Source organism: Streptomyces parvus (genome assembly GCF_032121415.1).
GTDB lineage: Bacteria > Actinomycetota > Actinomycetes > Streptomycetales > Streptomycetaceae > Streptomyces > Streptomyces globisporus_A.
In genome coordinates, this window is record NZ_CP135078.1 from 1 (window position 1) to 57,671 (window position 57,671).

Genomic DNA, 57,671 nt, shown 5'->3' on the forward strand with positions numbered 1-57,671 from the left:
GGTGCCGTACCAGCACGTGGAGGGTGGGGACGAGCGGGGTGAGGGCGGGTTTCCGCTGGGGCGGTGGCTGTCGGATCAGCGGAGGGCGATGCGGGCGGGGACGATGCTTCCCGGTCGGGCGGAGGACCTGGAGGCGCTCGGCATCGTGTGGGATCCGGCGGATGCGGCGTGGGAGGAGAACCTCGGTGCGGCGAAGGCGTACTTCGCCGCGTACGGGACTCTCGCGGCGCCGGTGACGGCCATGATGATGGACCGGCCGGTGGGGCAGTGGCTGGCCAACGCCCGGAAGAAGAACGGGCTCGGGAAGGACCAGGCGCGGGCGCGGCGGCGTGCGGCGGCGCTGGCCGCGATCGACCCGGACTGGAACCCGGACTGGCCCATCGACTGGCAGCGCCACTACGCCGCCCTGAAGGGCCTTGTCGCTCCCGGGAGCGTGCTCGGACATGTGCAGCCCGGAGCGATGGTGAACGGGCTCGACGTCGGCGCGTGGCTGGCCGCCCAGCAGGATGGGTGGGAGCGGCTGGCCGCGGCGCAGCGCGAGCGCCTGGTCCAGCTCGGCGTCCGGCCGCCCGAGAAACCGGCCACCGAGGCCGTCGAGGGGAAGGCACGGCCGCGGCGGGCGACGGGCGGTGCGCGGGCCGGGGCGTTCGAGCGGGGTATCGCCGCGCTCGCCCAGTACGCGGCCCGGGAGAGGACGGTGGTAGTCGCGCGGTCCTGGAGTGAGGAAATGCCCGACGGGACGTCCGTGCGGCTCGGAGTATGGCTGTCGAACGTGAAAAGCCGCCGGGCCACACTCACCGGCGAGCAGCTCCAGCGGCTGGCCGGGTTGGGGCTGGAATGGGCAGCGGCCGGGCGGCCGTCCTGAAGCGGGCTTGACGCTGGTGTCTCTTCTGACGGCGGGTCAGGCCGTGCATCGTTCTGGTGTGCGGGTGGGATCCCGGGTGAGGCCCGGCTGCCGGGGGCGTTCCAGAATTCTGGAACGCCCCGGTGGTTCTACCGTCCGCGCCCTTGGCGTGGTGCGGGGGCGGTCTGGCGGTGGTGTGCGGGCGCGGCAGGTTCGGCGGGGGCGGGCGCTGCGTGTGCGCGGTGGTGTCCGGGCGGGTCGTGGTGGAGCGGGCTGCGGGGGCGGAGACGCGGGGCCCGGTGGGCAGGGGCGTGTCCAGCGGTGTGGTGAGGGCGTAGTGGGCGGCGAGCGGCAGACGCGTGGCGGGGTCGGCGGGCGGGCCGGTGTGCCAGGCGGCGGTGTCGGGGGTGAGGCGGGCGAGGTGTGTGGTGAGGGGCTCGCCCGCCTCGGCCATGGTGTGCATGCGGTGGGCGAGCAGCGGCCCGGGGTGGGAGCTCACCAGGAGCGCGGCGTCCCGCGCGGGCAGGGCTTCGTTGACCCTGCTGACCAAGAGGCGGTGAGCGCCGGGCTGATACCGAGCTGGTCCAGGGCGCGGGCACGGTCGGCGAGGTCGAGGTCGCCGGGGGGGGCGTCAGGCCCTCGGTCAGCGGTCCCCAGTGGCGTTTCGCGTCGGTGCTCACCGGCGGGGCGGCCCGCGGGTCGGGCTTCGCATCCGGAGCGGGTCGAACGGTGGCCGCGGGCGCCGAAGCTGGGGCCGTCGCGGCCTCGGGTGCGGTCCGTACGGCGTGGGGCGCCGGGGCCGGGGAGTCCGGGGGCCGTACGGCGGCTGCGGTAGAGGCGGCCGGTTGGATCTGCCCAGTGAGCACGGGTTCCGATTCCTCCCCGGAATTTACCGGAGTCTGCCGGACACGCTGCGCCGGATCCCGGTCGACGGCAGCACGGAAGGGCGGGTGGCGCCGACCGACCGCGGCGAGCGCGGCGTCTAGGTTACGGACGATCTGTGCCGCCTGGGCTCCGTGGTCACCGGGCCCCACGGGCCGTCCTCGCTCATCCCAGGAGACCTGTCCGGAGAGATGCACGAGCCGTCTTCCGTCGACGGTGACGATCTAGGAGATCTGGTTGGACGGGTTGTGCAGGGACGGTGGACGGACGCGGGTCACCGACATGATCAGCTCCTTGAGGAGGGCGTACCCGCCCAGGCGGTCAGCGCCTGGACCCGCTCGTCGCGGCGCCTGGCGTGGTCGGCGGTACGGGTGGCCCATGCGACGTGGCCGTCGGGGCGTACGAGAACCTCGGTCACCCCGTCGAGGTCGGCGTGCTCGTCGTACCTGTCGACGGATACGGCCATGACCCGGGAGGCCTGGTCCGTGGCGACGGCCTCCTGCGGGGAGGGGTCCTCCGCCAGAGCGAGCAGAACGAAGCGGCCGCGGGTAAGGAGTTCGTACACCCGTGTCGCCGCCGAACCGGCGGCGGCCAGTCCCACATCGGGCATACGCCGCCCCACCAGCGGGTCGGCGCCCGGGTCCGCCGGGGGGTAGTGGGTGCCGAGCGCGGAGACCTGATCGGCGAGTCGGCGGTTGACCTCCGCGATGCCCAGCAGCTGGTCGAGGAGCGACCGCAGGGCCGCGGCCGGGCGCTGGTACCCCGAGATCAGCGTCAGCTCCGCCAGCAGCGTCTGGACCTCGGTGTTCTCTGTCACCGACCGGCCGACCGGCCGGCGCTCCGCGTCGTAACTGTCCAGCAGCCCGGGTGGGGCCCACCCGTGCACCGCGGCGGCCAGTTTCCACCCCAAATTCATGGCGTCCTGGAGCCCGGTGTTGAGCCCCTGGCCTGCTGCGGGGAAGTGAATGTGGGCGGCGTCGCCCGCCAGCAGGATCCGTCCCGAGCGGTAACTCTCCGCGAGCCGCGTGGCATTGCCGAAACGCGACAGCCAGTCGGGCTCGGCGACCCCGCAGTCGGAGCCGGTGATCCGGGTGAGCGACGTACGGAACTCCTCCAGGGCCACGGGCTCTCGGGATGGAACCCGCATCCGCTCCGAATCCAGGAGGACGAACCGGGTGAGCCCGCCCTCCAGTGGCGCGACGATCACGCCACGGGCCCGTGCCGCGTCGAGGGCTCCGGGCTGCGGGTCGACGACCGCGAAGTCCCCGAGTATCCCGGTCAGGGTCTCGTCGCTGCCGGGGAAGCCGATCCCCGCGGTCCGCCGTACCAGGCTGCGCCCGCCGTCGCACCCGACCACGTACAGGGCACGTACGGTCTCGGTGCCACCGCCGGGGACGCGGGTCTCCACCTCGGCCCCGTCGCCGTCCTGGCTCACGCCGAGGATCTCGTGTCCCCGGCTGATCTCCACCCCCAGCTCCTGTGCCCGCTCCTCAAGGATGGCCTCGGTGCGCGCCTGGGCCAGGAAGAGGGTGTAGCCGTGCCGGGAGTCGAGGGGCCGGAAGTCCAGCTGGGTGGGCAACCCCGCGAAGTGCCAGCCCGGCACGGTCCGCCCGAGCGGGAGGAAGCGGTCGAGCAGCCCGCGCTGGTCCATCAGTTCCACGCTGCGCGGGTGCAGGCTCAGCGCCCGCGAATGGCGCTGCGGTTCGGTGCGGCGCTCCAGGACCCGGGTCCGTATGCCCGCAAGTGCCAGCTCGCAGGCGAGCATCAGCCCGGTCGGGCCGGCGCCTACGACGATCACGTCAGTTTTCATCGGAGATGGCCTCCTCTATTTAATGAACGATGTTCACGTGAACGGTGTTCAATATAGTGGGGTCCATGAGCGCACAGTCAAGCCCGGCCAGGGGTCGGCCTGCCCGCCTCAACCAGGCCCGCACCGTCCGGACCGCCCTCGACCTGCTGAACGAGTCCGGGCTCGACGCGCTGACCATGCGCAGGCTCGCCGATGCGATGGGTGTCCAGGCTGGTGCGCTGTACCGCTACTTCGCGACCAAGCAGGATCTGCTCACCGCCATGGCCGAGCACATGCTCGGCGGCGTCGCCGGCGCCACCGGCCCGGCCGGGGACGGCGACTGGAGCGAGGCAGTGGCGCGTCTGGCTCGCGCACTGCGCACGGCCCTGCTCTCCCATCGCGACGGCGCCCGCGTCTACGCCGGTACGCACTCGACCGGCCCTCACACCCTCGGCTTCGCCGACGGCCTCATCGGGGTGCTGCGTGCGGCGGGCTTCAGCGATGGTGAGGCGGCGCGGGCGCTCTACGCGGTGTCCCACTTCACTGTCGGCCACACCCTGGAGGAGCAGGCCGCCCTCCGGACGGAGGACGGGGGGCCCGCCAGCGCGGGGGCCCTGCACGAGGCGGTGGGGGAGACGGGGACTTATCCGCACCTCGCCGCCACCTTGCCGGTGCTCACCAGTACGGACTTCACGGCACACTTCGAGTTCGGGCTGGGCCTGCTCCTGGACGGACTGCGTGCCGTCCGGCGGTGAGCACAGTGGCGGTTCTCCCCGCCACGGTCCCCGCAGGCGCGTTCGTGCTGGGAGAAGGAGACCACGGCGGTGACGCGCGCCGAGCGCGATCGGGCGGGCGGCGTGCCGGCCGAGCCCGCTGCCGAGGTCGATATGCGTCGGCAACACTGTCTTGAGGTGCGGAGTGTTGCGGGGCTGGGGGAAGCTCGGCGGGAAGTCGGTAATCCTGTGGTTGCGCGGAGCGGGCGCGCGACGTCGGAGTGCGCGTACGGTCATCGGCTCAGGGAGGAGCTCTGCCGGACGGCGGAGGGGCGGGCGCCAAAGGCCCAGCTCGCGAGGACGATGGTCCGCCGCGCGGTCGACGACAAGATCCCGTTCCGCTGGGTGACCGCGGACGCGGGCTACGGCTACAGCAAGGGCTGGCGCTACGAGCTGGAGCAGGCCGACATCTTCCATGTCGTGGCAACGACCCGGCACGACACCGTCGTCACCCGGCAGGCCCTGGACCACCCGCTCCATGAACTGGTCGCCGGTCTGCCCCGGCAGAAGTGGAAACGCCGCTCGTGCGGCGAGGGCGCCCACGGCCCGCGGATCTACGACTGGGCCCGCGTCGAGGTGCCCCTGGCACCGTCCTGACCGCAAGCAGCTGATCGCCGTCGCCGGTGCCTGCTGGGCGATCAAGGAGTGTTTCCGGACCGCAAGGAGGGGCGCTCGGGAACGGCCCAGCACTCACTCAACGAGGCAACCGCCCCTGCCTTCAAGGGCGGGTATCCCTTTTGTGCACAAGGGGGTATCTATGGCGCAGCTCGGGGTAGGCGGCTCGCATGCAGGGACATCACGCGCGTCCTACGAGCACTCTGTTCGGCCCGGCCTCTCAAGCTCAGGTGGCAGCCACCGGCCATAACGGCCCCCGGCACTCCCGCCGCAGGCGGCCCATGGGCCGCCTGCGGCGTCGGCTACTGGTCTACCGATCAATCGAATTTCTCCCCTCCCGAGTCCCCGGCGGCACCCGTCCGGATGAGCAGTGCCTGCTCCTGGTCCATATCCGCAAGGTCGTCGGTCAGGTCCGCTACCAGCTTTGTGATCATTGCGATCAAGGTGTCATCACCGCTGTAACCCTGGAGGAGCGCTTCCGCAGCACCGGCCTGGGAACCCGGGCCCTGTCCCATCTGCGCTCCCGTCACCCGAGCGTGAGATGGCGCAGCACCCTGAACCTGCGAGCGACCCGTGATCTCCTGCGCCGCATGTCCATCCCTGCAACCGCCGGGGCCGGCTGCCCGCACACCGGAGGGCCGGGCCCTCGATCCGAGATGCCGTAGAAGGCCTCATTCCGATATGCGGTGAGGGCACGGCGGCGACTGCGGTCACTCATCGGGCGCGGGTTTCGTCTCGAGCTATCGCTCGATATCGCCTGAGCATAGCGTCGGTCCGACCAGCCCGGCCGGGAAGCATCGTCGACAGCCTGGACGCCACGCGTCAAGCACTGATCAACCGGCCGGGAGGACTCTGCCGGACCGCGGAGACGTCAAGGACGCCCTGACGTCTGGCCACTGCGGGTGGAAGCCGGAGGCGCAGCAGCTGCCCAATGCCTCCACGGCCCGGACAACCGGTTGGGGAGGGGGTGGCGGCGGGGAATCGGGGTACCTGAGGAGCGGCTCTGATCCAGAGCGGATTGTGCGCTGATACAGGAGGGCGGGTCGGTGACGCTGATGGCTCACCCTGCGGTGCTGCGGGATCTGGTTGACGAGTACGCCCTGGCCGCCGCCAGGCACCAGTTGCCCGGCACCCGCCCCTTGGACGACTCGGTGCTGAGCAGCGGCTGATCCGCTAGCCTTCCCACCGGCCCGACCCAGCAGAAACGGAAACCCCCACATGGAAGCCACCAACACCGGCACCGCGCCGATCTACGATCTGCTGATAACCGAACGCGGCGACGTCATCGCCGATGCGGCACACGCTGCGGAGCAGACCCGGCTCAAGGCGGCCGACACCCTCGACTTCCGCCTCGCGGACAACGGCAAGGACCACGCCGCCTAAGACCGTGTCCTATGCGGTGAGGCGAGCGAGTCGTTTGTAGCAGCAGAGCGCTGCGGCGAGGCCGAGAAGGGCCAGGTAGTTGCGGGGATGGCGTTCGTAGCGGTGGTTGAGTCTGCGGGAGCCGGTCAGCCAGGACATGGTCCGCTCGATGACCCATCTGCGGCGTCCTAAGCGTTCGCTGGACTCGACTCCCTTGCGGGCGATGCGCACGCCGACATGCTTGCCCCATAACCATTTCCGCAGGTGAGGGACGTCGTAGGCTTTGTCCGCGTGGAGACGCCGGGGCTTGAAGTACCGGCCGCGGTGGGGGTCGTGTCTCGTTGGTGACCGGTGATCATGGGCTTCAGCGCGAGGCTGTCGTGGGTGTTGGCCGCGGAGAGGCCGACGAGTCCGGATCCGAGCGCAGCCATCCCTGCAACGACCGCAGCTCCCGCGCACCCGACTCCAAACGCACCTCTAACCGCATCCAGATCTCCTCGCTACGGCACAGCCGGCCCCGTTGACGACTGCCGATGACTATCGTCCCCCACCAGCCCAGCGCTTGAGGCGAACCCGGCAACATCCCGGAAACGGCGAGCGCGGGGCTGCGGTCCGATGAGCGCCGGGTCTCCGCCCAGCGCACGAACCGGTCCGAGATCATCAGCGACAACACCCTGATCCGGATCGCGATCGATCTCCTCCTGGTCCGGGCGAGCGCCTCACTGGAGACACCGAGACCGAGTTCACGCACTCCGTCCTCCGGTCGGCGGCCAGTGAGGTGGGGAGGTGGGGAAGTGGGGAGGTCGAGGTAGGTCTCGAGGTAGCCCTGGTCGATGACTTCCTGGGCGGCCTTGCTGTGAGTGGAGGCGGTTGGGGCGCGCGCCACCGAGCTGGAAGTTTCGCCAGCCGTCCCCGCACCGCGCATGACAGACCGCGCACTGTGGGGGCGGCATGAGCGACTTCGAGCAGTGGATGACCGCCATCGCCCTCTCGGCCCCGGCGAGGCCTCCTCGGCCGGCTACGGGGGACGAGGACACCGACGGCCTGGACGGTGTCGGCGTACATGTGACGCGCTCAGCCGCGTACGGATGAACATGCAGAGCACGAGACTGAAGTCGCCTGTCCGGGCTCAATCCTGGCCCAGCTCCTCGCCTGGCGGGATGAAGGCGTCGGCACTGTCGGCATCGTCAACATGCCCGCGAGCGTCCATCGTGATGGCCGTTGCCCGGCCCTGCGAGGCGGCCAGCGTCGCTCCGTCCTCTGCGGGTTGGCCGGCAGGCCCCGGGCGGTGGTCCGGGTCTGGCTCGGCGGCGCCTCGGCGTGCGCGGCGAGGGCGCGGATCTCGGGCGGGGGTACGGGGACCGGACCGGGTGGACCGGGAGCAGCGCAAGTCCAACAAGACCGGCCGCCTGCCCGCCGTGCGCGTCGACGCGCTGGAACGCCTGGGCATGGTGTGGAGCCACCCCGACCACGTGTTCAACGCCGGGCTGTCGATGGCCCGCGCCTACTACGCCGTCCATGGCCACCGGGCACGACGCCTTCGTGGACGGTTACCCGGTCGGGACGTGGCTGGCCAACCGGCGCCGGGAGGCACGCCTTGCCGTCGGCAGCCAGGGCGCGTTGTCCGACGCGCGCAAGGCGGCGCTGGCCGACGTGGACCCGTTCTGGTGCCCCGCGTGGCCGCTTGTGTGGCAGCGCCGCTGCATCCTCCTCAAGCGGTACCTCGCCGCGGGAGGACCGGTGGAGACCGAGCCGGGTCACATGATCGCTGGGGAAGACGTCGTCGCCTGGCTGGCCCACCAGCTCAGTCACTGGGACACCTTCCACGAGGAACAGCGCCGGCTACTGGCCGAGCTCGGCGTGACGCTCAGCGGTGGCGGCATCCAGAGCGCGCCGCGTCTCACCCAGGACCACAAGTTCATGCGGAACCTCGCCGCCGCGGCCGCCTACGCACAGCGCGAAGGACACCTGAACGTCCCCCGCCAGCACATAGAGATCACCGATGGTGCCGAGATCAAGCTCGGGATATGGATCTCCAACCAGCGTTCCCGCCGAGCGAGACTGCACCCCCAGCGCATCGAGGCCCTCGACCAGCTCGGCATGCGCTGGAACTGAAGCCGGCGGCGGGGCCCGCCGCAGCCTCCGCCCCGCGCACACGACCTCCCGTCCACGCGGTTCACGCGGGCCCGCGCGGCCTGGTCATGGTGCGCCGGCCGGGTCGAGCACCTCGCCCGGCTCGCTGAAGCCCCAGGCCCCCGCCGTCTCACCGGGACGGTGCTCCGGTGAGACGACGGCCGGGCCGCCCTCCGTCTGCGGGGTGAACCGCAGACCGCCGGTGGCCCAGGTCGTGCGGCCGGTCCGGTCGGCGACCGCGCGAGGCAGATCCAGGCCCCGTGCACCCGCCTCCGGGACCAGCAGGACACGGAGGTGCCGTCCGGCAGACCGGCCAGCAACGGGTCCAGGGCGAGCAGTTCGGCGAACACCTCCGTGGTCACGCGGTGCGGGGTGCCGTCACCGTCCAGCACCACGACGTGGTCGTGGCCGCCTTCGGCCGCCAGGACGACGTACGGCGCCGGGTCGGCCTCACCGAGCGGGGGCACCCCGTACGGCTGCTGGGCCACCCCGACCGCCTGTGACGTGTCCAGTTCCCTGATCCTGCCGCCCGTCCAGTTCCTGCCCCGGCTGCCACCGGTCCGGGGCAGTGTGCGGGCGACACAGAACACCCCGTCGAGCACGAGTCGGAACGCGGCGAGGCCGGCGAGGCTCCGGGCCCCTTCCATGTTCTCGTCGAGTGCCACCCGGAACAGCTCGCCTCGCTGCACCTTGGTCACGGCCTCCCGCTCACTCAGACCGAGGACGTACCGGGTGACCGCGTCCAGGTCGAACGGGCCCTCACGCAGAGGCGATCCGGTCACGGCCCGGCGCAGCGCGCCCAGCCGCACCAGGGTCTCGCGCAGTGCCGGACAGAGCGGGGCCTCGCCGATCCCGGGACCGTAGAGGTCCTCCAGGATCCCGGTGGTGGTCCGGCTCGGCGGACCGGCTGTCCTCGTCGCCGTCCTCCCAGTCCATGATCATGTCGAGGGAGTCGGCGCTGCTCCCGGGGACGAGGGTTCCGGCGAGTCGAGCAGCAGCCGCATGGGCGCCGAGGTGTCGGGCTCTCCCCGCTGCACCCGGATGAGCCTGTGCTGCTCGGGCGTCAGCCCCAGTTCCTCCACGGGCAGTTTGTCGCGCAGGAGCGCCGCCTGTGTGGACTGCGCCAACGACAGCGTCATGCCGATCGCTTCGAGTTCCGCGACCGACACCATCCCCTTCAACGGCACCACCGGCGGTGGAACGACGGGGGCGGGGGGCTGACCGGACGGCGCCGCCGTAGCGGTCTTGACCTGTTCGGGCACGACCCGCACGCCGAGCCGTTCCGTCAAGAGCTCCGCCACCTCCCGCAGCCGGCCCGCCGCGACGTCCTGGCCGAGGCCGGGCCGGACGGATTCGCTCCTGTAGCGGCTCAACTTGTCGTTTACCGTCCACCGCTTCAGCTCCGGGCTCCACCGGACCTCGCCGGACCCCCGGCTCATCCCGGGCTCCGACCGTCCGGACTCCCCGAACCGGGCCGCGATGCCCGTGTGCCCCAGCCCGTCCAGGTCCTTCCGCAGTCCGTCCGCCGTCAGGTCAGGAGCCACGCTCCGCATGCCAGCGAGCAGCGCGTCGAACTGCTCCGGCGTGATGATCCCGCTCGGCTGCTCGCTGCCCAGCAGGATCTGTCCGTCCTCGGTCACCGTGTAGATCCACACGGTGTCCGGGTTCGCCGTGACCAGCAGATCGGGATCGACATCGTCCAGGGGGATCCACAGCGGATTCACCCGTACGTCGCCCTCACCGTCACGCTCCTCGGGCTTGACGCGCTTGGGGGCCACGCTGTCGCCGTAGACGGGCAGGTCATGCGCTTCGGCGCTGCTCCCGTTGTAGTGGTCCACGCCGTTGTAGTGCACCTCGATCACACGGGATGCGCCGCTGGGGCCGGCCCGGCGGGTGTCGGCCAGACGACCGTCCCAGGCCACCTCGACCCGGGCCCCGAAGGTGTGGGCGAGCAGGGGCAGGAAGATCTCGCCCACGTCGGTGATGTAATCCTCCTCCCAGCGGGCGACAGCGCGCATGACCGTACGCATCTCCGCGTCGTCCAGTGGAGCCGCGCTCGTCGGGTACAGAACGGCCAACTCCGCGCGCAGTCCCGCCTCCGAGCGGTCGATCAGCATGTCCGCGTCCACACCGTGGTGTGCGAGCAGCGAGACGAGCCCCGCCCGGTGCAGTCCCGCGATCCGGGCCCCGAACTCCGCCGTCGTCGACAGGCGCAACTGCCCGATGACGGATCGGGGCAGACGGCCTCCGCTCCCGGTCACATGGGCCTCGACGGCCTTGCGCATCGCGCTCACGACGGCGGTCTCCGGGCCGCCCGGGTAGTGCCCGGTGGTGGACTGGACGACCGCTCTGCCGCTGAGCCCCCCGCGTACGGCGTCGGCGTCGCCGAGCCAGGCGTACGCGGCGGGGTCGGACTCCGCCAGAGCGGGCAGCCGGCTGCGTACGTATCCGGGGTCGCTCGCGATGAATGAGTGGAAGAGACACTCCCCGGTGACCGGAACCCGAACGGGCCGCCCCCTGGCCGCACCGTCCGGAGGCAGGGCAGACGAGGGCTGCACCGGCTTCGGCTCCGGCTGAGTCCTGGCCTCCGTCTTGTCCTGGACCTTCGGCTCCGGCTGAGTGCTGGCCTCCGTCTTGCCCTGGACCTTCGGCTCCGGCTTCGCGTCCGTCACCGCCCCCTCCCGTACCGCCAGTCGGTAATGGCGGTCCGCCAGGCTGAGCACCACGTGCGGCCGCGGGCCGCCGGGCGGCAGGCCCAGGGTCCCCGCCAGGTGGCCCGTGGGATCGGACGGTCCCGGGCCGAAGTCCTGGAAGCGCCCCGCCTCGTCCACGACGGTGATGTCCACCCCGAACGTCCGGGCGGCCAGCACCGGCAGCAGGTCGGCCGCCCCGTGGTTCCAGCCCGCCTCGCCCTCCGTGTTCCCCGGGCGCATCAGCTGGGCGACGGCCAGCGCGGCCCGGGCCGCCGGGTCCGGGGTCACGGAGTGCGGCATCAGTCCGCCCAGCCCGTCGAACTCGCGGCCTCCAGGAGTGTCCGCCGCCAGCGGCCCGGCCCCCCGCAACCCCGCCCCGGTGACTTCGGCGTCGCTGAAGGCATCCATGGCATCGGGGGCGACGGCTTCGAGCAGGTCCGCGTCCGAGGGGTCCATGAGCCTGGCGGTGAGCATCCGCAGCACCGCGTCGGCCGCCGCACGCCGGTCGCCGAGGTCCACCCCCTGATCGGTGAGCAGGCCGGGCGCGCTCCTGCTCAGCCCCTCCACCAGCGCGTGCAGGAAGGCGTCCCCGTCCTCCGGCACCTCGTGCAGGGCGTACGTGACCTCGTCGGGCGAGGTCAGCCGGGCGTCCGGACCGGTGCCGGTCCTCGTGTACGCCGGGAGCGCGGGCGGCACCGGGGGCGCCGGCACCGCGGGCTTCAGGTATGTGACGGCCGGGGGCTCGGTCCTGCCCTCCAGGCGCTTCCGGCCCTCGACGGTGGCCGCTTCCTGGTGCCACCGGGTGAGCTGGTCCGTCCCCGCCCTCACCCGGTGGTACTCGGCCGCGGCGTCCTCCGCCGTCGTCCTCAGTGTGGCGAGCAGCGTGCGCCGGTTACCGAAGGCGGTGACGGCGGCGTCGTGCCGCCGGGTGGCCGCCCCGACCCGGCGGTCCGCGGTGGCAAGCGCCCTTTCGGCCGTGTTCACCCGCCGGTCGGCCGCCGCCTTACGCTCCCGCAGGGCGGCGATGTGGACCTCGGCGGGCGAAAGCCGTTCCCGGGAGGTCCGTTCGGCGGCCGCCAGGGCCGCACGCGCCTCCGCCATCTCCTCGCGTGCCAGCTCCGCCCAACCTTCGTGGGCGGCCTCACCGGTGTCCGAGGCCTCGGCGGCTTCGAGGGCTTCGCGGGCCTCGCGTATCGACTGCTGACCGGCGCGCCGTATCCGGTCCGTGCATTCCTCCGCGGCCTCCACGGCGTTGTGGGCCGCCTCGGCCACGTCGTACGACTGGGCCAGCCTTCGGCGGGCCGCCCCGGCGGCGGTCTCCGCGTCGTCGAGCGCGATCCGCGCCGCGTCCCGCTCCTCCCTCCGGCCGATCGCCGAACGGCGCTTCTTCCAGTACGCCTTGTCGGCGTCGACCCACGCCTTGCTCGCCTCGCCCACCGCGTCCCACGCGGCACCCACCCGGGCGGGGAAGTTCGTGTCGTCGATCAGGCCGAGTTCCCTGGCGACATCGTCCCTGACCCAGGTCAGGGCGTACGCCTCCGAGCCGACCGCCTTCGGGCCGGGCCTGACATGGCCGAAGGTGCCTCCGACGAAGCGTCCGACTCGGGTGTCCTTGATGCCCCGACGCACATCGGCGACGCTCAGCCACGAGGTGGGGACGGCGAACAGGAACACCCGGCCCGTCTTGGGTTTCGTGTTGATGGAGGTCAGCTGGTCCGCCGAGGTGGGCAGGGTGTCGCCTTCAGCGGCATACGGCCCGGTGCCCGACCCGCCCATCTGGTGCATGCCCGTCTTGTCGGAGCTGATCAGCACGCCCGCCCCGAGCGCGGAGTCCTGGACGTTCTCCCGTCCCACGGACGACGCCGCGCCGGCGCCGGTCCGCCGGAGCATCTCCATCTTCTGGCCGTCGGCGACGGTCAGCAGCCGGGCGCGGCTGAAGTCGGGCTTGGCGTACAGCTCGAGCTGAGCGCTCTCGGTGCTGACGATGTTCTTCTCGGTCAGCCCGGGGACGCCGTATCCCTGGGGCGTCACCGCACGGTGGTAGTAGGCCGTGAGCGCGGCGTTGCCGGTCGCGTCCTCCAGCGCCTGGGCCGAGCCGGTGCCCAGCCGGGTCAGCCCGGTGTCCCTGGCCCGGCGTGCGGCATCGGGTCCGTCCACGGAGAAACCCGCGTCGTACGACAGGGCCAGCGCGTAGGTGTTCGCCACCTGGATGTCCGCGAGGCCGACGATCCGGCGCACGTCGAAGCCGGTGGCGGGGAAACGGAACGGCTTGAGGGTGCCGTCACCGTGCAGGGTGTCGGGCCCCAGCACGTACGGCGGGACGCCCTGCCTCGGTGCGGCGAGCCCGGTCAGGTCCGGGGGCGGCAGCAGATCGGCGTCCGGCTCCCCGTCGGGGGCCATCAGGCTCAGGGGGACGTGCTCGCGCAGGGTCCCGGCGGGGTGCGCCACGCTGATGACCTGCTTGCCGCGGAACCGGTCGAACCCGGTGCGTACGGGCCCCCGTCGCCCCGGTGCCGGGTCGTCCGCCTCCAGCGTGATCCGGAGCGTGTAGGGCGTGGCGATCTCCGCGTACGGTTCCGTCGAGGCCGCCCGGAACACGGTCAGGGTGGATTCCGTACGGCTCTCGCCGCTGGACTTCCGGTCGGAGCCGGTCTCCGTGAACGTCGGTCCCGCCGCCACGGCCCCCGTGGGGTTCTCCGTGTGGACGGCCTCCCCGACGAGGTAGCCGAAGTCGGCACCCTTCGTGGACTCGGCACCTTCGGTGACCGTCTCGATGGCCCGCCGGTTCTCCTCCATCTCCACGCTGTGGTCCAGCATCTCGAGCGTCGGCGTACCGGGTTCGAGCTGGACCCTGATCCGGATCTGCCGCTTGCCGATCCGGACGCTGTGCCAGCCCCACGCTCCGGTGCGGGCCGGGACCGAGGAGCCGCCGCCCGTGGTCTCCTTGTCCAGGGATCGCAGGACCCGGGACGAGACCAGGGTGCGGACGCGCTCCCGGCCGGCGTCGTCCAGCCCGAGCACGGCCACCTGCTGTTCGAAGGCGACGAGCGCCGCGGTCGGGTCCAGCGCGTTGACGGCGTACGTACCGAAGTGGTCGTCCCGCAGCCACGGTTGCGGGGACCAGCTGTGGCGGGTGTAGCGCGGCACCTCGCCCATGCCGTCGTCGATCAGCCCAACGAGGTGGGCGCTCTTCTCCGGCACATGGGCCAGCCAGCCGCCGGGCACGGTCGTCATCCGTCCGGCCGCCGCGGCGATCCAGTCGGGAACGAGCGGCCTGCCCGCGGCACCGGAGCCGAGCAGGCTCGCCGTCAGGGCCAGCCAGTGCTCGGCGGCGCCCGACACGAGGACCTGGTGGCCGAAGCCCTTGCGGTTCATGTCGTGGACGAAGGAGCGGGTCACGGTCCTGCTCGACTGGTCCGCCGTCGACCAGGGGCTGGCGACCAGGCCGTAGGTGCCGAGCAGTCCGGGCCCTGCCGCGTGGGAGCGCGCGTAGACGAGCTGCCCGCCGACGAAGAAGGTGCGGGTCTTCGTCAGCTTACCCGCCGTCTGGCCGGTGCCGCCCAGCACCATTTCCGTGTCCATCGGCACCGACCCGGTCAGCGCCTGGATGCCGTCCACCGCCGTCAGATGCCGGAAGGTGGCCCAGAGCGTGGCGTACGGGCCCTTCCCCATCAGCCCTGAGGCACTCCAGCCCAGCGGCCCGGAGCTCTGGTCGAAGTTGGCCGTCAGGTACTGCGGCTGGAAGGCACGGAGTACGGCCTCGCGGGTCGGCGCACCCTCCTCGGTGAGCTGCCAAGCGCCGCCTGACCCGGCGGCCATGGCCTGCCCGAGTGCCGAGACCAGGGCCGGTGACGGCATCACGCCGATGGTCAGGAACGGATGGTTCTGCAGGTCCCGGAACATCTGCGAGCCCCGGCCGTCCGGTGTCACCGGGCCCGGGTCCCCCACCAGGTCGGAGGCGCGCACCAGGCTGCCCGGCCTGGACAGGTCGCCGAGGGCGAGTGCCCGCGCCCGGTCGGGCCGCAGGGTGCGTACCGGCTGGAGGGCGACGCTCGCGTAGGGGTTGGCAGCAGCCCGGCGGTGCGGGTCCACGGCTGGCGCGTGCGTGCCAGGGATGCTGATGAGCACCTGCCCGGTCCGGGGCCCGCCGCCCACCTGACGGCCGCCGGGGGCCGTACCGATGAGCAGGTCCTGCGGCTGCCGGAAGACGAACGGCTGGGTGCCGAGCAGCCCCAGCGTCGCTGTTCCGCGCAGCAGGCCCCGGAACCGCCAGTACCCGCCGCGGTCCACGGTGATCGAGAGGTCGTAGCGGTAGAGGTGCGACGGACCGGCACTCACCGTCATCGGCTCGTACGTGGCCGTCGCGCCGAAGCTGGTCTCCTCGTCGGCCTGCCAACCCCAGCGCACGCCGGCGCTCGGCCCGCCCGCGTTGTTCGGTGCGCCGATGTCGTCCGTCATGGGGTCACGGAAGGCGATCAGCCCCTCGACGCCCGCCTCCCCGATGCGCTTGGCGCTCTTCTGGCCGTCCACCCGCTCCACACCGACCGAGCTGTAGCGCAGCTTGAAGTCGTCCTGCACGCCCTCGAAACGGCGGTTGGTCAGCTCCCCGTGCAGCCAGATGTAGCGGTGGCCCTGTCCGATCCGGCCCGGCTCGTTGAACCGGATCCGGATGCCGGTCGTGGTCAGCGCCTCCAGGTTTCCCGCCATGCTCCGGTACGACAGGGCGCTGAGGACCTCCAGGGTGTTGGCGAGGGCCGTACGGTACTCGTCGTCGTTCTTCCACCGCGTCGTCGGCGCCGGGCGTGCGCCGGCGGACGGACCGGGCGGGCCCAGAACTGCGTTCGCCCGCTCCCGCCAGGTCCTGTGCTCCGGCGGCGCCAGCTGGTCGAGCCGTGCGACCAGCCCGGGATAGGCCGCCGCGAGAGCCGTCAGCACCTCGTCGGCGAGGGTGTCCAGGAAGGTGCGCTCCCGTCCCGTGGCTCCGGTCGGCCCGGTCTTCGTACCGTCGCTGAAGGCGAACTCCTCCACCCGGTGCATGCCCAGGGTGGGCGGCCTGTCCGGGGTCAGGTACGCGGGGGCGAACGGTTCTGGTGCTCCCGCGCGCAGCGCACGCCGCAGGCCGTCGTCCCAGCCCGCCAGCCGACGCGCCTCCGTGCGGGTCATCCGGTCCACGCTCCAGGTGTGGAACTGCTGCGGCCGGGAGCCGCTGCCGCTGCGCTGGACGTACACCGTCTTCCGGACCAGGTAGAGACCCGTCGCATCGCCCTTGACCTGGCCGGCCGTCTTGATCGCCCCGGAACCGCCGAGGCCGGCGGTGCGCGACACGGAGAAGAGGTATCGGAACGCCGCGCCGAACTGGAGCCGGAGATTGAGGGCGCCGTTCCCCAGGTCGAAGAAGTTGAAGGCCGGGCCCGCGACGCCGTCGATTCCGAAGGCCGCCGTCTTCTGGACACTCCGGTCGTTGCGTACGGCCAGGGTGTTGATGTCGCGCATCTCCGCGTCGGGCGTCTCCGTGATCAGCGTCGCCCGGCCCGGCACCACATCGACCACGAAGACGCCCAGCGGCGTACGGGTCCTGTCGTCGGCGAAGAGAGGCACGGTGGTGACCCGTCCCCTGGACAGTGCGGGGCTCTGCCGCTGGAAGCTCAACGAGGAGAAGAAGGAGTTCAGTTCACCGTAGGCGGTACTGCCCGGTGCCACGCCGATCTCCTGGGCCGCCCAGTCCCGCATCCGGGAGACGGGGCCGAACCCCTCCGTCCGGACCAGCCGGTAGGCCGACTGCCGGCCGAGCTCCATGGAGCGGGGGATGCGCCCGGGGGCGGCGGCCGCACTCATCACGCTGTCCGGCAGCCGTACGGACAGCCCGTCCCTCACCGCGAACCCGAAGACCGCGGGCTCGGGACCGGTCACGATCCTTCCGTCCGCATCGGTGACCCGCAGGTCGTAGTAGACGTGGTCCAGATACACCCGCGAGCCGTCGAGCGCGCGGGTCTCCGTCTGGCTCGTCCCCTGTTCGGTCTGTCCGTATCCCACCCGGTCGGTGAAACCGAGCCGCAGACCGAGCCGGCCGAAACCGCTGAATGCGGCCGCGCCCACGGGCCCGATGGGCCCGCCGAGCGCGATCTGGAACGCCGACTGCATGGTCTTGCTCTGCCCGGCTGTGAAGACCGAGCGGTGCATCCCGTCCACCTTCACGGGGCTGCCGTAGGTGTCGGTGAACTGTTCCCAGTCGCCGTAGTGGCGCGCGACGACCGACAGCTTCCGCGCACTGCCGTCCTGCGCCGTGTACGGGAAGACGCGCCCGTCCCCGGCCAGTGTCTTGGGCTCCTGGGTGAAGGCGTACGTGACGTCGGCCATCAGGTTCGAACCGGCCGGGCGGCCTTTCTTCGGCTGCTCGGGCCGCACCCCGTCGGACCCTGTGGACAGCAGTCGGCCGATCTCGGCCAGCGCCTCGCCGGTGCCGCGCAGGACGACGTCGCTGTGCCCGAAGGTCATGCCGCCGGAGACCAGTTCGAGGAGGACCTCCGGAGGGGCGTCCTGCACGAGCTCCTGCACGTCGTCGATGTACGCGGGCATCCGGGAGCCGTTACCGAAGTCGGTCCGGTCCCGCCGCCCGCCGAGCGGCCGGGGCAGGTCCCGGTCCAGCACGGGGGGCCGGGTGCTGGGGAGCACGGGCGCGTACGGCTCGGCACCAGGGGCACTGCTGGTGGTGGCCGGACGGCGGACGGGCGGCGGGGAGGCCACGGTCGCCGTCGCGGACACGGTTGCCGTCGCGGTCGTGCGCGCGGATGCGGATGTGGGTGTCCTGGCGGGTATGGGCGGGAGGTCCCCGATGAGTGTGCTGATCAGCTGCAGATGGCGGCCGCGCAGCCCGCCCTGGGCCAGCCCCTCGGGGGCCGGGCGCCGGTAGTCCCCCAGGAGGCTCCCCTCCCCGTCCGGGCGTTGAGGTGCGACCGCGTGCCGGGACTCGTCGCGGAGGCCGAGCATGTGCGTGATCTCGTGCGCGTAGTCGACGGGGTCGGCATCCGCCCACCAGGCGGACCGGGTCATCTGCTGGTCGCGGCCGACGAATTCGACGTTGAGCCCGTTGGGGTGCGGGTCGCTCTCGACGCGCACCACCGTCACATGCAGGAGGTCACCGTTCGGCAGCCGGTGACCCGGTGCGTTGATCGCGGTATCGACGCCGCTGAGCACCTTCGCCCAGACGCCGTCGGGCATCCGGTCCGGGCTGCCGACACCGACCTCGACGGTGAGGTCGGTGACATGGTCGCCGCCCACCCCGAAGCGGCGTACTTCGAACTTCGACCTCACCACGAACTGAGTTGTCCGACCCTGCTGTTGCGGATCCGGTGGCGTCGACACCGGGTCGACCCAGGTGTGCGAGCGCGGCACCGGTTCCACCCCGGCGCGCGCCGCCTCCCAGGCGGGCGACCCGGGGGCGGCGTCGGCGGTGGTCCCTGAGACGGGGCCGGACGCCCCTACCGCCTCGGCCCCGTCCGGGGCCAGGTCGGCATCCGGGCCGGAGAGTCCGGGCAGGCCCCCCTGCTGGGGCCCTGCCCCCGGAGCGGGCAAGGACGACGAAGAAGTCGGCAGAGCGGTCGGCGGGGAAGGGGAAAGGGGCGGGGAGGACGACGGTGAGGACATGCCGGGGAAGCTCGACGACGTAGCGGACCGGCCGTCGGACGCCTCGGCCGACGAGGTGTCCGGCGACACGGCCGGTGCTTCCGGTGCCGTTGTCGGCACCGCCGGTGCGTCGTGGGTCCCGGCCCGCCGTTGCTCGGGGCGCACCGGATCGGCGATGGGCAGGGAGGGCTCCGGCGTCGGCCCGGTGAGCGCGTCCGCGCCTGTTTCGGCGTCCGTGCCGGTGTACTCGGCCGGGGCTTCGCCGCTCAGCGGTGCCGCGTCCGGTCGCGGTGCTTCGGAGGAGGTACGCAGCCCTGTCGGGGGCGCCGGGTCGCCTTCGGGCACGGTCGTGGTCGTGTTCGTGTCACGGGGTGCCGGGGTGAGCGACTGGTCCGTACCGTCGGACAGGTACTCCTGACCGTTTCGGTCGGCCTGCTGGTCAGGCAGGCCGGTCACATCGTCGTCTGTCAGGCCTGTCGCGTCGGTCCCGTCTGTCAGGTCGGTCCGGGAGGACTGCTGTGACTGGCTTCCCGGCGTACCGGGCGATGCGTTGTGAGCTCCGGGGGCGGATGCGGGTGCTGTCGTGTTCGGGCCGGCCGAGGTGCCCAGGGGCGTCGGCGCTGTGACGGTGTCGGATTCGGCGTCGGTTGCCGGTGGGGCGCCGTTCACCTGCTGGTGTGTGCCGTGTTCCGTGCCCGGCTGGGCGCCGGTGTTCCGGGCGGGCTGTCCGTGCCCGGGCAGGTCCTGCCCGGTGGTGTCGTGAGGGACGTCCCGTGTCCCGTCCTGGCCGAACGGTGCGTCGCCCGGGTCGGTATCCACGTGCGTGGCGTCCATACCGCCCGGGGTGTTCGAGTCCGGTGCGGTGGAGGAGCCCTTCGGCGTGGTGAGCCCCTGGGGGAGGTCACTTGTCGATCGTGGCACGTTCGAAGGCGTGTCCGGCGTGAGGCCGTCGGTGAGGTCCGGTGTCGTGAGGTCGGCGTTCGAGACGGACGACGGCCCGGAGGTGCGCCCGGACGGCAGCGTGGACGGGGTGAAGGCCGACGAGGTGGACGGCGGCACGTAGGGGGCCGGTGGCCCGCTCGGGTCGCTGAAGCTGTTGCTGCCGTTTAAGCCGTTGCCGCTGTTGAAGCCGTAGCCGCCGAGGTTGTTCGTGTCGTTCGGGCTGTTGGAGTCCCGGGTGGTGAGGTCGAAGGGTCCGGACAGTACGTCGCGGCCACCGGTGGGCAGGATGTTCAGCGCGGACGGCGACGTGTACGGCGGCGGGGGCGTGTACGTGGGCGGCGGGATGCTGAGACCGCTGCCGATCCCGCTCGAGAGTTCGGTCGAGACGGTGTTCGGGAAAGGCGCTGCGGGACCCGGGGTGAACAGGTTGCTCTTCACCGTCGACGGGCCCTTGACATCCGGGCCCACATCCGGCTTCCCGGACCCCGAACCGCCTCCCAAGCGGCTGTCAGGGCCGGGCAGTTCGTTGATGTCGGTGAACCGGTCGTTGTTGAAGTAGTTGTTGTAGATCGAGAAGGCGCCCGCGCCGACGGCCAGCCCCGCGCCCATGTCGAACACGGTGCTGGTGCCGGAGCCGACGAACGTCTCCCACTTGAACTCCCACTTGTCGTAGAAGGCCCCGTTGATGATGACCTCGGCGGTGCTCTCGGCGGTGGCTCCGACCACGAAGGTGGTGACCACGACCGGCGGACCGTTCACGATCCCCTTGAACAGCAGACTGTTCGGGTCGATCTTGAACTTGCTGAAGACGTCCCCGAGGAGGTCCTTGAAGAAGTTCTTGATGGGCTTCAGGAACTTGTCGAAGATCTCCATGAAGCCGGCCGTGAGCGCGCCGAAGGCGGCGGCGACACCGACGTCCTTCCAGTCCACTCCCCCGGGCTTCCGGCCCCCGGTGTTCAGCCCGATCTGCGCCAGCCGGACCGCCAGCGTCTGGATCGCCTCCTGGATCGCCTGGCCCAGGGTCGGGGCGATGTGCGACATCCGCAGCAGGCGGTCGATGATGATAAGGATCGCGAGCTTGCTCCGGGCCCGCGCCAGGAACATCTGCGAGACCGAGGCGCCGCCGGTGAACGCGATCAGCGCCGCCAGGATCGCCAGTTCGGCGATCAGCATGATGATCTCGGCGATGATCTCCCACTTGGACGCCTGGATCTTCTGCGAGTAGTCCACCTGGCCGCTGGCCAGTTCGTCGAGCTGGAGCAGCAACTGCTGGACGGGGTCGGTGCCGCCCGGTTCGTCGGTGAGCATCCGCACACTCTCGATGTACGGCTTTGCCACCTCCGGCGGCAACGCCGCCTCCACCATCTGGATCGTCTCCCGCGAGGCCGCGCGCAGATCGATCAGGCCCTTCTGGAGGGCCAGGTAGAGCTCACGACTTTCCCACGCCAGATTCTCCCTGGCCTGCAGGGGCATCTCACCCAGCAGGATCCAGAGCATCGTCCGGACGTCCGGCGGAAAGTCGATCTCCTCCACTCAGCGTCTCACCTGCCCACCGGCGCAGTGAAGTGCCTCGTCCGTCTTCCGACCGTGAGACCGGATCCGATCGACGGCGTCGGTGCGGGTGCTCTCGACGTACTCCAGATCGGTGCGTGCCGCCGGGACCAGCGTGTGCAGTGCCCCGTACAGCCCCTGGGTGACATCGGCGCACAGGACCTCTTGTCCGCCCGGCACTTCGGACGCACCTGCCGGGCGAAGTCGTCCGCCCAGCCTGTCCACACCTTTGGTCAGCGGAGCCCGCACCGTCCGCAGCTCCGCCTCGGCACTCCGGGCGGACGCGGCCACGCGCTCTTCGCCCGGCGCCACAGAGGCCGACAGGACGGGGAGTTCGACGGAGTCCGCGCCAACGGCGGGCGTGACAGGGATCGTCACCTCTGCCGTCACAAGGGCGGCGAGAACTGCCGTCGATCCCGTTCCGGCCCATGCACGCGGACAGCAAGCTCGTCGCATGGTGCACACGCTAGGTACGTCAGATGACGCCGGGGCGACACGCACAGCACGGCGCCGCAACCACCAGTGCCTCGGTGGACATCCGCCGTTCCCCCGGGCTTCACCCAGCCCGAGCCGAGGCCCTCCCGCACCGCGCCGGGCGTCCGCGAGAACCGGGTCACTCTCTGTCAACCTGAGGTGAGAAGTCATGATCATGCGTATACGCGGTGTCGTTCTGCCTGAGCGCGAGGAGCGCACGTTCTGGGTCGACGGAGAGCGGCTGCGGACTGAGCCGCCTGCTGGGGCGGCAGCGAAGCGGGTGGAGACCGTTGTGGACGGCGGATGGCTTTTGCCGGGACTTGTCGACGTCCATACGCATCCGGGAGCGAGCGGAGAGTCCAGATGACAGGTTCAACGAGGCCATGTTGCGGCGGCACTTGTCGGCGCACCGGGATGCGGGCGTGCTGTTGGTGCGGACACCGGGGACCGCGGAGCGGATGCCTGGCTGGGTCGACACAGAACCCGATTTGCCGCGCGTCCGACCGGCGGGCCGGTGGCCGGCGACGCCGGGGCGTTTCTTCCCCGGGGCAGGGCGGGATGTTGGTGAGCACGAGTTGGCGGGGGCAGCGGTTGAGGAGGCCACGGCCTCGTCGGGCTGGTGCAAGGTCATCGGTGACTGGCGGTGGGACGAGCCCGCTGTGCCTCTGGATGTGCTGAAGGCGACCGTGGATGCGGTTCATGCTGTCGGTGGGCGGGTCGCCGTGCACTGCCAGACCGGTGAGGGCTCGCGAAACGCCGTCCTGGCCGGAGCCGACAGCCTTGAACACGGGATGCACCTCGATCCGGATCTCTTGGACCTGATGGCCGAGCAGGGCACCGCGTACATACTCACTCTCCCGGCGTTCGCCGAGAGTGCGGAGGTCTGGAGAGGCCGCGAGTCCAGCGCGAAGCGCTCGAGCTGGCTTCTCGGCTGGCAAGGCATGATCGACAATGTGCGTCTGGCACACGAAGCGGGTGTCACAGTCCTCGCCGGGACAGGCACCTTCCCGTGTGGCACGGTTGCCACGGAGTCTCAATGGCTGCTTCGGGCGGGGATGCCGGCGGAGGAAGCGCTCGGGGCTGCTTCATGGACGGCACGGGACTGGCTGGGGCTACCGGGTCTGATAGATGGAGCGCCCGCCGATCTCGTCGCGTATGACCGGGACCCAGCTGCGGAGCCAGAGGTTCTTGGACCACCAATGCGCGTGATTCTGCGGGGCCAGGTCATGCGCTGACCATGTGCGTGTTCATTGGCGGGATGACGCAGTAGGGCACACCTGCGTGGATCTGCGGCTCGTGTCGGTCTTCACTGCGGTGCGGCCCACGAATCCGCGCGCTGTTGCTCACCCAGCCCGGAGCATACGTGTTGGTCAGACCGGCGGAGGGGTCACCAGCTTCGTCGTGCCGGGGTCAACGTCCGCCGGGTGCGCGATCAGCGCCACCAGATGGGGCAGTCCTTAGAGCGCGTAACACGATCTTGTTGAAGTGTGCTGGTCGGCCGTGACCGGTGTGACGATTCGGCCGTTCGTGACGGTGTGAGTACTCGGCCGTGGATCGTGGACGACGACTTGTGGGCGCTGATCGAGACGCTCCTGCCGCCTTGGCCGGAACGGTCTCCAGGCCCTCGGCCGGTGCCGGACCGGCTCTGTCTGCAGGGCATCCTGTTCGTCCTCTACAACGACATAGCATGGCAAGTCCTGCCCCTGGAGCTGGGATTCGGCTCGGGTCAGACGTGCTGGCGCCGACTGGACCGGTGGCAGAAGGCAGGAGTCTTCGACCGGCTGCACCGGGTCCTGCTCGCCGAGCTGAACGCGGTCGGCGAACTCGACTGGTCGCGGGCATGCGTGGACGGCTCCCACATCCGGGCGAAAATGGGGGTGCCGACACCGGACCGTCGCCGGTCGACCGGCGACGGTCCGGCAGCAAGCACCACCTGATCTGCGACGGCCGCGGCACCCCACTCAAGGTCATCACCACCGCGGCGAACGTCAACGACGTCACCAGACCCTCGCCCTGGTCGACGGCATCCCGCCCGTCGCGGGCCGCCCCGGCCGGCCTCGCCGCCGACCGGACGCCTTGCTCGGCGACAAGGGCTACGACTCCAACCCGAACCGGAACTCGCTGCGCGAGCGCCGGATCCTGCCTGTCATCTCGCGCAAGGGGTCACCCAACATCAAGAGCATCGGCAAGCTCCGCTACGTCGTCGAGCAGACCTTCGCCCTGCTCCACCACTTCAAACGCCTCGCCGTCCGATGGGAACGACGCACCGAACTCCACGACGCCTTCGCCTCCCCCGCCTGCAGACTCATCTGCTACCGACGCCTCAAGAAGACCCACTCATGATCGTGTTACGAGCTCTAAAGGCGCGCGTTGTGCTCCGCACTTCGTCGGTAGACGTCATGCGCCGCCTGGGTGACGAACCCAGCGACGAAAGCGAACGGGCTGCCATAAAGCAGAAGAGGACCCACCTCGGAAATCCAGTCCCCGATGGCGAGAACAGCGACAGCGTCGAGGTAGTAGAACAGGAACAGTGCCCCTTGGCCGAGCTTCGTCATCGCCCATCCCCCTTGTGGTCACCGATCTTTCGCCCAGGGCATGCCCGGTCCGTGACGGCCCGACACCGCGCAGAACGGCCCGCACCACCCTGCCCGACACCGTGCCGATCTCGCATGATCGCTTCGTTCCCCAGCCTCACGGCCCCGCCCCTTTGGCATCCGAGGTCTTCTTTGGTCTTCCACCGGCCACCGAGCTTGAGATCGGGCCGACTTCGATGGCAAAGAGTCCAACATCGAGGTCACCGGACTTGGCGTCTCGGTTGCGTGTCACCCCCAGACCCCCAGGTCTGCTCAGATGTCGCTTCCACCTGGGGTTTTACGCCCCCTATCCCCAGGTCTTCGAGGTGATTCGGGCATTCTGGGCCCAACCCCCCAGTCCCTCGTCGCAGCTCTGGGGGGTTGGGGGGCAGCTCAGCGTCGCGTCTGAGGCAGGAGGAGCGGGCGGTGGCACCGGCAGTGGCCACAGGCTGAGCAGCCGGCGCACTCCAGGCAGAAGGAGCCGGGCCAGGTCGTGGGGCAGGAGCAGATCGCGTTGTAGTCGGGGGCATCGTCGAACCAGGCTCCCCGAGCGGTGGCGCGTAGTCGACGTGGACATGGCCGTCGGCCGTCAGCTCCTCATACCGGGTTCCGCAGCCGGTTGACTGCGCCCACGTGGCAACAACGTGGGCGGCGGTGCTCACCGGCTGCTCCGGGCAGGGGCAGCCTTGTTCCAGTCGGCGAGTGCGAGGACGGCGTCCGGGGCGGCCTGCGCCGGGAGCACCGCGTGACCCGCGTCGAAGCCCTCCAGTGTTCCGGCCCATGCCACGGCCCGCAGCAGCGCGCTGTGCGCCTGCACCGACGGGGGAACGGCCTCCAGGTCCCGGGGAGGTGCCATGCCGTGGCTCATGAGGATGAGGGACATCTCGAAGAATTCGCCGTACTCGTTCAGGTAGTCGAGCGCGTCGGTGTCCTCGGGCTCGTGCAGCACGAGCGGACCTTCGGCCCCGTGATGCGCACCGGTCGTGCCGAGCAGGCCGGCCTGCTCCAGGGTCATGAGCATGTGGGCGCGTTCGGGCCGCCCGCCTGAGTGCAACCACTCCTGCCGCTCCCGTTCCATCTCCAGGTCGCGGAGCGGTGCATCAAACGCCTCAAACAGTGGCGCGGCACCGCCGCCCGCTACGATAGGACAGCCGCGATCTACCTGGCCGGACTCCACGTTGCGGGCCCTAGGGGAGACCGATTCCCGGCCACTCCCGGAGGGTGTGAGCACAAGGGCCGGGCGCATCCGCCCTGCACGACCGGCGACGGAGCAGCCCCGCTCAGGTGGTCGCTGTGCAACTAGACGCACTGGCGGGTTGGCTTGATCTATGTGGGTACGATCATCGCTACACGCCCCCCACGTTGAGAGCCGAGGACTTACATGTCTGGAAACCTTCCCGCTCAGAGTGTCACGGCCGACTATGCGCAGCGGGTCGCTGATGACCTGGCGGCGAACCGCGGCGAGCAGGAGCGCGTGCGTACCGAACTGGCGCGGTTGCAGGATGAGCTGGTCCGTCTGGAGGAGAGTGAGCAGGTCCTGACGAAGATGCAGGAAGTGCTCGGCGGTACGCCCAAGCAGGCAACGAAGCAGCGCAAGGGCGGCAAGGGGGCCGCGGTTCCTGCGGCGCGGGGCTCCGACCGTAAGAAGACAGCAGGGAAGGCGGCTGCAAGCGCCGGGCGCAAGGCTTCCAAGAAGACTGTGTCGCCCAAGAAGGCGGGGGAGCCGACGTGGCTGGAGCTGACTACTGCTTACCTGGGAGGGCAGAGCGAGCCCCGGTCGGCGGCAGAAGTAGCGGCCTCGCTCACTGAGGCGCACCCTGAGCGCACGGTCCAGGTGACGGTGGTGCGCAACTCTCTGGAACAGGGGGTCGCCCAAGGGCGGCTTGAGCGTTCCAAGCAGGGACGTTCGGTCTTTTACAGCCCCACCGCCCCTGCCTCAGTCCCGTCCGGCTCCTAGCCAGTGCCGGTGGCTTCAGACGGGTAGTGGGCACACCTGTTCATACATCGAGAAGCCTGGACCGACTGCTGTGGCTGCTTCTCCCTCCAGCCCGCAGGATGATGTCCGGGGCCTAACAGCTGGGATTTAAAAGTCATCTCATTTGGGTGACTCGGTAGAGTGTTGGTCGCGGTGCGCGATCGACTCGGTGAAGATGCGGGCCCTGAAGAGGGGGGCCCGACCGCCGAACGCACCATGGCCTTGCTCGTCGGCTGCCGCCGCCTCCACCGACGCTACGAACGCAAGGCCGACCACCTCCTCGCCTTCACCAGCATCGCCTGCACTCTCATCTGCTACCGCAGACTCGCCAAATGAGATGACTTCTTAGTCGCGTGGACCGGATGCGGAAGGTAGTACGTCTCCCGGTCTCCGCCGGGGAGGGCAAAGACCCCGGCTGCTGGTTGGTCGCCTCAGGCCGGGGTCCCTGTCTCTCAGCCCGCCCTCCCTTCGCCCGGCCGAGCCTCGATGGAGGTCGTCCGGTCAGGCGGGACGCTGTGTCTTGGCGTTGTGCGGGTCAGGCGATCTGGTACCTGCCGACTTCCAGGAAGTGGCGCAGTGCTTCGGGTGTGTTGTCGTCGAGGGCGGCGCCGGCTGCCGCGCGCAGGGCTGGGCTGATCGAGGGGTCGGCGAGGATGCGGGCGATGGCGACGCGGTCGTCCTCGGCCTGGGCGGTGCGGTAGCCGTTCTCCAGCCAGGCGCGGATCGCGTCGGAGTCGTTGGCGTCCAGGAGGGCGTTGACCTCGGCGATGACGCGCCGGCCGCTGTCGGGGTCGCCGAGCAGGCGCGTGATGGCGACATGGTCGTCTTCGGCCTGGGCGGCGCGGTAGCCGCTCTCCAGCCAGGCGCGCATCGCTGCCGGGTCGTTGGCGTCGAGGAGGGCGTTGGCCTCGCGTGTCACACGGCGGCCGCTGTCCGGGTCGGCGAGGATCCGGGCTATCGCCACCCGAAGGTCGTCGGCGTCCGGTTCGTCCGCGGACGAGGACGCGGGCGCCGTCACTGCGGTCGGTGCCGTATCGGCGGCGAAGGACGGGGTGGCGAGCAGCAGCGCCGGGGCGAGGATGCCTGCGGCGATGACGGGTGCTACGCGGTGCAGTCGCAAGGGGAGAACTCCTGTTCAAAGCGTTGGCAGGGGAGTTGAGGGCGCATCAGGGCGTCCACCTTGGTCATGCTGCCATGCGGGTATGACAGCGGCGGTTGTCCCAACGGCCAGGGCTTCGCGGCTCTGGCTGTGGCCGGGGCTTCGTGTCGTCGCAGCCTCGCTGTCTGGGGCGCTTCGAGTGAGGCTCGTGGCTGCGGGGGGGGGGATGATCGAGACGAGTCGATTCCTGGGGGTGGTCGTGGTGTGGTCTGAGCGTGTGGTGGTGCGTGACGGCGTTCGACTTGCCTGTCGGGACTGGGGCGGGCGGGAGCAGCCGGTTGGGCTGTTGCACGGCTTGGCCGGTCATGCGGGTGAGTGGGAAGCGGTGGCCTCGCGGCTCGGTGGCCGGTATCGGGTCGTCGCGGTCGATCAACGGGGGCACGGCGCGAGCGGGCGTTATCCGCGCGATGTCTCCAGGGCTGCTTATGTCCGGCCGCATCTCCGGGCGGTGGCGTACCGCCTGCTCGGCTCTCTGACCGAGGCGGACGACGCTGTCCAGGAGACCTGGCTGCGCCTGGCGGGCTCCGACGACCGCCGGATCGACAACCCCGGGGGCTGGTTGACGACGGTGGTCGGCCGTGTCTGCCTGGACATGCTCCGTGTGCGCAAGCGGCGCGGCGAGGAGCCCCTGGAGCAGCAGCTGCCCGATCCGGTGATCGGTCGGGAGGACGGTTCCGATCCCGAGCAGGAGGCGCTGCTGGCGGACTCGGTGGGGCTTGCTCTGCTCATGGTGCTGGAGTCGCTCAGTCCGGCGGAGCGGCTTGCTTTTGTGCTGCACGACATGTTCGGGCTGTCGTTCGAGGAGATCGCACCGGTCGTGGCCCGCACGCCCGCGACGGCCAAGAAGCTGGCCAGCCGGGCGCGGCTGCGGGTCCGCGGCACGACGCCGCCCCCGGACCCGGACCGGGCCGACCAGCGCCGGGTGGTGGACGCCTTCCTGACCGCAGCCCGCGGCGGCGACTTCGACGCGCTCCTTGCCCTGCTCGATCCCGACGTGGTCCTGCGCGCGGACGGCGGCGCTCTCACCGGTGGCCTGCGGACGATCCGGGGCGCTACCGCCGTGGCGGGCCAGCTCCACACCTTCCAGCGGATGTCCACGGCCGCCACCATCCGCCCGGCTCTCGTCAACGGCGTAGCCGGCCTGGTCAAACCCTCGACGGGCAGCCGCTGTCCGTCATGAGCTTCACCGTCGCCAGCGGCAGGATCGTCGCCATCGACATCCTCGCCGATCCCGCGCGCCTGACCGACCTCGACCTCGCGTCCGCCGAGAACTGACCTCGCCCCCCCCCGCACGCAACCCCATGGCGTTTCGCGGGCCCGTCTCAGCACCGGAGGATCACTCCGGATGAATACCCCTGGGGGGTATACCATTGGTGTGGGAACCGGGAACGGACCACACTGGACGGGAATGGGGATGAAGGTCATGGACCACACCGCTCACGACAGCACCGTGCACGACCACGCCGCGCACGAGGGTCACCGCGGCGGTCACGCCGGTGCATCCTGGAGTACGGCGGCGAGGGCGACCCTGCACTGCCTGACCGGGTGCGCCATCGGCGAGATCACCGGTATGGCGATCGGCACCGCCCTGCTGTGGAGCAACGTCCCCACCATGGCGCTGGCGATCGGGCTGGCATTCCTCTTCGGCTACTCGTTCACGCTGTTCGCCGTAGCGCGGGCCGGCCTGGACCTCAAGACCGCTATCAAGGTGGCGCTGGCTGCCGACACCGTCTCCATCGCGGTGATGGAACTGGTCGACAACGCGATCATCGCCCTCACGCCCGGCGCGATGGACGCCCACCTGGACGAGGCACTGTTCTGGGGCGCGCTGCTGGGCGGCTTCGCCGTGGCCTTCCTGGTCACTACCCCGCTCAACAAGTGGATGATCGGCCGAGGCAAGGGCCACGCCGTCGTCCACGCCTACCACTGATCTCATCAGCAGCAGCCGAGCGGCCGAAAGCGCCGCGGGGGACGAACGTACGCCGGGGCCAAAGTCTGATCGAGGCGAGGGTGACGGTGCCGCGGAAGACGCAAGCGCGTCTATCGAACCTCGTGGCCCCGGCGCGAAGTTCTTGAGGGCGTTGATCGTTCGCTCAGTTTCATTCCTCCGCTTGTAGATCGTCTTGCCGATGCCAGCAGGTCGGCCGCCGTTACTGCCACGGCGTTGGTGGTTGGCCCGCTGGTTCTTCGGCTCGAGGATGGTGTGCTTGATCTGGCGTCGGCGCAGGTAGCGGCGGTTGCGGCGGGAGGAGTGCCCCTTAGGCAGGACACGGCGGTGAACGGCCGCTCTCAACGGGCACTATTTCCGACGGCAGCCTGGAGCCCTCATCTACTAACTGATCGTTTCAGCATGAGATCTCGGTCTGACATCTCGACCGAGATCCGGCTCAGCGGGGGATGGAACGGGTTACCCCGGTTGGCACGTTGGCTCGATAGGCCTCTGGGAGGAGAACCGTGTCGAGTTTGAGCTTTCCGTCGGCGCGGGCGGTTGGACGCGGGGCGGCCTGGTACCGCGGGGACTGCCACGTCCACTCCGTCCACTCGGACGGGGAACTCACCCCCGAAGAGTTGGCCGTCCGGGCGAGGGCGGCCAAGCTCGACTTCATCGCGACGACAGAGCACAACTCAGCCGCGGCCCCGGGGGTGTGGGGGCATCTGGCCGCCGATGACTTCCTGATCCTTCTCGGCGAAGAGGTGACCACGAAGACCGGGCACTGGCTCGCGCTCGGCCTCGATCCCGGCGAAGTCGTCGACTGGCACCACCAGGTCAGGGACGGACTGGTGGACAAGTGTCTGGACCAGGTCCAGCGAGGAGGGGGCCTGTGCGTGGCCGCGCACCCGCATGCGCCCTACCCCTCGGGCGACTTCATGTTCCCCTTCCCTGGCTTCGACGTGGTGGAGGTATGGAACGGACTGTGGGCTTCGGACCGGCCCTGGAATGCCGACAACGAGGCCGCCCTGGCCGAATGGGGGCGGAGCCTCGCGGCGGACCTCCAGACGGGCTCGTGGCGCTCGGCAATGGGCAACAGCGACACCCACCTGGAAGGGCAGATCGGGACCCCTCACACCGTGGTCTTCGCTGAGGAACTGAGCACAGAGGCAGTGCTGGCCGGGATCAGGGCCGGCCGCAGCTGGATCGCCGAGTCGGCGGACGTGGACGTTTCGTTCACCGCCCATACGGCCGGCCGCGTCGCCGGGGTGGGCGAGCGGCTCACGACTCATGGTGGGCAGGTGGAAGTACGTGCGGCAGTACGAGGTGTGCCGGCGGGGACCGTCAACTTCCACACCGATCGAGGAAAGGCCCACCGAGCCCCCCTCCCCGATGCCGGGGCGAGAGCGGTGCAGTGGGACACGACAGCGGAGCAATCAGCATTCGTCCGCATCGAGGTCCGCCATCGCAGCGGGCACGTCGCCGCACTCACCAATCCGATCATCCTCAACTGACCGCTCGTTTCACCGTCCGGTCCGCAGGCGGCGGAGGCACATGAGGCTGCATGCCAGTTCGAGCAGGCCCTGATGAAGGTCGGCGCGTCTTTCGTAGCGAATCCGCGGTCGTTTGAACTGGTGCAGCCAGGCGAAGGCCCGTTCCACCACCCAACGGACCTTGCCCAGCCCTGAGCCGTGCGCGACGCCGCGTCGGACGATCATCGGCTTGATGCCGCGCTTCGCCCCGAAGTGGCCGCGCGCATGCCCCAAGGTGGAGGCGTACAACGGGGCGCGGGGCGCGGGGCGCGGTGCGCCGTTCCGCCAGCTCCGAGCAGCGGGGAGTGCTGGACCAGGTGAGCGCGGCGGTCGGAAAAGTCCGGCTGCTCCGACTCCTCACCCTGCTCTAGGTGAACGGGAACGTCGACCTCGCCAAGGTGACGAAGGGCGGCGCCGGGAACCGATCCGCTGTTCCCGGTTACACCTCTACCGCTGGGAGGGGTTCGGGTGCATCGTGGTCGTGGTGAGACCGCACCTGCAGGGTGAGGTTCCCTTCTCAGTCCCTGTCCGCGCTCCCGTCGCGGGCGGGGCCTGCCGCTCCTCCCGGCTCCCCACGGGAGGCTTCGCGGCTGCCCGGAATCAGGGCTGAGGCAGCTCTCCGGGCCGGATGGGCACGATGGTGACGTTGGTGGCACCGGCAGCTGAGGGCGCTGTGAACCGCATCAAGGAGATCAAGCGACAGCTCTATGGCCGAGCCTGTTTCGAACTACTCCGCAAATGATCCTGCTCCAGTGACTTGAGCGCCAACTACCCAAATTCAATACCAAAGCCTCGTCCTCTCAGTTGGTTCGGGGCGCAGATCAGAGGTCTCCTCCCGAGCCTGTGCAGTCCGCCTCTTCTCCTCCAGGGACCAGGGGATCCATGCCGATCTTGACGAGAAGGAGATACGCCCCGTACGGCATATCGCCGCAGACGACCGAATCAGCCGTGGGACTCAGCACCCCACCGGCCCCGTCGTCGTCGAACTCGAACGCTGACGGATCCAGACCCAGCCGCTCCGCGAACGGCGCCACAGTGGAGAACATCCAGTCCCGCACGGTCGCACCGCCAACGGCCGCATTCCCCACCAGAGGGAAGGACACGAGGAGATCAGCCAGAAAACCCTGACGCAAGCCGTCCGGGTGCGCTGCCTCGAACTGCACTGCCATCGGCTGAAGCTCCGACACCAAAGGCAACCAGGCACGCAACGCCTCATCGGCGGTACTTACCTGCTGCAGATTGAGGTGGACGCGCATCACGACGTCGTCCGCAGAGAAACGCATCAGTGGGTCAACTGGCCCTTCGGAGAGATGCTTGCATGAGAGCAGTCCTTCCCCGGATTCCTACATCCACTTGACAGAGCGCCACGATGGCTTGCCGGGTGTGGTGTTCGTTGTGGTGCTGCCTTGCGCAGCCCACCGTAGATCGGGAGGCCGGCCGGCCGACGTGGGACGACGCCTCCGCAGTGGCTCTGCTCAGGCCCCACCCCTGGGGTAGAACGGAGGTGAGTAGCCGGCCTTCCATCGATTCCGTCCACGGCTGGGGGCATCGCACGGCAAGGGGGGCGCGGCAGTCCTGCCGCGGCCCCCTTGCCGTGCTGCGTGTACTACTCAACGTCGACGAAGTCGCCGGCAGTCGAGACGGCCGGGGTGGTGGACGTGCCGGCGAAGCTGTAGCGCCAGTAGCCGTCGGCCGAGGCCTTGACGGTGGTCTTCAGAGTGCCGGTGGAGCTTGAGGTGACGGTCTTGACCGTCGTGTAGCTCTTGGCACCCTTCTTCTTGAACTGGAGCTTCACGGGCTGGTTGGTGTAGCCCGTGTACGTCTTGGTGTCCCAGTTCGCACGGGTCAGCTTGCCGGTGGCGGTGAGGGTCTTGCCCTTCTTCACCGGTTCGGGCGAAGCGTTCACGTTCAGCTTGGAGAACCGCTGGACGCGGGTCTTGGCCTGGAAGTCGTTCCAGACGAAGTCCTCCTTGCTGCCGGTGTCCGCAAGCGCTCCGACGCCGACGTTCCAGGCGCCGGCGAGGCTGCTCGTGTAGAGGTCCTCGGACCGCGGGTCGACCGTGACCGAGACGGTGCACGTGGAGGTGGTCGGGTCAGCCGAGACCTTGCAGTCGCCGTACTCCTGGATGGGGCCGAGGAAGCCGTCGACCTCGTCGATGTGGCCGTGCCACAGGTAGGCGTACGCGTCGGCGATGCCGGACGGCGAGGACGCCGTGATCGCGATGGTGAACTTCTGCTTGGACTTCGTGCCCACCACGATGGTCTTGCCGCCGTTGACGACGACCTTCCTGATGACGGGCACTTCGGCGGCGCGTGCGGCGCGTGCCTCGGCGGCCTGCGCACCGGCCTGGGCGGGCGCGCCGCCGAAGACCTCGGCGCCGGACGGCACGCTCAGGCCGGTGGCCGGCTTCTCGTCGGCCTGGACGGCCGGTACTGCGAGAGCGGAAAGGGCCAGGGCGCCGGTGACGGCGGCCACGGTGGCACGTATACGCATGTGTCCCCAAGGAGAAGAGCCCCCGGGCGTGGTAGCGACGCCGGGGCCCATTTGATCCGTGAGCCTTTTGGCTCACAGGATCAGACAGACGAGTCAGGCCAAGGGTTGTAGGAATGGCGGAGCTTTCGTGAAAGTCACTCCGCCCGCCCTAGTCAGGAGGAGTGCAATCGCGCGTGCAGGTCACTTCGGTCACCCGGCTTGCTGTCCTTCATCCAGGACAACGACATCTACCTCGTCCAGCCTCGCGCGTGGATCAAGGCTCTGGGGCTCTGTCCTTTGCGGCGGCCGGTGGGGATAAGTAGGTCGGGCTGGATGTCCTCGACGGTCTCGCCGTGTGCGTGGTGGCGGAACGTGGTGTGCAGCATGTCGTCCGTGATGACTGGCGGCCGGCCGCCGTGATTTCCCTTACGGTCTGCGGCGTCGATCCCTTCGAGGGTGGACTCGCGGATGTTCTCCGCTCTGTCTCCGCCATAGCCGCGAAGAATCCGAACAGCAGGCTTCCCGGCCCGTTGGGGTCGTACGTCCCCTGGAGGGGGCCGACGACCATTTGCCCACTCCTGCACGCACCTTGGAGGCGGTGCCATGGGTCTACTCGCTTACTTGTGGCCCCGGAGGAAGGCCGGAATGTCAGCTCGGGTCGGGTAGTCGGGCAGCGGTGCGGGCTTGTCCTGGAGGAACGCGGTGATGGCGGCCGCCACTCGTTGGTCGTTGTCACCCAGCCCGTTCCACATGTGGTGGCCGACGCCGGGCATGTACTGGGTGCGCTGGATGGCGGGATTGTCCGCGAGGATGGTTGTTTGCCACTGCCGGACCTGGGAGGAGCACTCGGCGATCATCAGCATCGCGGGTGTCCGGGAGCGCCTGAGCTGCGGGGCGATGGAGGGGGAGTCTTTGATCGTTTGCTGGATGCGGAGGCTGGCGGCGGCATTGAAGGAGAAGTTCTCCGCGGTGTCCTCGACCGGGATGCGGTGCGCGTCCCGCGCGCAGTAGGCGGACGCGGTGTCGCTGCCGAGATCGGCAGCGGTGAAGGCGTTGTCGCCCTCCGCCTGTCCTACCAGCCCGTTGTCCGGGTTGAGCAGTCCGAGCCGCATGAGGCCAAAGGCGACCGCGTACCGCGGGACGTGCGTGGAGCGCGGTCCGGTCATCGCCGGAGCGAGGTCGCGGGCCGACGGCCGACCCTTCTGCTCCGCCATCCGGGCGGTGGGGCCGCCCATGGGGCCCGGCTCGGCGATGACTGCCCGGCGCAGGTGGTCGGCGATGGCCGGGTCGGCCAGCGCGCGGGTGAGTACAACCGCGCCTGAGGAGAATCCCAGTACGTCGGCGCGGCCCTTGCCGAGCTTGCCGACGAAGGCGCCGAGGTCGCGGACGGACCGGGTGATCGAGTACTGGTCCATGGGCAGCAGGTCGCTGCGTCCGCCACCGGCCTGTTCGTAGGCGTACACGTCATAGCCCTGTCCCGCGAGCCGCTGCAGGAAGCGGTGGTCGAGCACCGAGATGCCGCGCACCGGGCCGCCGTTGAGGTAGACGAGCGGGACGCGCTGCCGGGGGCTGTTGTTGGTGGGCGGGTAGTGGTAGACCGCGACCCGGCTGCCGGTGGACAGGCGCCAGTGCTCGGCGGTCACGAACGGCAGGGCGGACGGGTAGTGGCGCGTCGTGGGGACGGTGGGGACGCACACCGACAGCGTCAGGGCCGCTGCGACGAGCACCGGCAGGAATGGCGCCAGCCGTCCCCTCCAGGAGCGGCGGCGCCCCCGCCACAGCGCCGCGAAAACCGCGATGCCGGCAGTCGCGGACCATGCGACGAATCCCGAGCCCGCGCCGTCGGTGGCGACGATTAGCGCCAGGAAGAAGGCGACCAGCCCTACCACCGCGGCGGTGGCCGCCAGCAGGCGGCCGGCAAGGCGCAAGGGACGTATGACGGACGGTGGCATGATGAGCTCCCCAGAGTTTTGAAACGTCGTTTTGAAACGATGTTATCAGCATAGGTAAACTGCTTCCCATGGGAAGGCCGAGAACGAACGACGCCGCCGTCAGAGAACGGCTTGTCGCATGCGCGACCGAGATGTTCGCCACCCGTCCCCAGGAGTTGGTGACAGTCCGCGCACTGGCCACTGCCGCCGGAACGTCGACGGCGGCGGTGTACACGTTGTTCGAGGGGAAGGACGGACTGATCCGCGAGGTGCGCGACCAGGCGGTCGCGGGCATGTTCCAGGACCTGTCGGCCGTTCCCGGCTCGGAGGCCGCGCTGGAGGATCTGTACGCGTTGGCCGTGGCGTATCGCCAGTGGGGGCGCGAACACCGCCACCTGTACGCGGTGTTGTTCGGTGGTGCCCAGTCCTTCGTACCGTCGACCTGGGTCGGCGACACAGACCCGGTGCGACCGCTTGTCACGGCGATCGACCGTGCCGTGACGGACCAGATCCTCGCGGGCGACACCACACTGATCGCCGTCTCGTTGTGGGTCTCCCTGCACGGACTCGTAACCCTCGAACTGGCCGGCGGCCTAGACGGCACCGCAGCCGAGACCGCGTTCCGGTCAACGATTGATGCCGTACTACGCGGCTGGGCAACCCCCGCCGCCTTCCCTGGCCTTCGACGCCCAGACCCGGCGCCGTGAAGCGGTTGCTCCGTAGCCACACGAACACGACCGGCAGAGGGTCAAGCCGATACACACCACCCCGGCTGGCTCAGAGCGGTTCACGGCTATCGCTGCCAGCCATATCAACGGCCGCCAACTCACCAAGTGAAATGACGTCTATAAGACTGATCTTGGGTCCGACGCCGGAGGCTGGGTGGCCAAGTGGCGACCGAGGAAGTTGACACCGTCGCCCCAGGGAGAGCCGGATGGCCGAGCCTGGAGACTTCAGGCCTGTCCCGCCAGCCACTCGCTGGCGGGACAGTGGGCGCTCCCGGCGCGGTGCGGGCCGGGAAGCCTGGCCGTCACCGCGGCTGCAGCCAGCTTGAGGCGGGAGTTCATGTCCAGCCCGAACGGCCGTACGGACTCACGTGCGTCCAGAACAGAGGCGGCAGCGCCCGCCGGTCCGCGTCGGTGAGCTTGTCCGCACACTTCGGATCGGGCAGGACCTCCCCCGGACTTGTTCCGCACCCACCTGCGGGTTCGCGTCAAGACAAGGGTCGGGTCTCGGCGGCCTGCTTCAGGAGGGCCCGTGCTGAGTCCGCGTATCGGATGGCGGTCTTCTCGTCGATGCCGAAGACGAGGGACAGGTGGAGTGGGCTGGGTCCGTGGATCAGGGCTTCGTCGAGCTAGCGGTCGACGCGGAGTCGCTCCAGGGCCGCGGTGAGGTTGCGGGTGGCCCGGGTAGTCCAGAGCTTGACCGCCGGCCCGAGTTCGACGGCCGTCTTCTGGGTGATCAGCAGGTGTGGGTTGGCGGTGTTCGGCCAGCGAGTTCGGCGGCGCGCCCTGAGACGTCACTTGGGCAGCTTCGCCGTGCGCTCGGGGTGGGCGGTGGTGAGGTAGTGCATGGCGGTCTTCTCGGTGATCCCGAAGAGTCTCATCAGCCTAACGAGCTGGTGCGTGGTTGCGGTTGAGGAGGGATCGCGCGAGGGTGGGACGATCCAGTCCGTGGTGATCACGGTCGACCGGAACGTTCTCGCGCATCAGCTGTTGACCGGTGTCTCCCGGCAGCATCTGGCTTGCCTGGTCGAGGAGTTGGCCGGCCCGTGGCAGGCCATGATCGAGGAGCGTCGTCACGAGGCTCGCGGCGGGGCCAGGAAACGTGAGGCGGGGGCCGGTGCCCGGCATCGGCTGGTGCTCGTCGACCGGCTGCTCGTCACGCTGATTCACCTGCGGCACGATCTCCCGCACTCCGTCCTGGCCCTGTTGTCCGGTGTCGACCGTTCCACCGTTACCCGCGCGATCGGAGAGATGCGCGGGCTCCTGGCCGAACGCGGATGCGCGGTCCCTGACCGTCCTGGCCTGCGGCTTCGGACCCTGGCGGATGTGTTCGCCTACGCCCAGGCCGAGGGCATCGAGCTGCAGCTGGATGCCACCGAGATCCAGATCCGCCGGCCCGCAGCCGGCCGCGGCGGACGCCGAGCGTTCGTCTCGGGCAAGAAGAGCAGAACACGATGAAGGCCACTGTCGTCGCCGACCATCAGGGCCGCACTCTCTGGACCGACGCCCTGCGGCCAGGCCGGATGCACGATGCGACCGCCACACGCAATGAAGGTATCGGAACCTGTTTCCAGCACTTCCCGGACGTGGAAGTGCTTCTGGACGACGGCTACCTCAGTCTCCGGCGTGACCACCCCGGCCAGGCGATCACACCGCCCAGAAAACCAAACAAGATCGCTTTGCCGCACGTACACGCCGGCAGAGAAGAGGCCCGGCACCGACACTCATCGAAGCGCATCACCGTCGAGCACGCGCTTGCCGACCACAAACGCTGGAAGCAGCTGACCCGCTGGACGCACCGGCGAAAGGCCCTGCCCGACACCTACCGGGCCATCGCCGGCCTCGTCTCCGACCGAACCGCCAACGCGTAACCACGACCCTGATCAGGCAAACACGCCTCAACCGCAATCACGCACCAGCTCGTTACGCATCGCTTTCCTGTGAGAAGGGGCGTGGTCAGTGAGAACTTCCGCCGCCGGTGGGTTTCCCCTCGATGAACCCGATTGAGGAACTGGGACCCCCGCGCTCCGTCAAGACGGCGGCTTCGGACAGCAAGTGGCCCGTGCTGGCCGATAGCAGGCTTAGCCGGGCGATGCGGGAAAGGTAGCGTCAACCTTGCTGTCAGACCCGTATCGCATTGACGCGGGCGGGTCTACCACGACCGTAGGGGGGAACGAATGCGAGCTCTGACAAGGGCGCTCGTCAGCACTGTTACCGCTGTCGGGATTACCGCCGGAAGCCTGGCTGGGGCAAGCGCCGCCCTCGCGGCACCCGCGTCGGCCACGGTAGCGGCTGTCACTTCCGAGGCTGTCACCCCGCTCGCGGTGGTCAACCTCGGGCTGAGCACCACACAGGCCAAGTACGCACAGTGCTGGCTCAGGGCGAACTGGGGCTATACCGGAGCTATCGACGGTCAGCTGGGCACCAACAGTTGGAAAGCGTTCCAGCGGAACCTCAAGGCGCACTGGGGCTACACCGGGGCGATCGACGGGATCGTCGGGTCGGGCACGATCAAGGCGCTGCAGCGTCTGCTCAAGGCGAGCTGGGGCTACACGGGGGCGATCGACGGGGTCGCCGGGTCGGGCACCCAGGCGGCTTTCAAGCGTTTCGCCAACGCCTGCAGCGGCTGGTGCTGAACACGTAGGAGCGACACCTGAGGGCGGGGCCTCCGTGTGGAGTCCTCGCCCTTGGGCTGTCTGGCGTGCGCTTCAGAACCTCGCTGGCGGTAGGCCTTCTGTTGGCAGCGATGTGAACAAGTTCGACGCTGGAGCCGGCTGCGGCCCGGCAACGCAGGAATCCACCGTCTGCGGTGGAGTAGGTGGCAGTGAACCTCTTCCAACCCTGAGGGGTGGTGGGACGGGCAGCCCCGGCGGCGGGCATGAACAAAGCTCCTGATAGACGGGTTCACGACCAAGATCACCAGTCCGCCAACTTTCGCGTGCTTGTCTACCCTTCCCCAAGCTCTCAACTTCGTTCGAGCAGGGGAGACCCCAACGCATCGATCTGTCCAGCCGTACTCTGCGGCATCTCTCCGGTCCTCTCGCAGGTCACCGCCGTCGGATCGGTTTGCGCTGGCGTCGCCTGACCTTCGGCCGGCAGGCCCTGCTCGTCCTGGCCCGCCTGCGCTGCGGTGACACTTACGCCCGTCTCGCCGCGGGTTTGCATCGGGATCGCCACGGCTTACCACTAATTACGTGAGGCCGTCGACCTCCTGGCCGCCTTCGCGCCCCCGCTGGACCAGGCCATGACGACCGTCCGCAAGAAGGCTTGCGTGATCCTCGATGGCGCTGTGCTGTCGATCGATCGTATCGGCGCCGACCGGCCGTACTACTCGGGGAAGAAGAAGCACCACGGGATGAATGTGCAGGTCCTGGCCGATCCCGCCGGTCGCCTGACCTGAGCCTCGGACGCCCTTCCGGCAGCTATGCACGACGTGACCGCAGCGCGGGCTCTCGGCATTCCAGCCGCCCTCGCGGCAGACGACATCAAGTGCTGGGCGGACAAGGCGTATCGGGGTGTCGGCCCTGCGATCCGTGTGCCGATCCGTCAAACACCTGCGCGCTGGCGCGGCGTCACAATCGCGATCACGCCAAGATCCGCAGCCTCGGCGAACGTGCCATGGCCACCCTCAAGTCCTGGCGACTCCTGCGGAGGCTCCGCAGGCCGCACCACCCGGATCACCGCCGTCACCCGTGCCGTCGTCGCCCTCGAACTCGCTACCTGATCAAGATGGAAAAGGCTCAGTGAACCGTCACTCGTTGAGCCGAAGGTTGTTGCGGGTCGCCAAGGAAATCCTCACATTGGAACGGCAAGGCTGAAGTGGATAGTGGTTCACCACGCCCGAGATCCCAGAGATGCAGTCACCCAATCGTTCCCAAGCGGCGGCCCAGGACGCTTCGCGTGCCGGCCGGTGACGTAATCTGGAAACTCGGTACAGGTCGCGCCAGGAGAGCGCGGTCTGTATTTGTGATGTTCACTGTGAGTAGGGGGGCCTTTGAGGATTTCAGGGGTGAGCTCTGCTCCTACGTGCTCGGACATGACTTTCAAGGACGCCATGGCCGCGCTTGTGTCGGATGGCATGTTCTGGATTCGCTGGAAGAACGCGTGTGGACTGCCACCCTGGACGGTCTGGTGGTTACGGGGTTCGAACCACTCGCAGAACTGTCCATATTGAGCATACTTAAAAACTGTCATGGAATGTCCCGTTCGGCTGAGAGAAAAAGCTTCTGAGCCATCGGAAAGATTCACTTCGATCTCTGTGTCGCACTGCGATTCAGACATGAGGCGTGCTTCGCCCGGTTCGGCTCCATAGGCCGCGAGGACCTGTTCGGGGCTGTGGTTCCGTGACAGTGTCAAGGAGAAGTCGCCGTAGTCTTCGATGTCCCAGGTAGCTGGCATCGCTGTCATCCTCCCGTTGGATCCAGAGCGCCCGGTGGCTACAGGACTGCTTGTAGCCACCGGGCGCTTCGGGTTCACGCGTCAGGAACCGTCATACGGAAGGGATCTTTGTTCACCAGCCGCTGACTCTGAATGAGGTTACTGTAGGCGGTGCCGACCAGGGAGTTGGCGTCCGCTGGAACGTGGCCGCGGACGCAGGGTTCTGTCTTGGTGAGATGAAGATCCCGAGTCGTAATGCGGGTACCCCGGCCAGGTCTAGTCGGCCGAGGCACCGCACTGTCCGTCATTCGAGATTTCACTCAGGCCGCAGAGTCTGAGGATCCGCGAACCTGGCTGAACCTATTCTCGCTTCGTCCGAGGCTTGAGCATCACAATGACGAGCCCACCGATAGCTCCAGCGACTCCGAAGAGCAAAGCCACCTGCAGAGTCGTCCCCTGGAGGATCCCAAGCAGTACGGCGAGAGCACCGATGACACTCGCCGCTACCGCCGTCCCGATGATAGTCGGCATAATCCGCGCCTTGCTGCCGGTCATTTTCCTCCTGCCCCGATTTAGCCGAAGAGAGCGGAGCCAATCGGCCCGCTCAGCCCACCGAGCAGTCCTCCGATGGCGCCGGTTTCCCGTTCTGCCTGGGTGCCACCTGCGATAGTTGCCCCTGCTCCACCTGCGCCCGCACCCCACAAGGCAGCAGTGACAGCGCCCGCCGCTACACAGCCGACGCTGGCCGTGCCGGCACAAGCAACCCCGGCTGTTGCCACAGCTGCGGCACCCGCGATTGTGCCAGCCACCACCCCGACCCCGTCGGCGAAGCTGAACAGTCCGGTGGGGTCGATGCGGTTGACGGGGTCGCCTGCGGCGTAGAGGTACGGGTTCTGTTCCTGACCGGAGGGGTCGGGGGTGGTGAAGCGGCCGATGTTGGGGTCGTAGTAGCGGGCCGCGAAGTGGTACAGGCCGGTGGGGTCCTGGTAGCCGCCGGCGAAGCGGTAGGGCTGGGGGACCTGTTCGGTGGTGGCGGCTCGCTGGACGCCGCAGGGGCTGTAGGCGTACGTGTTGACCTTCGTGCCCGCTTCGTCGGTCAGGGCGACGACGCTGCCGAGTGCGTCGGTCAGGTAGTAGTGGTTCTTTCCCCCCCACGGGTCATGGAGTCCAGCGTGCCCCCGGGTTCGCGGTTGAATCCGGTGTCCACTCCGGCCGTTGAGGTGGCGGACAGGCCGAGGGGAGGGGCAGGTTGGCGGCGGCGTGGGTGAGCATCGCGTAGGCCGGCTGCCAGGTGCCGAGGATCGCGGTCGTCTCGCAGCGCAGCCAGCCCTTGCGGGTATAGCCGAGCTGGTGGCCGTGGAGGTAGGCCGCGGCGTCCTGAGCGCCGCCCGTCCTCTCGCACTCACTACCGGCGAGACGCCTTGGAGCGCTGATGGCAGGGGAACGGGAAAGCGCCGTGCCCCGGCCTTCCGGTCGGGGCACGGCGCTGTGGTGATCAGGCGCAGCCTGGACGGGATCGGCCGGGCCGGGCGGCCCCGCCACCGGCCGTCCGGCCGGCGCCGTCCTTCAGCGCAGGCCCAATACCTTGTCGGCGAACGCCGACAGGTTGGCCATGGTCCGGGCGACCTGCTCCTCGAGCGTCAGGTTCTCCTCGTACCGCCCGTGCCGCAGCTTCGGCTGCCGCTTGCCGCGCACATACAGCGAACAGGCCAGGTCCGCGCAGAGATACGTGCCCACCGTGTTCCCCTCTCGCCCGGCGGGGCCCGCCAGCGGCGCGGCGAACAGGGCCACGCCGGAGGAGGCGTGCGCGGTGAGACACGCCTGGCACATGCTCGACTTCACGGCACTGGTCCGTCCCGCGGAGGGGACGCGCAGGGTGATGCCGGTCGGCCCGGCCTCCCGCGGCAGCACCAGGTGCGCCTTCAGCGGGGCGCCCGGGTCGACCCAGCCGAGAAAGTCGAGGTCCTCCCAGGGAAGTGCGGCGAAGTCGGCGGGCAGGCGCATCCGGGTGGCCTCACCCTTGGTGCAGTTCACGAAGGACGCGCGGATCTGTTTGTCGGTCAATGGTTCCACCCAGTGGAACGTATCAATGGGGCCGAGTACGGGCATCCGATTTACCGGGCATCGGATCTATGGGGTCTCCGCCCTGCCGCCCCGCGCAGAAGGACGCTGGCCGTGCCCACAAAGCCGCCGTCACGGAAGGAGACCGAGGTGCTACTTGGGGGGTTCGTCGCAGCTCCAGGTGTCGTCGTCTTGCTGTGCCCAGCCGCGGGCGGGCGCGAGTTCGATGAGCTTGGGCTCCACCCGGCTGGGCAGGCCGAACAGGGCAAGCCACTGGTTCGCAGCAGGCGCCGCGCAGGTAGACGAAGCGGGGGAGCTCCTCGTCGGGCACGAGGGTTTCGTTGCTTCACCAACCCACTTGCCGTGCTTGGTGAAGACCGGGACCTGGTCGCGGTCGGCGTCGAACACGACGACGTAGTTCCCGTAGCGCTCCAGCACGAGGTCGTAGAGCAGCACGGAGGCCGGGGCGGCCTCGAGGACTTCGAGGCCGACGACGGTGAAGCGGGCCGGGGCCTCGAGGTCGTGGGACGGGACGACGATGCCGGTGACCCGCAGCAGGTCGCCGGGCTGGATCTCGCGCAGGAGCACGTCGGCCAGGCCCGGGTCGGCGGTGGTGCAGGCGTACACGGTGTCGGGGCATCGGGCGGAACGGTGTCCGCGTCGACGGGGGAGTGGATCAGGACGAAGCAGGCGGTTCCCCATCCGGTGCCGGGGGCCGGGATCGCGTCGACGTAGCCGCCGATGGCGAGGTATGTCTGGGGGTTCATCAGCTGACCTCCGCCAGGGGCGTGGTGGAGCGAGGGGAGCGAGGTGGAGTAGGGCGCTTCTCCGCGAGGGCGGGGCGGTGTCGATGTACCCGGGGGTGACGCGGTCATCGGGCTGCCTCCGGGGTGTTCTTCCGTGTGCGGCAGGGGCAGACCCGATCATCGGATTCGGGGCCTGCGGGCGGATCGTCTCCGTCGACCTGGACGCCGAATCCCCGCATATCCTGCGCGGCAGGGAAGATCTCCCGGGCCCACGCGTCCCGCTCTCGGGCCCGCTTGCCAGGGCGTCGTGCAGCGGGCGCACCCACTCGCGCATCAGCTCCCAGCGCTCACGGGTCAGGTCCAAGGGCAGCACCGCAGCACCTGGACCGTTCCGCTGGAAGTTCCCGTTACGACCGAGGGCCACCAGAGGGCGTCAACACTCTCTTCCATCCTCGCCCGCGTGGCTGGCCAGTCAGGGGTGGGAGTGGGGGGCGTCAACGCCTCCACCGGCGGGGGAAGCCGGTGATCCTGCGGTGCATCGCGTGCCAGATGCTCCATCACGGCTCACGCGTCTTCGTCCTGGACATTCCTTGGCCATGGCGACCGTCCCGCGTCTTCGGGTCCTTGAAGAGGGACAGGGCCGGGGGCAGCCATGAGCGCAACACCCTGCTCAAGCTTCGCCTGCTCACGCACCCCGGCCAGTGCCGCCTCCACCTGAGCCGACGCGGTCATCCGCGCCCCGCGCCACCCCATAGCGGATGCCACAACGACCCCACCCACGCCGATCCCGGCAGCCACGAGGGCCACAACTCCGTCATCCATACGCGGATTATCCGACTACCCTGCACTCCCCCGCCCCGTCGATGAACTCCTTTAGGCGCTCCAGCCGCGCAGGCCCCTCCACACTCGCCTCTCCCTGCCAGCCTCGGGGCAGAGCAGCCGGTTGCGTCCCGGCTGCTGACGCGGTGGCTTTGATTTCCGTCCCACTGGGCGGGTGCGCGGTGAGTCACGGCTTGAGGCCCTGACCTTGACCTTGACCGGGGCGCGGCTGCTGGTGCTGCTCCTCGTGTCTCTTGGCGGCGCCGCTCGACCGGGTCGGGCGCCGGGGCCGGAATCTGTCCGTCCTCGATGGCGCGGCGGCGGGCGTTGGCCGCACGGGTGACGGCGGCGAGCCGGTCCAGGTTCTCCGGTGTGCGCAGCCACGTCGCCGCGTCGGTCGTACGGCCCTCCAGATACTCCTCGGGCATCGCGGCCTGCTGGTGGGCATGGACGGCGGCCGCCCGCTGCGCCGGCGTGAGGGCGACGTCCCGGCCGGGGTGGTCGACGGCGTGCGGCGGAGTTGATGCCGGGTCGTGATGCTGGCCGTCGTCCTGCCGGGCGGGCGGGGGACGGGCGGCGCGGATCGCGTTGCGTACGACGAGGCTGGCGACCCGGGCCCGCTCGTAGCGGGACGACTCCCGGGGCGGCCTGCCGCCGGTGCCGACGATCCACCACCGGTCGGGCTCGGTGAAGTCGGCGGTGTAGAAGATCTGGTCGGCGGCCGGGGCGCGGCGGCCGGGCCGGGGATCGGTGGTCTGGCGGGTGTGGTCGGACAGGGCACGGTTGGCGATGTAGTCGTCCAGGCCGCGTGCGAACGCGTGGCCGCGCAGAGTCTCCAGGAGGTGCCGGCCGGGCTTCGGCCAGGACGTGGCGGCGGGCGAAGTTCCTGGGGACGGTGAAGACGACCGCGGCGACGTCCACGGCGGCGAGCATCGTGTCCACCACCGGATCCACCCGGGCCCGGACCGCCGCCCCGAGCGCACGGTAGCGGTTCAGGAGCCCGTCGACCATCTGCTGGCCGCACATCACCAGCGCGGAGGACCGCCACCAGACGAGCAGCTGCTCCAGCGGGCGGGTCTTCTTCTCGGGGCGGGTGTCCTGCGCCGCTTGCCAGCCCAGGTCGTGGCGGGCCTTCTCGCCGGGCAACCGCCCGTGCTCCTGGGCGTACGTGTAGGTGAGGCCCTCCAGAACGTCCTCGATCCGCTGGCGGCGGGTGGAGGATCAGTCGATGAGCACCTGGTCAACGCCGGCTATCCCCATCACCGGGCGCAGGCCCGACGTCACCTCCCGAGGCACCGTCGCGAGCCGTTGTGTCCAGCACACCCCACTTCGGCTCGCCGTGGTCGACCAGGCGTTGTACGCGGTTGAGGACCAGGCAGTGCTCGTGGAGCAATTTTTCACGTTCAGGGTGTCTCATGAGACAGCTGATCGCGACCTTCGCGCCGGTCAGCGAATCGCGCGCCGCGCCGCCAGGCGGCGTAAGCCTGTGAGGCGGTGAGACAACGCCAAGATGCTGAACCGGTGCGCCAGCTCCGGCAGAACACCTGCAGCAAGTTGCGGACCGGCGCCGCTCGGGCGGGACCAGCTGTTGCTGTACCGCGGAGGCTGTGTCAGTGCCTCCTGCGATCCTTCTTCAATGATCAACGAGTACAAGAAGCTGCTGGCGGGGCTGGACGATGTGGACTGGGCCAGCCTGTCCCACGCCTACGAGTCGGCGCATGACGTTCCAGGGCATATACGCACCCTGTGCGGGAGCGACGACGAGGCGCGCGAGCAAGCGTTCAGCAGCCTGTTCAGCAGCATTTTTCATCAGGGCAGTCGCTATTCGGCCTCTCCGGTCGCCGTGCCGTTCCTCGCGAGGATCGCCCTCGCAGGCCCTGCGGCCGCCCGCGAGAACACGATGTGGCTGCTCACCCGCCTGGCCGTGGACTGGCACGACGAGTACGACGTGACCACCGGCATCAACGTGGCCGGATGGCGTGCGGCCGCGGCAGAGGGCGGACCGGAGGAGCTCCTGCCGTGGTACGAGGAGCAGCTGGCCGCCGCGACGGGCGCCGACCAGCGCGCACAGCTGCAGGAAATACGGGACTGGGTAGCCGCTGGCAACTCGCCCGACGCCCGGTGGTCGGCACTCCAGTCCTACGACGCCGTCCTCGCCGAACTCCCCGACCTTCTCGCCCTACTCGACGACGATGACACACGACTGCGGACCCGGATCGCCTACCTCCTGGCCTGGTTTCCCGAATTCTCCACCGCCTCCCTGCCCCGCCTCCTCGCCCTTGCCGCACACGGAAGGACCCGGTCACCGCAGCCACCGCACTGCTCGCCGCAGGCATCGTCGGACCTTCCTCCACGGTCGAGGACATCACCTCGTATCTGGATGCCACAAATCCGCTGATGCGGTGGGCCGCTGCCACCGCCTTCATCCGCCTCGCCGGCCTCGACGGAACCCCTGTCGACCCCGGCCTGCTCAGCCGGGCTGTCACGGAACTCACCGCAGCTGCCCGCAGCCCGTTCGATCGCGTAACCGACTACTGCGAGGGCGACCTGTTCGGCCACATCGAGCGCACCCTGCACGCCCTGCCGCCCGGTTCGAACCCCTCCGTGCGCGAGGCGCTCGACGCGTGCCTGCCCCGCATCGTCTGGGACTACTCCGGGTCCCGCACCCGCAGAGCGATCCAGGAGCTTTTCCCCACTCCACAGCCACGCCCCGCGCCCCGCTACACCGACTTGACAGCGGCGCAGCAGCAGCTGTTGGGCGATCTCGCCGGCCACCGGCACACCTGGCTCATCCGCTCGTCCGCAGACGGGCTGCGGGACCTCGGCCTTCCCCACACGCAGGAAGCCCTGCAGTCCTTCGTCCGAGCGCACCACACCGCCTGAAGCACCGCAACACCACGCACCATCGGGTCCGCTCAGCGGCCGGCCTACCGGCCGCGGTGCGGCCCGGGTTGCTGCGAGGGGTGCGCCTGCTTGTCCTCCCGGCGCACCGGGTTCGCTGCGCCGTCGCCCGGGTTGGTGCGGCGGCGCATGCGAGTGCGGGAGTCGTCGGCGGCCTTGGCGAAGACGTCCTGGAGGAGCCGCAGCCGGCCAGCCGTGACATCGGGTGCTTCCACGTCCGTGCGCAACTTCCTCAAGGCCCGCAGCGCGGTCATGTCAATCGCCTCTGGGGACCCGGTGCCCTGCTCCTGGTCGTCGTGCTCGGCTTCGGCGGCCGAAGGTGCGAACAGCTGCTCGGGCATCGCCGACTACTGATGCGCCGCAGCATCGTACGCGCGGCCCCGCACGGCGGCGGTCGTGGTGGTGGTGCGCAGCTTCTCCCGGACCATCGCACCGGCGAGGACAGCGCGCTCGTACTGCAACGGAATGCGGGGGTCTCCCCCTCTCCCGCGTCCGTGCCCCGGGACCAGGACGTCCGGCATGATCGGGCACGGACGGACCGGCGAACACTCCTCGCCGGTCCGGCTCTCCCCGGCGAACTGCGGCCGGTCTCGCCGCCCCTGTACCGGCGGCGAATTCCAACTCGCCCGCTTCCAGTCGTTCCAACGAGCACACGGTGCAGGAAAGCTCTCGCGCACGTGAGTCCGCCAGTTCCACCTGTTGCTGGAACAGGGGCCGGTTTCAAAATCTCGCCCCGGTTCAAGGGTGTGCTCAGCGGCCGGCTTCCGGTCCGTGCGGACCTGGCTGCTGGGAACGGTGCTGTTCCTCCTGACGCTCCGGGTGTACCGGAGCGGCGATCTCCCGGCCGGTGTACTTCATCTTCCTGGCCCGGGCCCCGTCACCGCTCTTCGTCAAGGCGGCCGCCAGCTGGCGCAGCTGCTCAGCGGTGAGTTCCAGGGCTTCCACGTCCGTACGCGATTGCCTCAGGGCCCGTAGCGCCGTCAGGTCCAGTGCTTCGGGGCGGCCGGGCTTCTGCTCCTGGTCGTCGTTCTCGGGGTCGGTCGGCTCGGGTGCGAGCAGCTGCTCGGGCATCGCCGCCTGCTGGTGGGCGACGACGTCGTACGCCCGGCCTCGCACGGCGGTGGCGGTGGTGGTGCGCAGCTGCTCGCGCACCACCGCTCCGGCGAGGACGGCTCGTTCATACTGCGGCGGGATGCGGGGGACCTCCCACTCCCCCGCGTCCTGGCCCCGGGGGGGGCGCAGGCGGCTCGCCGGGATCGGTCGGGGGTTGCCGGTCCGGGTCGGGTGCTGGGGTGGGTGGGTGGCGGCGGGCGGGGAGGTCGGCGAGGTTCCACCGGGCGGTGTAGAGGCGGTAGCCGGCTTCCAGTCCGCGTACGGTCGTCGGCTCGCTGATGTCCAGGCAGTGGGCGGAGATGGCGGCGGCCACGATTCTGTCGTCCAGGCCCGGGTCGCGGCGGCGGCCGCGCAGGACCAGGACGAGGTGTCGGCGGGCCTCGGCGAGCAGGTGCCTGCGGTGGAAGCGGTCGCCCTCGTTCATCACGAACACGGTCGCGGCGACATCGGCGGCGGCCAGCTCGACGTAGACGATGGCGGTGACCCGGGCCCGGATCGCCGCGGCTGCGGCGCGGGCGTGCTCGAGGAGGGAGTTGATGACCGACGCGGCCACTCCGGAGGTGAGGATCGCGCTCTGCTTCCAGTCGGCGCGCAGCTGCGCGAGCGAGCGGGCCTTCTCCTTCTTGGGCGGCCGGGTCTTCCTCGCCGCGATCCGCTCCAGCCTGGCGCGGGCCCGCTCCGAGACCACGGGCAGGAACTTCGGGTCTCCGTTGTCGTCGACGGCGGTGACGTACTCGTGCTCCAGCTCCGCCAGGCAGGTGGCGATCTGGTCGCTGCGCCGGGAGGTCCAGCGGATCAGCTCGTGCGGCACTCCGGCGATCTCCATCACCGGCCGGCGCCCCGGGGTGACGGTGCGCGGCTCGGTCGCCAGCCCCAGCAGTGGTGGCTGACCGTGCTGGGGGTGAGGCCCATGTACCAGGCGATGCGCTTGGTGTCGTACTTGCCGATGGCCTTGAGCACGACCACGTCGAACTGGCGCGGGGACAGCTTGCACATCGCCGGGTAGAGGCCGATGTCGCTGTCCATGAACGGCAGGCTCTCGCGGAACGTCCCGAGGACCTCGTCGAGAACGGTGCGGCGCATGATGCTCCATGCCTGCTCGGGCAGATCGGGCTCGAGAAGCAGGCTGTCCCACTGCCGCTTGATCTCGACAAAGGCCCGGTGCACGGCCTCTTCGGCGAGATCGTTCGTCCTCAGGATGGCCAGGGCGAACTCGTGGAACGCGTCCTGGTTGGAGAGGTAGTAGGCCTCGAGCTCCAGGGGAATCGGGAGCGGGGGCGGGACCTCGGCCACCGGGGTGTGGCCGGACTCCTCGCGTACGTCGTCGGTCATGGATCCTCTTCGTTGAGGCTGAGTTGGCCCTTGGTAACGGGTGCCGTCGCGAACCACTCAACCGGCCGAATCCGCCGAACGCGCATGCGCACCCGCACGAATATGACGTACGGAGATCAACTAACCCCATAGCGTGACTGCCCCACGCTTGGCGAACCGGCCCTGACCTGGCGTGACGGTCGCGGCAGAAGGGTCCGCGGGGAGCAGCGCGGCGCCCCAGGTGTGATGGGGGTCACGCCTGTAGCGCCTGGTCCTGGTCGGCTTCTCGCCACGAACGAGTGAAAGCAGCCAACTCGCAGACTGTGAGACCACGGTGAAGCGCGCGGGGCCACGATCCGACTACGCGGTACGCGCTATCCGTCCGACGCCCGAACCGGAGGCGACCCACGCCGGTTCCGGAACCTGTGCCCGGTTGAAACAGCGGCGCCCTTCCACGGCTGGCTACCGATCGAGGGGTGCGTCGGTTAACTCGCACGGGCGCTCGATCCCCTGACGCGGTGTTCCATCCGTCAGATCCCGGACCTGGGAGTGCAGGTGAGTTGTGCACCGCGACCCGGCACGACCGCGTGGAGACCTATAGCAGGCGTGTCGCCACGTCGCTGGTCCTGTGCGGTGCTTCGTCATCCTGCGCGAATGACTCGCGCCTTGCGAACAAAACAAGCCCTCGTTTGGCGCGGACCGATCCATAGGCCTCTTTTCGGCATTCATTTTTCAGCCCGCCCTCTTACGTGAATTCCCTTATGCGTGACGCTCCTCACATCATTCGGATTGGATCAAGCCATCCTGATCTCATCGGCTATTCGTTCGGCCCGGGACTTTGACTTAAATGCGGGTTCCCGCCGGCCAGCAGAGATGAGCGGAGCTGGATGCTCCATCAACAAGCCAGCGTTTCGGTGAACCTTTGTCCCCTTTGCCTTATTTTTGCCTCCCTCGGTCCATCGTTAGAGATGCTGAGGCAAGGGTGTTTTTTGGAAGCCAATTTAAACGTTAACTGCGTGGACAACTGGATCTCGCTCGTGAAACGGTCATGCCTGTCGGGAAAGCAGCAGGAATTCCGTAATCGGTTTGGCGCGAAGTGGAACGACGGTTTCCGTTAAAGGAAGTCATCGCACTTCGGGCCAGGCCTCTCACATAAGTGCGGTGTTGCATGCGCATTGCACAGCGAGTCGCCATGTTGAATTCTTCCGACGTGAAGAGTGTCAGTCGTACATCAAGCGTCCTCTGGCGTTGGCCAGAGACGTGAAGGAGAGAAGATGAAGAAGTTCGCTGCAGCCGCCGCCGTCGCTATGGGCGGTCTCGCCCTCGTGATCAGCACTCAGGGCTCCGCGCAGGCCTCGGCTCCGGCCGCCCAGGCCTCCGCCCAGACTTCCGTCCAGCAGACCGATGACGTCCGTCCGCAGGCGCTCGGCGGACTCGTCAAGGCGGCAGGTAAGGCAGCCGGCAAGGCGTACGTGCATGCCAAGGCCGCTTGCCCGTCCGTCGGGAAGGCCGCCGGCGAGGTCGCGGGCAACTTCCTCGGCGGGTCTGTCGCGCCGGCGGACAAGATCGGCAACGCCGAAGCGATCGACACGGTATTCGACAAGTGACACAACACCTTATGGTCCGGAGGGCGGCGCTGATCATCGGCGCTGCCCTCCTGGGCATCTACTTCCTGTTTTCTTCCTTCTCGCAGATGCCTCTGACTCCGATGAAGGTGAAGTACTACAGCCAGGTCAACGACGTGATGCAGCCCTATTTGGCTCAGAACTGGATGCTGTTTGCTCCGGACCCCCTGTCGGACGAACGTGGAATTCTCTCCCGCGCCCGATGCGCCGACGGCACAGCGACCGATTTCTACGACGTCACCGGCCCCTACGTCCAGAAGGTCCAGAGCGACCGCTTCTTCCCGTCACGCATCAACCGTCTGGTCAGCGGGACCGTCGCGCAGCTGGACAGCAGCGACCCGGTCCTTCAGCGACTGCGGGACACTGAAAAAGAAGCGAAGAAGAAGCAACTCCCCCTCCTGCCGTACGAGAAGACGTCCCGGGAACAGGCAGAGAGGTTCCTGAGCCGGTACTCCCTGACGCAAATGCCGGGCGTGTGCGCCGGCCGTCCCGCTGCCGTCCAGGTACGTGTCTACGTGCATGAGCTGCCGCCGTGGTCCCAGCGGAAGGATGAATCCGCCAAGGGGTCCACCAAGTATCAGGACCTGTCCTGGAGAGAGGTTGACACCCTCAAATGAGGAGGATTCTCGAAAAGCTTGACGGGTGGACGTTGAGTCCGGTCAGCGTGGTCGGTGTATCCGGTACCCGAGTTCTTCTCGGATTCGTCGGTCTCATGTACTACATCAGCCAGTACGGTGACCGAGCATTCCTCTTCGGTCCGGACAGTGTTCTCCCGTGGCAGGAGTTCGCTGACCGAGTCGCAGAAAACGGCTCTTTCAGCCTTTATGTCATAAGCTCTTCCAGTGCCTGGTTCGAGATTGTTTTCCATCTGGGCATCATCGCCGCGCTTCTGGTCACGCTGGGGGTAGGGGGACGGGTAGGCCTCGCCGTTCACTGGGTTTTCCTGTGGTCGATATACGAACGTCAGACGGTCTTGCTGGACGGCGGGGACAATCTTGCCTACCTCGTCATTCCCATGCTTCTCCTGACGCGCTGCTATGACCGCTTCTCATTTCCCAGTGGGGTAGGCACAAAACTTGCATCCCGCCTGCCTGACAGAGTTCGCGTAACAGCGACGCCGCTGCACAACCTTGGCGTGCTTGCCATCGCGCTCCAGATGTGCCTGGTCTATGTGGTAAGCGGCCTCTACAAGGTTCAGGGGCAGATGTGGCAGGACGGCACCGCTCTCTTCTATGTCCTGAGAGTTCCAGAATTCAGCTTTCCGGCACTGTCGCACCTGGTGTACGAGAACGATTTCCTGGTGTTCTCCGGAACGTATGTGACAGTTCTGTTCCTCGTCTACTTCCCTCTGGGAATTTTGGTACCTGCCCTGCGGCCGTGGGCCGCGGTCATGTCCATTGGTTTCCACCTCGGGATCGGATTGTTCATGGGGCTGACCGGATTCGCCCTGACCATGGTGGCCTGCGATCTGGTCTTCCTGAGCAGAGGGCTGGACGAGGCCGTCACCTACGCGACCACGCGGTTGCAAAAGGCCCGCGCCCGCAGGCTGGAAACGCCCCCAGCCCAAGGCTCACACGACGGGGACACGGCCGGAAGCGGGCAGGTGAAGGAGGACCACACCTCCCCTGAGTCGGTCGGCTCCGGAAGAGCGGGGTAGCCGATCGGCTTGGCCCCGAACCCGCCCCCGGTGCCACCTCCACCTCTGGCATGGCCAGAATGAGGCCACGCAGGCAGGAGGGCTGCTTAGTGTCGGTCAAAAGTACCGGACAGAAGGCTGCTTCACCGGCCGCCGGCTGTGGGTTCTGGCCGACGAGGATAGAGGCGGCCAGCATCCGGTGTCCTACAGACAGCACTCCGGTGCCGACGATGACACCTTGCGTCTGTGACCGAGAAACGGAGCTGGAAATGAAAGCGCCATCGCCCCAGGACGACCGGCTCAACCGGCAAGGGTGCATGATCGGCCTGTTCTGGATAGAGCAAGGCAAGGTTTGCCTGGGCTCGCCTCCGGTCGAGGAGGACCCTGGCGTCTTCCTCTTTCCGTCCCGGCTGTCGGTCGGCGAAGGTGCCTCGCAACAGGCATGGCCCTGGGCCGACGTGACAGACCTGCAGGTCCTGGATATCCCGGTCCGGTCAACCGCGGCCCGCTGGACGGCCCGGCTGACGAGCGTCGTCGCCGCAGCACTGAACGCCTGGGGCCCGGGCGGCCCGTCGATGATGACGGCGGTGGTGTGCGCCGGAGAAGACCATCGTGTCGAAACACCGGTCTTCTCCGGCGCGGCCACCGCCTACACACAACGGGAGGTCGACCTCTCGCTCGGTCTGCTTTCCCACTTCGTACGGGGCAGCGCCTCGCCGTCCCTACTGACGCAATGGTGGCAGGAGAACCAGCCCTCCGACGTCCTGCACTCGCATGAGCGCGAAGCAGTCCTCGAAGGCTGGCTGGCCCCGATGATGTGAGCCCCACAACCCGCCAGCACTTCCACACCTGAAAACGGCACAGCGATGGAGGGCACGCTATGAACGACTCCACGACCCGCGACGCAGAAAAGCGGACCGTGCTCGCCTTCGACGGCGGCTGCGGCTTCTGCCAGAGCGCCGTCCGGCAGATCCAGCTACGGGCCCGCCCCCGCACAGCGGCAGTCGCCTGGCAGGCCCTCCCGGCAGAACTGACAGAGCCACACCTGGAACGCCTGGACCGTGAGGTCCTTCTGTTCCACGGAGACCAGGTACGCGCCGGTGGTGTTGCCGCCCTCGCCGGCCTTCTCGGATCCTCCCCAGCTCGCACGTACCGGGGAGTCGGGAAGCTCCTGCGACTGCCCCTGATCCGCCCAGCCGCGAACCTCGTCTACCGCTGGGTGGCCAGAAACCGGCAGCGGATGCCAGGCGGTACAGCTGCCTGCGCAGTGCCCCGCCCCCACAACTGAAAGCACAAGCCCCCCATGCCCCACGTACCCGCCTGCATACTCAGCAGCTCCCACGAGCCCCAGGTCAGCCACGGCCACGACCTTAACCGTTTCGTCCAGATCGGGTCGCTCACCAAGCCACTCACCGGAACGCTGCTCGTCCAACTGGCCTCCACCGGAACCCTCCAGATGGACGACCCCCTCGAACAGTTCCTTCCCGCCCCTGCCGGAACCGGCATCACCCTGCGACATCTCGCGGAGCACACCGCGGCCCTCCCCCGCGTCCCGCCCCGTCTACGCAGATCCGACCCCTACGTCGACTTCGACGCCCGATCCCTAGACTCAGTGGTACGGAACCTCGGCTCCTTCACCACGGGCACCCCGGGCCGGAAAGCGGAGTACTCCAACCTCGGCTACGCCCTCCTCGGCGCCGCCCTCGCCTCAGCAGCACGAGCGCCGTACGAGGAACTGCTGCACGAACATGTGCTCGCGCCCCTGGACCTGACCGCAATCACCTCGAACCCACCACCGGACAAGCAACTGTCCGGACGAGGCTTCCTGGGGCGGCGCCTACGCCCCTGGACCATGAACGGCGCGATCCTGCCCGCCGGAGGCCTGTGGGCCACCCCGCGTGATACCGCCCACCTCCTGACCAAGCTGCTCGTCGAACGATGTCTTGGCGAACCTGCGCCCTCGTGGCAGACGACGGGCCGACTGCGCTGGCACGACGGTGCAACCCGGGGCGCCTCCGTCTTCGCGGGTGCCATGGACGACGGCACCTGGGTCATGGTCCACCGCCTCTCCGGACAGCCACTGCCGACGGAAAAGATGGCTGCCCAAGTCCTGAAGAACGCGGTGACTGAAACGTCCCGCGAAGTTTGAACACAGCACGCAGGAACGCCGCACCACGCCGGCGCCGACGACCTCACCGACGACAGTTGGACCCCCACCGACTGGCAGCAGGCCGCCGCACGCGCACTTTCGGCGCTTGGCGCCCAGTGGGCCGCCGGAGGGGAGGGGGCGGTGACCGGCTGCTCCTCGTCGGCTGCCTTCGCCAGGGGCTTACGCTTGTCCGCGACTTCCGCCTCGAGCTGGGCTGGCTCACCGACGCTGCCTGGGCCTACGTCAGCGACTCCGTCTGGGAACCGGTCTCCCCGCCCTCGTCCGCGACGTCGGCACCGACCGCAACGTCCCCGGCCGCGCCGACGTCCTGCGCGCCGAGATCTACGCCAGCGGCCTCGTCGCCCCCGAGGTCATGCTCGAACTCGCCGTCGTCTTCCACCACACCGACGCCAACGCGGCCACCTCGGCCATTGGCCGCCTGCACAGGCTTACCAACAACGACAACTATGCCTACTACACCGACGTTGCATACCACATCGCCAACACCATCAACGGCAACCCCTCAGCCGCGCGGTAGACCGACGGTGCAGCGACCATCCACCACCGCTGGCGGGCTCTGACCAAGGCCAGGCGCTCGCGCCTCCGCCGACGGTAGTTCCAGATAGCAGGTCTCGGCCAGATCACCGGGTGCGCCCAGGTGACGGCACCCATGTGGGTGCCGTCAGTGAGGCAGGGCCGCCCCCCCTCAGATCACCTCAGGCATTCGCTCCTTGAGGCCCGTGCTGCCCCTCTTCTGGACAGGCAACTCTGCTTCGTCAGCGTCGTGGAACGTGAACTTGAGGCATGAGATGCCAGCGCCTCGTGCATGTGCGTTCCACGCCTTGACCATGACGCCGTATATGGCCACTCGGTCCTTGAAAGCTCGCATGCCGGACCTGTGCTCCATGCCACGGCGGCGGAGCGCCATGAACCGTTCCGGGTTCCGTAGAGACTTCAGATTGTGGTTGTGACCTGGGGTTTCGTGGTCTTGAGGTAGTAATTGGTCTCGTATTCGACGGGTGGGATGTGCCCTATTTCACCGTGGAGTCGGCGGTGGCAGTTCCAGTCCATCCACTCGGCGGTGCCGAGTTCGACCTGAGCGAGTGTCTTCCAGGGCCGCTGCGGCTTGATCAACTCGGTTTTGTAGAGACCTATCGCCGATTCCATCAGTGCGCTGTCCAGAGCATCCCCGACCGTGCCGATGCTCGCCGCGAGACCAGCGGCATCCAGGTGCTCGGCGAGCCGGAAACTCGTGTACTGCGACCCGGCATCCGAGTGATGGATCAACTCGCCGCAAATATATGGGTGTTGGCCACGGCCGCGTTCCCACAGGGCCATCTCCAGGGCATCCAGGACAAGCCGGGTCTCCTTCGTCGTGGCGGCCGACCATCCGACGATGCGGCGGGAGAAGGTGTCGACGACGAAGGCGACGTAGACGACGTCGGCCCAGGTCGCCACGTGCGTGAAGTCCGCTACCCAGGTGCGGTTCGGCGCCGTGGCGACGAAGTCACGCTCGACGCGGCCAGGAGCCCGCTCGGCCCTGTCGTCGGGGATCGTGGTGATGATCTTCTTTCCGCGCACTGCGCCGGCGATGCCGAGCTCGCGCATCAGGCGCTCTACCGTGCAGCGGGCCACCTGGTGGCCCTGCCGGTGCAGCTCGCGCCAGATCTTCCTGGGCCCGTAGACACGGTAGTTGTCGGTGTAGATCTTGCTGATCAGCTCCTTGAATCCGGCGTCCCGCAGCTGCCGGGCCGACGGCTCGGCGAGCCGCTTCTTGCAGGCGTAGTAAATGGAGGGGGCGATCTTGCAGTCGTGCTCCGTGAGCGTTCTGCAGATGGGCTCGACGCCGCCGAAGCGGTCCCGGTGCTCGTCGATGAACGCTACGAGCGTGTGTGTGGCCGGTCGAGCTCGGCCGCGAAGAAAGACGCCACAGCCTTCAGGATGCCGTTCGCCCGCCGCAGTTCGGCGTTCTCCCTCTTCAGCGCCTTCATCGCCGCGGACTCCTCCGATGTCGTGCCCGGACGCTGTCCGGAGTCGCTTCTTCGAGGAAGGCCTCCTCGGGCGCGACGAGAACGGCGGATACATCAGCTTCGAGCGCCTCCACGCAGCGCACGCGTAGCGCGAACCACATTTTCCGGACTAAGACGTCGTGTCATTTGGCGTCGATCGGTAGGCTCTGGCCGAGATGAGCATGGACGACAAGACCGAGACCGCCTGCCGGATCTGCGGGTACGACGATGGCGAAGCTGTGTTCGACGAGTACGGCGTACCGGAGTACGTCATCTGCCCCTGCTGCTACAACGAATCCGGCATCGGCGATGACAACGTGTCGCAGTTCCGCGAGCTGCGTGGATACTGGGTCGCCAGCGGCGCCCAATGGCACGACGCGAAGTTCCGTTCAGCTGACTGGGACCTGCTGACGCAGCTCGCCAACATTCCGCCCGAGTGGCGCTGACCTGGAGTGCCGAAGGGTATTGCTATCTGGCGAGTCGCCGGTAGCAGATAAGGGTAGCGGCGATGCCGGCGAAGGCGAGGAAGTGGTCGGCCTTGCGCTCGTAGCGACGGTGCAGACGGCGGCATCCTGCAAGCCAGGACATCGTTCGCTCGATCGTCCAGCGGTGGCGCCCGAGCCGCTCGGAGGACTCGATGCCTTTACGGGCGATGCGGGGTGTGATGTGCCGGGAACGGAGCCATTGCCGCAAGTGGCGGTTGTCGTAGGCCTTGTCCGCATAGAGTTTGGCCGGTCGTCGTCGACGCGGGCCACGGCGGGATCGGATCGGCGGTATCCCGCGCACGAGCGGCTCGAGTGCCTGGCTGTCGTGGAGATTGGCGCCGGAGATGCCGACGGAAAGGGGCAGACCGGTCCGGTCGGTGATCAAATGGATCTTCGAGCCGAACTTGCCCCGATCTACAGGATTGGGACCCGTCAGGTCCCCTTTTTCAGGGCCCGCATG

40 protein-coding genes and 12 pseudogenes (1 of these 52 running past the window's edge) are annotated in these 57,671 nt (G+C 68.9%); 29 read left to right on the top strand and 23 right to left on the bottom strand.

Features of this window, described 5'->3' with window-relative positions; translation table 11 throughout:
* The first annotated feature begins 16 nt into the window (after window positions 1-16).
* Window positions 17-865, top strand: a complete 849-nt coding sequence (locus tag RNL97_RS00005) for a helicase associated domain-containing protein (protein ID WP_313750261.1) — start codon at window positions 17-19, stop codon at window positions 863-865.
* Between the two features lie 1,147 nt (window positions 866-2,012).
* Here the strand turns inward: RNL97_RS00005 and RNL97_RS00010 are convergent.
* Window positions 2,013-3,536, bottom strand: a complete 1,524-nt coding sequence (locus tag RNL97_RS00010; protein ID WP_030593614.1) for a monooxygenase — start codon at window positions 3,534-3,536, stop codon at window positions 2,013-2,015.
* A 65-nt stretch (window positions 3,537-3,601) separates the two neighbouring features.
* On the opposite strand from RNL97_RS00010, the gene RNL97_RS00015 reads away from it, so the two are divergent.
* Together RNL97_RS00015 and RNL97_RS00020 are read left to right on the top strand one after the other, a co-directional pair.
* Entirely contained in the window at window positions 3,602-4,270 is a 669-nt protein-coding gene (locus tag RNL97_RS00015; protein WP_243316544.1) for a TetR/AcrR family transcriptional regulator, read from the top strand.
* Between the two features lie 312 nt (window positions 4,271-4,582).
* Window positions 4,583-4,886: pseudogene (locus tag RNL97_RS00020) on the top strand (transposase); the annotation flags it as partial.
* A 334-nt stretch (window positions 4,887-5,220) separates the two neighbouring features.
* On the opposite strand, the gene RNL97_RS00025 reads toward RNL97_RS00020, so the two are convergent.
* Complete coding sequence (locus tag RNL97_RS00025; protein ID WP_030593608.1) at window positions 5,221-5,418, bottom strand: hypothetical protein; 198 nt, start codon at window positions 5,416-5,418, stop codon at window positions 5,221-5,223.
* Between the two features lie 531 nt (window positions 5,419-5,949).
* Here RNL97_RS00025 and RNL97_RS00030 point away from each other — a divergent pair.
* Window positions 5,950-6,072, top strand: a complete 123-nt coding sequence (locus tag RNL97_RS00030; RefSeq protein ID WP_313750263.1) for a hypothetical protein — start codon at window positions 5,950-5,952, stop codon at window positions 6,070-6,072.
* A gap of 49 nt (window positions 6,073-6,121) precedes the next feature.
* Window positions 6,122-6,286: a hypothetical protein gene (locus RNL97_RS00035; RefSeq protein ID WP_199814272.1), complete on the top strand. Its 165-nt coding sequence runs from the start codon at window positions 6,122-6,124 to the stop codon at window positions 6,284-6,286.
* Between the two features lie 9 nt (window positions 6,287-6,295).
* Here the strand turns inward: RNL97_RS00035 and RNL97_RS00040 are convergent.
* Window positions 6,296-6,675 (bottom strand): annotated as a pseudogene (locus RNL97_RS00040) (transposase); the annotation flags it as partial.
* A gap of 1,108 nt (window positions 6,676-7,783) precedes the next feature.
* Here RNL97_RS00040 and RNL97_RS00045 point away from each other — a divergent pair.
* Complete coding sequence (locus tag RNL97_RS00045) at window positions 7,784-8,380, top strand: helicase associated domain-containing protein (protein WP_313750230.1); 597 nt, start codon at window positions 7,784-7,786, stop codon at window positions 8,378-8,380.
* Window positions 8,381-8,658: 278 nt separating this feature from the next.
* Complete coding sequence (locus RNL97_RS00050; protein ID WP_243316547.1) at window positions 8,659-8,901, top strand: hypothetical protein; 243 nt, start codon at window positions 8,659-8,661, stop codon at window positions 8,899-8,901.
* Window positions 8,902-9,336: 435 nt separating this feature from the next.
* Here the strand turns inward: RNL97_RS00050 and RNL97_RS00055 are convergent, their stop codons facing one another.
* The gene (locus RNL97_RS00055; RefSeq protein ID WP_313750231.1) at window positions 9,337-21,189 is read right to left on the bottom strand and encodes a hypothetical protein; all 11,853 of its coding nucleotides are present in this window, start codon (window positions 21,187-21,189) and stop codon (window positions 9,337-9,339) included.
* Between the two features lie 1,151 nt (window positions 21,190-22,340).
* On the opposite strand from RNL97_RS00055, the gene RNL97_RS00060 reads away from it, so the two are divergent.
* Both RNL97_RS00060 and RNL97_RS00065 read left to right on the top strand, forming a co-directional pair.
* Window positions 22,341-22,916: an amidohydrolase family protein gene (locus RNL97_RS00060; protein ID WP_243316551.1), complete on the top strand. Its 576-nt coding sequence runs from the start codon at window positions 22,341-22,343 to the stop codon at window positions 22,914-22,916.
* A 300-nt stretch (window positions 22,917-23,216) separates the two neighbouring features.
* Window positions 23,217-24,024, top strand: a pseudogene (locus RNL97_RS00065) (IS5 family transposase).
* 14 nt (window positions 24,025-24,038) lie between these two features.
* Here the strand turns inward: RNL97_RS00065 and RNL97_RS00070 are convergent.
* Entirely contained in the window at window positions 24,039-24,236 is a 198-nt protein-coding gene (locus tag RNL97_RS00070) for a hypothetical protein (RefSeq protein WP_030593209.1), read from the bottom strand.
* 676 nt (window positions 24,237-24,912) lie between these two features.
* Entirely contained in the window at window positions 24,913-25,275 is a 363-nt protein-coding gene (locus RNL97_RS00075) for a hypothetical protein (RefSeq protein WP_158709186.1), read from the bottom strand.
* A 360-nt stretch (window positions 25,276-25,635) separates the two neighbouring features.
* Here RNL97_RS00075 and RNL97_RS00080 point away from each other — a divergent pair, with 360 nt between their 5' ends.
* Together RNL97_RS00080 and RNL97_RS00085 are read left to right on the top strand one after the other, a co-directional pair.
* The gene (locus RNL97_RS00080) at window positions 25,636-26,211 is read left to right on the top strand and encodes a hypothetical protein (protein ID WP_243316553.1); all 576 of its coding nucleotides are present in this window, start codon (window positions 25,636-25,638) and stop codon (window positions 26,209-26,211) included.
* Window positions 26,212-26,436: 225 nt separating this feature from the next.
* A pseudogene (locus RNL97_RS00085) lies at window positions 26,437-26,565 on the top strand (IS5/IS1182 family transposase); the annotation flags it as partial.
* A gap of 199 nt (window positions 26,566-26,764) precedes the next feature.
* Here the strand turns inward: RNL97_RS00085 and RNL97_RS00090 are convergent.
* Entirely contained in the window at window positions 26,765-27,349 is a 585-nt protein-coding gene (locus tag RNL97_RS00090) for a YfdX family protein (RefSeq protein WP_030593219.1), read from the bottom strand.
* Between the two features lie 205 nt (window positions 27,350-27,554).
* Between RNL97_RS00090 and RNL97_RS33010 the strand changes: the two are divergent.
* From RNL97_RS33010 to RNL97_RS00100, 3 genes and pseudogenes are all read left to right on the top strand, one after another.
* A pseudogene (locus RNL97_RS33010) lies at window positions 27,555-27,737 on the top strand (alpha/beta fold hydrolase); the annotation flags it as partial.
* 99 nt (window positions 27,738-27,836) lie between these two features.
* Window positions 27,837-28,663: pseudogene (locus RNL97_RS00095) on the top strand (sigma-70 family RNA polymerase sigma factor).
* Window positions 28,664-28,802: 139 nt separating this feature from the next.
* Entirely contained in the window at window positions 28,803-29,318 is a 516-nt protein-coding gene (locus tag RNL97_RS00100; protein WP_390334377.1) for a DUF4396 domain-containing protein, read from the top strand.
* A gap of 52 nt (window positions 29,319-29,370) precedes the next feature.
* Here the strand turns inward: RNL97_RS00100 and RNL97_RS00105 are convergent.
* Window positions 29,371-29,648: pseudogene (locus RNL97_RS00105) on the bottom strand (IS5/IS1182 family transposase); the annotation flags it as partial.
* A 203-nt stretch (window positions 29,649-29,851) separates the two neighbouring features.
* Here RNL97_RS00105 and RNL97_RS00110 point away from each other — a divergent pair.
* Complete coding sequence (locus tag RNL97_RS00110; RefSeq protein ID WP_313750258.1) at window positions 29,852-30,832, top strand: CehA/McbA family metallohydrolase; 981 nt, start codon at window positions 29,852-29,854, stop codon at window positions 30,830-30,832.
* Between the two features lie 9 nt (window positions 30,833-30,841).
* Here the strand turns inward: RNL97_RS00110 and RNL97_RS00115 are convergent.
* From RNL97_RS00115 to RNL97_RS00135, 5 genes and pseudogenes are all read right to left on the bottom strand, one after another.
* Window positions 30,842-31,159 (bottom strand): annotated as a pseudogene (locus RNL97_RS00115) (transposase); the annotation flags it as partial.
* 512 nt (window positions 31,160-31,671) lie between these two features.
* Window positions 31,672-32,133, bottom strand: coding sequence for a hypothetical protein (locus tag RNL97_RS00120; RefSeq protein ID WP_313750232.1), 462 nt, complete (start codon window positions 32,131-32,133; stop codon window positions 31,672-31,674).
* A gap of 323 nt (window positions 32,134-32,456) precedes the next feature.
* On the bottom strand, window positions 32,457-33,344 hold the full coding sequence (locus tag RNL97_RS00125) for a hypothetical protein (protein ID WP_030593234.1): 888 nt from the start codon (window positions 33,342-33,344) through the stop codon (window positions 32,457-32,459).
* 263 nt (window positions 33,345-33,607) lie between these two features.
* Window positions 33,608-33,894 (bottom strand): annotated as a pseudogene (locus RNL97_RS00130) (recombinase family protein); the annotation flags it as partial.
* Between the two features lie 46 nt (window positions 33,895-33,940).
* Window positions 33,941-35,275, bottom strand: a complete 1,335-nt coding sequence (locus tag RNL97_RS00135; protein ID WP_313750233.1) for an alpha/beta fold hydrolase — start codon at window positions 35,273-35,275, stop codon at window positions 33,941-33,943.
* A 68-nt stretch (window positions 35,276-35,343) separates the two neighbouring features.
* Here RNL97_RS00135 and RNL97_RS00140 point away from each other — a divergent pair, with 68 nt between their 5' ends.
* The gene (locus RNL97_RS00140) at window positions 35,344-35,961 is read left to right on the top strand and encodes a TetR/AcrR family transcriptional regulator (protein WP_030593241.1); all 618 of its coding nucleotides are present in this window, start codon (window positions 35,344-35,346) and stop codon (window positions 35,959-35,961) included.
* An 812-nt stretch (window positions 35,962-36,773) separates the two neighbouring features.
* Here RNL97_RS00140 and RNL97_RS00145 read toward each other — a convergent pair.
* Entirely contained in the window at window positions 36,774-36,938 is a 165-nt protein-coding gene (locus RNL97_RS00145) for a hypothetical protein (protein ID WP_313750234.1), read from the bottom strand.
* Here RNL97_RS00145 and RNL97_RS00150 point away from each other — a divergent pair.
* The 3 genes and pseudogenes from RNL97_RS00150 (at window position 36,880) to RNL97_RS00160 (ending at window position 39,703) form a co-directional block, all read left to right on the top strand.
* Window positions 36,880-37,850 (top strand): annotated as a pseudogene (locus tag RNL97_RS00150) (transposase). The gene RNL97_RS00145 and the pseudogene RNL97_RS00150 overlap by 59 nt on opposite strands.
* 306 nt (window positions 37,851-38,156) lie before the next feature.
* Window positions 38,157-38,615: a peptidoglycan-binding domain-containing protein gene (locus RNL97_RS00155; RefSeq protein ID WP_030593244.1), complete on the top strand. Its 459-nt coding sequence runs from the start codon at window positions 38,157-38,159 to the stop codon at window positions 38,613-38,615.
* Between the two features lie 361 nt (window positions 38,616-38,976).
* Window positions 38,977-39,703: pseudogene (locus RNL97_RS00160) on the top strand (transposase family protein).
* A 1,225-nt stretch (window positions 39,704-40,928) separates the two neighbouring features.
* On the opposite strand, the pseudogene RNL97_RS00165 reads toward RNL97_RS00160, so the two are convergent.
* The 3 genes and pseudogenes from RNL97_RS00165 to RNL97_RS00175 form a co-directional block, all read right to left on the bottom strand.
* Window positions 40,929-41,596, bottom strand: a pseudogene (locus RNL97_RS00165) (RHS repeat-associated core domain-containing protein); the annotation flags it as partial.
* 326 nt (window positions 41,597-41,922) lie between these two features.
* A complete protein-coding gene (locus tag RNL97_RS00170; RefSeq protein WP_030593249.1) occupies window positions 41,923-42,429 on the bottom strand; it encodes an FBP domain-containing protein in 507 nt (168 codons plus the stop codon).
* Between the two features lie 141 nt (window positions 42,430-42,570).
* Complete coding sequence (locus RNL97_RS00175) at window positions 42,571-43,044, bottom strand: hypothetical protein (protein ID WP_050500254.1); 474 nt, start codon at window positions 43,042-43,044, stop codon at window positions 42,571-42,573.
* Between the two features lie 2,574 nt (window positions 43,045-45,618).
* Here RNL97_RS00175 and RNL97_RS00180 point away from each other — a divergent pair.
* Window positions 45,619-46,380 (top strand): hypothetical protein, encoded by a 762-nt coding sequence (locus tag RNL97_RS00180; protein WP_313750235.1) that lies wholly within the window; start codon window positions 45,619-45,621, stop codon window positions 46,378-46,380.
* Entirely contained in the window at window positions 46,380-46,865 is a 486-nt protein-coding gene (locus tag RNL97_RS00185; RefSeq protein WP_313750236.1) for a hypothetical protein, read from the top strand. Before RNL97_RS00180 ends, RNL97_RS00185 begins: the two co-directional genes overlap by 1 nt.
* 44 nt (window positions 46,866-46,909) lie before the next feature.
* Here RNL97_RS00185 and RNL97_RS00190 read toward each other — a convergent pair whose 3' ends face one another.
* The 4 genes from RNL97_RS00190 to RNL97_RS00205 form a co-directional block, all read right to left on the bottom strand.
* Complete coding sequence (locus RNL97_RS00190; RefSeq protein ID WP_030593261.1) at window positions 46,910-47,224, bottom strand: hypothetical protein; 315 nt, start codon at window positions 47,222-47,224, stop codon at window positions 46,910-46,912.
* A 409-nt stretch (window positions 47,225-47,633) separates the two neighbouring features.
* Window positions 47,634-48,035: a hypothetical protein gene (locus tag RNL97_RS00195; protein ID WP_234313547.1), complete on the bottom strand. Its 402-nt coding sequence runs from the start codon at window positions 48,033-48,035 to the stop codon at window positions 47,634-47,636.
* Between the two features lie 25 nt (window positions 48,036-48,060).
* Window positions 48,061-48,822 (bottom strand): relaxase domain-containing protein, encoded by a 762-nt coding sequence (locus RNL97_RS00200; RefSeq protein WP_313750237.1) that lies wholly within the window; start codon window positions 48,820-48,822, stop codon window positions 48,061-48,063.
* Window positions 48,822-49,328, bottom strand: coding sequence for a sigma-70 family RNA polymerase sigma factor (locus RNL97_RS00205; protein ID WP_313750238.1), 507 nt, complete (start codon window positions 49,326-49,328; stop codon window positions 48,822-48,824). The genes RNL97_RS00200 and RNL97_RS00205 overlap by 1 nt, the downstream gene beginning before the upstream one ends.
* Window positions 49,329-50,581: 1,253 nt before the next feature.
* Between RNL97_RS00205 and RNL97_RS00210 the strand changes: the two genes are divergently transcribed.
* The 7 genes from RNL97_RS00210 to RNL97_RS00240 all read left to right on the top strand — a co-directional run bounded on the left by RNL97_RS00210 (window position 50,582) and on the right by RNL97_RS00240 (window position 55,255).
* On the top strand, window positions 50,582-50,914 hold the full coding sequence (locus tag RNL97_RS00210) for a hypothetical protein (protein WP_030593273.1): 333 nt from the start codon (window positions 50,582-50,584) through the stop codon (window positions 50,912-50,914).
* Window positions 50,911-51,549, top strand: coding sequence for a DUF5819 family protein (locus RNL97_RS00215; RefSeq protein WP_313750239.1), 639 nt, complete (start codon window positions 50,911-50,913; stop codon window positions 51,547-51,549). The genes RNL97_RS00210 and RNL97_RS00215 overlap by 4 nt, the downstream gene beginning before the upstream one ends.
* Window positions 51,546-52,589 (top strand): HTTM domain-containing protein, encoded by a 1,044-nt coding sequence (locus RNL97_RS00220; RefSeq protein ID WP_313750240.1) that lies wholly within the window; start codon window positions 51,546-51,548, stop codon window positions 52,587-52,589. Before RNL97_RS00215 ends, RNL97_RS00220 begins: the two co-directional genes overlap by 4 nt.
* 296 nt (window positions 52,590-52,885) lie before the next feature.
* Window positions 52,886-53,389 carry a hypothetical protein gene (locus tag RNL97_RS00225; protein WP_234313549.1) on the top strand — a complete coding sequence of 168 codons (504 nt, stop codon included), beginning with the start codon at window positions 52,886-52,888 and terminating at the stop codon, window positions 53,387-53,389.
* 59 nt (window positions 53,390-53,448) lie between these two features.
* A complete protein-coding gene (locus RNL97_RS00230; RefSeq protein ID WP_313750241.1) occupies window positions 53,449-53,856 on the top strand; it encodes a thiol-disulfide oxidoreductase DCC family protein in 408 nt (135 codons plus the stop codon).
* Window positions 53,857-53,871: 15 nt separating this feature from the next.
* Window positions 53,872-54,717 carry a serine hydrolase domain-containing protein gene (locus RNL97_RS00235; RefSeq protein WP_313750242.1) on the top strand — a complete coding sequence of 282 codons (846 nt, stop codon included), beginning with the start codon at window positions 53,872-53,874 and terminating at the stop codon, window positions 54,715-54,717.
* A 373-nt stretch (window positions 54,718-55,090) separates the two neighbouring features.
* Window positions 55,091-55,255 (top strand): hypothetical protein, encoded by a 165-nt coding sequence (locus RNL97_RS00240; RefSeq protein WP_158709191.1) that lies wholly within the window; start codon window positions 55,091-55,093, stop codon window positions 55,253-55,255.
* Window positions 55,256-55,671: 416 nt separating this feature from the next.
* Here the strand turns inward: RNL97_RS00240 and RNL97_RS00245 are convergent, their stop codons facing one another.
* Window positions 55,672-56,802, bottom strand: a complete 1,131-nt coding sequence (locus tag RNL97_RS00245) for an IS3 family transposase (protein WP_313750243.1) — start codon at window positions 56,800-56,802, stop codon at window positions 55,672-55,674.
* A 100-nt stretch (window positions 56,803-56,902) separates the two neighbouring features.
* Between RNL97_RS00245 and RNL97_RS00250 the strand changes: the two genes are divergently transcribed.
* On the top strand, window positions 56,903-57,172 hold the full coding sequence (locus RNL97_RS00250; RefSeq protein WP_030580609.1) for a hypothetical protein: 270 nt from the start codon (window positions 56,903-56,905) through the stop codon (window positions 57,170-57,172).
* Window positions 57,173-57,194: 22 nt separating this feature from the next.
* On the opposite strand, the gene RNL97_RS00255 is transcribed toward RNL97_RS00250, so the two are convergent.
* Window positions 57,195-57,671, bottom strand: a protein-coding gene (locus tag RNL97_RS00255) for an IS5 family transposase (protein ID WP_374115206.1) whose coding sequence is annotated in 2 segments (ribosomal slippage) — window positions 57,195-57,655 and window positions 57,655-57,671 — 798 coding nt in all (it continues 320 nt past the right edge of the window). Because the reading frame shifts where the segments join, the coding sequence is not laid out codon by codon here.

What these genes read in the sequence shown, in the direction of transcription:
- RNL97_RS00010 (WP_030593614.1), bottom strand. Translation starts at nt 3,536, where the DNA reads ATGAAAACTGACGTGATCGTCGTAGGCGCCGGCCCGACCGGGCTGATG.
- RNL97_RS00015 (WP_243316544.1), top strand. Translation starts at nt 3,602, where the DNA reads ATGAGCGCACAGTCAAGCCCGGCCAGGGGTCGGCCTGCCCGCCTCAAC.
- RNL97_RS00025 (WP_030593608.1), bottom strand. Translation starts at nt 5,418, where the DNA reads ATGGGACAGGGCCCGGGTTCCCAGGCCGGTGCTGCGGAAGCGCTCCTC.
- RNL97_RS00035 (WP_199814272.1), top strand. Translation starts at nt 6,122, where the DNA reads ATGGAAGCCACCAACACCGGCACCGCGCCGATCTACGATCTGCTGATA.
- RNL97_RS00045 (WP_313750230.1), top strand. Translation starts at nt 7,784, where the DNA reads ATGGCCACCGGGCACGACGCCTTCGTGGACGGTTACCCGGTCGGGACG.
- RNL97_RS00070 (WP_030593209.1), bottom strand. Translation starts at nt 24,236, where the DNA reads ATGACGAAGCTCGGCCAAGGGGCACTGTTCCTGTTCTACTACCTCGAC.
- RNL97_RS00075 (WP_158709186.1), bottom strand. Translation starts at nt 25,275, where the DNA reads ATGCTCATGACCCTGGAGCAGGCCGGCCTGCTCGGCACGACCGGTGCG.
- RNL97_RS00080 (WP_243316553.1), top strand. Translation starts at nt 25,636, where the DNA reads ATGTCTGGAAACCTTCCCGCTCAGAGTGTCACGGCCGACTATGCGCAG.
- RNL97_RS00100 (WP_390334377.1), top strand. Translation starts at nt 28,803, where the DNA reads ATGAAGGTCATGGACCACACCGCTCACGACAGCACCGTGCACGACCAC.
- RNL97_RS00120 (WP_313750232.1), bottom strand. Translation starts at nt 32,133, where the DNA reads ATGCGTTTCTCTGCGGACGACGTCGTGATGCGCGTCCACCTCAATCTG.
- RNL97_RS00125 (WP_030593234.1), bottom strand. Translation starts at nt 33,344, where the DNA reads ATGCGTATACGTGCCACCGTGGCCGCCGTCACCGGCGCCCTGGCCCTT.
- RNL97_RS00135 (WP_313750233.1), bottom strand. Translation starts at nt 35,275, where the DNA reads ATGCCACCGTCCGTCATACGTCCCTTGCGCCTTGCCGGCCGCCTGCTG.
- RNL97_RS00140 (WP_030593241.1), top strand. Translation starts at nt 35,344, where the DNA reads ATGGGAAGGCCGAGAACGAACGACGCCGCCGTCAGAGAACGGCTTGTC.
- RNL97_RS00155 (WP_030593244.1), top strand. Translation starts at nt 38,157, where the DNA reads ATGCGAGCTCTGACAAGGGCGCTCGTCAGCACTGTTACCGCTGTCGGG.
- RNL97_RS00180 (WP_313750235.1), top strand. Translation starts at nt 45,619, where the DNA reads ATGATCAACGAGTACAAGAAGCTGCTGGCGGGGCTGGACGATGTGGAC.
- RNL97_RS00185 (WP_313750236.1), top strand. Translation starts at nt 46,380, where the DNA reads ATGCGGTGGGCCGCTGCCACCGCCTTCATCCGCCTCGCCGGCCTCGAC.
- RNL97_RS00190 (WP_030593261.1), bottom strand. Translation starts at nt 47,224, where the DNA reads ATGCCCGAGCAGCTGTTCGCACCTTCGGCCGCCGAAGCCGAGCACGAC.
- RNL97_RS00200 (WP_313750237.1), bottom strand. Translation starts at nt 48,822, where the DNA reads ATGGAGATCGCCGGAGTGCCGCACGAGCTGATCCGCTGGACCTCCCGG.
- RNL97_RS00205 (WP_313750238.1), bottom strand. Translation starts at nt 49,328, where the DNA reads ATGACCGACGACGTACGCGAGGAGTCCGGCCACACCCCGGTGGCCGAG.
- RNL97_RS00210 (WP_030593273.1), top strand. Translation starts at nt 50,582, where the DNA reads ATGAAGAAGTTCGCTGCAGCCGCCGCCGTCGCTATGGGCGGTCTCGCC.
- RNL97_RS00220 (WP_313750240.1), top strand. Translation starts at nt 51,546, where the DNA reads ATGAGGAGGATTCTCGAAAAGCTTGACGGGTGGACGTTGAGTCCGGTC.
- RNL97_RS00225 (WP_234313549.1), top strand. Translation starts at nt 52,886, where the DNA reads ATGATCGGCCTGTTCTGGATAGAGCAAGGCAAGGTTTGCCTGGGCTCG.
- RNL97_RS00230 (WP_313750241.1), top strand. Translation starts at nt 53,449, where the DNA reads ATGAACGACTCCACGACCCGCGACGCAGAAAAGCGGACCGTGCTCGCC.
- RNL97_RS00235 (WP_313750242.1), top strand. Translation starts at nt 53,872, where the DNA reads ATGCCCCACGTACCCGCCTGCATACTCAGCAGCTCCCACGAGCCCCAG.
- RNL97_RS00240 (WP_158709191.1), top strand. Translation starts at nt 55,091, where the DNA reads ATGCTCGAACTCGCCGTCGTCTTCCACCACACCGACGCCAACGCGGCC.
- RNL97_RS00245 (WP_313750243.1), bottom strand. Translation starts at nt 56,802, where the DNA reads ATGTATCCGCCGTTCTCGTCGCGCCCGAGGAGGCCTTCCTCGAAGAAG.
- RNL97_RS00250 (WP_030580609.1), top strand. Translation starts at nt 56,903, where the DNA reads ATGAGCATGGACGACAAGACCGAGACCGCCTGCCGGATCTGCGGGTAC.